The 55,815-nt window shown below is 71.6% G+C and carries 58 protein-coding genes and 1 riboswitch (2 of these 59 running past the window's edge); of the genes, 20 read left to right on the top strand and 38 right to left on the bottom strand.

Features of this window, described 5'->3' with window-relative positions; translation table 11 throughout:
- On the bottom strand, window positions 1–640 hold the 5' end (the start) of the coding sequence (locus LZG04_RS03255; protein ID WP_233812917.1) for an ABC transporter substrate-binding protein. Its footprint begins 905 nt before the window's first position; 640 of the gene's 1,545 nt are visible here — the first part of the coding sequence; it begins with the start codon at window positions 638–640; its stop codon lies beyond the left edge, outside the window.
- 29 nt (window positions 641–669) lie between these two features.
- Between LZG04_RS03255 and LZG04_RS03250 the strand changes: the two genes are divergently transcribed.
- Window positions 670–1,449: a carbon-nitrogen hydrolase family protein gene (locus LZG04_RS03250; RefSeq protein ID WP_233812915.1), complete on the top strand. Its 780-nt coding sequence runs from the start codon at window positions 670–672 to the stop codon at window positions 1,447–1,449.
- Between the two features lie 111 nt (window positions 1,450–1,560).
- Entirely contained in the window at window positions 1,561–2,499 is a 939-nt protein-coding gene (locus tag LZG04_RS03245; RefSeq protein ID WP_233812913.1) for a DUF2382 domain-containing protein, read from the top strand.
- A gap of 54 nt (window positions 2,500–2,553) precedes the next feature.
- On the opposite strand, the gene nadC is transcribed toward LZG04_RS03245, so the two are convergent.
- From nadC to nadA, 3 genes are read right to left on the bottom strand one after another with little or no spacing between them, the layout of a single operon-like run.
- Complete coding sequence (gene nadC, locus LZG04_RS03240; protein ID WP_233812911.1) at window positions 2,554–3,390, bottom strand: carboxylating nicotinate-nucleotide diphosphorylase; 837 nt, start codon at window positions 3,388–3,390, stop codon at window positions 2,554–2,556.
- Window positions 3,387–5,009 carry an L-aspartate oxidase gene (locus LZG04_RS03235; RefSeq protein ID WP_233812909.1) on the bottom strand — a complete coding sequence of 541 codons (1,623 nt, stop codon included), beginning with the start codon at window positions 5,007–5,009 and terminating at the stop codon, window positions 3,387–3,389. Before LZG04_RS03235 ends, nadC begins: the two co-directional genes overlap by 4 nt.
- Window positions 5,006–6,025 (bottom strand): quinolinate synthase NadA, encoded by a 1,020-nt coding sequence (nadA, locus tag LZG04_RS03230; RefSeq protein ID WP_233812907.1) that lies wholly within the window; start codon window positions 6,023–6,025, stop codon window positions 5,006–5,008. The genes LZG04_RS03235 and nadA overlap by 4 nt, the downstream gene beginning before the upstream one ends.
- A gap of 63 nt (window positions 6,026–6,088) precedes the next feature.
- On the opposite strand from nadA, the gene LZG04_RS03225 reads away from it, so the two are divergent.
- The 5 genes from LZG04_RS03225 to LZG04_RS03205 all read left to right on the top strand — a co-directional run bounded on the left by LZG04_RS03225 (window position 6,089) and on the right by LZG04_RS03205 (window position 10,404).
- Window positions 6,089–6,778 carry an NUDIX domain-containing protein gene (locus tag LZG04_RS03225; protein WP_308198929.1) on the top strand — a complete coding sequence of 230 codons (690 nt, stop codon included), beginning with the start codon at window positions 6,089–6,091 and terminating at the stop codon, window positions 6,776–6,778.
- The gene (locus tag LZG04_RS03220) at window positions 6,775–7,452 is read left to right on the top strand and encodes an LON peptidase substrate-binding domain-containing protein (RefSeq protein ID WP_233812905.1); all 678 of its coding nucleotides are present in this window, start codon (window positions 6,775–6,777) and stop codon (window positions 7,450–7,452) included. Before LZG04_RS03225 ends, LZG04_RS03220 begins: the two co-directional genes overlap by 4 nt.
- Window positions 7,453–7,483: 31 nt before the next feature.
- On the top strand, window positions 7,484–8,218 hold the full coding sequence (locus tag LZG04_RS03215; RefSeq protein ID WP_233812903.1) for a type I 3-dehydroquinate dehydratase: 735 nt from the start codon (window positions 7,484–7,486) through the stop codon (window positions 8,216–8,218).
- A gap of 162 nt (window positions 8,219–8,380) precedes the next feature.
- On the top strand, window positions 8,381–9,646 hold the full coding sequence (locus LZG04_RS03210; RefSeq protein ID WP_233812901.1) for an MFS transporter: 1,266 nt from the start codon (window positions 8,381–8,383) through the stop codon (window positions 9,644–9,646).
- A complete protein-coding gene (locus tag LZG04_RS03205) occupies window positions 9,643–10,404 on the top strand; it encodes a putative hydro-lyase (RefSeq protein WP_374202783.1) in 762 nt (253 codons plus the stop codon). The genes LZG04_RS03210 and LZG04_RS03205 overlap by 4 nt, the downstream gene beginning before the upstream one ends.
- On the opposite strand, the gene LZG04_RS03200 is transcribed toward LZG04_RS03205, so the two are convergent.
- From LZG04_RS03200 to bioD, 4 genes are all read right to left on the bottom strand, one after another.
- On the bottom strand, window positions 10,401–10,997 hold the full coding sequence (locus tag LZG04_RS03200; protein WP_308198928.1) for a DUF2567 domain-containing protein: 597 nt from the start codon (window positions 10,995–10,997) through the stop codon (window positions 10,401–10,403). The two genes, LZG04_RS03205 and LZG04_RS03200, sit on opposite strands and share 4 nt — an antisense overlap.
- 40 nt (window positions 10,998–11,037) lie before the next feature.
- Complete coding sequence (locus LZG04_RS03190) at window positions 11,038–11,247, bottom strand: hypothetical protein (protein ID WP_233812899.1); 210 nt, start codon at window positions 11,245–11,247, stop codon at window positions 11,038–11,040.
- Window positions 11,244–12,260: a biotin synthase BioB gene (gene bioB, locus LZG04_RS03185; RefSeq protein ID WP_233812897.1), complete on the bottom strand. Its 1,017-nt coding sequence runs from the start codon at window positions 12,258–12,260 to the stop codon at window positions 11,244–11,246. Before bioB ends, LZG04_RS03190 begins: the two co-directional genes overlap by 4 nt.
- Window positions 12,261–12,369: 109 nt before the next feature.
- Window positions 12,370–13,086 (bottom strand): dethiobiotin synthase, encoded by a 717-nt coding sequence (gene bioD, locus LZG04_RS03180; RefSeq protein ID WP_233812895.1) that lies wholly within the window; start codon window positions 13,084–13,086, stop codon window positions 12,370–12,372.
- Window positions 13,087–13,146: 60 nt separating this feature from the next.
- Between bioD and LZG04_RS03175 the strand changes: the two genes are divergently transcribed.
- Both LZG04_RS03175 and LZG04_RS03170 read left to right on the top strand, forming a co-directional pair.
- Complete coding sequence (locus LZG04_RS03175; RefSeq protein ID WP_233812893.1) at window positions 13,147–13,386, top strand: glutaredoxin family protein; 240 nt, start codon at window positions 13,147–13,149, stop codon at window positions 13,384–13,386.
- Window position 13,387: 1 nt separating this feature from the next.
- The gene (locus LZG04_RS03170) at window positions 13,388–14,056 is read left to right on the top strand and encodes a hypothetical protein (protein ID WP_233812891.1); all 669 of its coding nucleotides are present in this window, start codon (window positions 13,388–13,390) and stop codon (window positions 14,054–14,056) included.
- On the opposite strand, the gene LZG04_RS03165 is transcribed toward LZG04_RS03170, so the two are convergent.
- From LZG04_RS03165 to dnaE, 3 genes are all read right to left on the bottom strand, one after another.
- On the bottom strand, window positions 14,036–15,304 hold the full coding sequence (locus LZG04_RS03165) for an adenosylmethionine--8-amino-7-oxononanoate transaminase (RefSeq protein WP_233812889.1): 1,269 nt from the start codon (window positions 15,302–15,304) through the stop codon (window positions 14,036–14,038). The genes LZG04_RS03170 and LZG04_RS03165 overlap by 21 nt on opposite strands.
- On the bottom strand, window positions 15,291–16,523 hold the full coding sequence (locus LZG04_RS03160) for a cytochrome P450 (RefSeq protein ID WP_233812887.1): 1,233 nt from the start codon (window positions 16,521–16,523) through the stop codon (window positions 15,291–15,293). Before LZG04_RS03160 ends, LZG04_RS03165 begins: the two co-directional genes overlap by 14 nt.
- 88 nt (window positions 16,524–16,611) lie before the next feature.
- A complete protein-coding gene (gene dnaE / locus LZG04_RS03155) occupies window positions 16,612–20,145 on the bottom strand; it encodes a DNA polymerase III subunit alpha (RefSeq protein ID WP_233812885.1) in 3,534 nt (1,177 codons plus the stop codon).
- A gap of 155 nt (window positions 20,146–20,300) precedes the next feature.
- Here dnaE and LZG04_RS03150 point away from each other — a divergent pair, with 155 nt between their 5' ends.
- Window positions 20,301–21,212 (top strand): AsnC family protein, encoded by a 912-nt coding sequence (locus tag LZG04_RS03150; RefSeq protein WP_233812883.1) that lies wholly within the window; start codon window positions 20,301–20,303, stop codon window positions 21,210–21,212.
- Window positions 21,213–21,218: 6 nt separating this feature from the next.
- Here LZG04_RS03150 and LZG04_RS03145 read toward each other — a convergent pair whose 3' ends face one another.
- Complete coding sequence (locus tag LZG04_RS03145; RefSeq protein WP_233812881.1) at window positions 21,219–21,782, bottom strand: TetR family transcriptional regulator; 564 nt, start codon at window positions 21,780–21,782, stop codon at window positions 21,219–21,221.
- Between the two features lie 98 nt (window positions 21,783–21,880).
- Between LZG04_RS03145 and LZG04_RS03140 the strand changes: the two genes are divergently transcribed.
- Entirely contained in the window at window positions 21,881–22,753 is an 873-nt protein-coding gene (locus LZG04_RS03140) for an oxidoreductase (RefSeq protein ID WP_233812879.1), read from the top strand.
- 8 nt (window positions 22,754–22,761) lie between these two features.
- Here the strand turns inward: LZG04_RS03140 and LZG04_RS03135 are convergent, their stop codons facing one another.
- The 5 genes from LZG04_RS03135 to LZG04_RS03115 all read right to left on the bottom strand — a co-directional run bounded on the left by LZG04_RS03135 (window position 22,762) and on the right by LZG04_RS03115 (window position 28,636).
- Window positions 22,762–23,976: a multidrug effflux MFS transporter gene (locus tag LZG04_RS03135; RefSeq protein WP_233812877.1), complete on the bottom strand. Its 1,215-nt coding sequence runs from the start codon at window positions 23,974–23,976 to the stop codon at window positions 22,762–22,764.
- 107 nt (window positions 23,977–24,083) lie between these two features.
- Window positions 24,084–25,019 (bottom strand): RluA family pseudouridine synthase, encoded by a 936-nt coding sequence (locus LZG04_RS03130; RefSeq protein WP_233812875.1) that lies wholly within the window; start codon window positions 25,017–25,019, stop codon window positions 24,084–24,086.
- Complete coding sequence (gene lspA / locus LZG04_RS03125; RefSeq protein WP_233812873.1) at window positions 25,016–25,600, bottom strand: signal peptidase II; 585 nt, start codon at window positions 25,598–25,600, stop codon at window positions 25,016–25,018. Before lspA ends, LZG04_RS03130 begins: the two co-directional genes overlap by 4 nt.
- A gap of 23 nt (window positions 25,601–25,623) precedes the next feature.
- Window positions 25,624–26,943, bottom strand: a complete 1,320-nt coding sequence (locus LZG04_RS03120; protein WP_233812871.1) for an aminotransferase class V-fold PLP-dependent enzyme — start codon at window positions 26,941–26,943, stop codon at window positions 25,624–25,626.
- Window positions 26,944–26,978: 35 nt separating this feature from the next.
- Window positions 26,979–27,092, bottom strand: a riboswitch (SAM riboswitch).
- Window positions 27,093–27,154: 62 nt separating this feature from the next.
- Window positions 27,155–28,636: a potassium/proton antiporter gene (locus LZG04_RS03115; RefSeq protein WP_233812869.1), complete on the bottom strand. Its 1,482-nt coding sequence runs from the start codon at window positions 28,634–28,636 to the stop codon at window positions 27,155–27,157.
- Between the two features lie 193 nt (window positions 28,637–28,829).
- Here LZG04_RS03115 and LZG04_RS03110 point away from each other — a divergent pair, with 193 nt between their 5' ends.
- The gene (locus LZG04_RS03110) at window positions 28,830–29,780 is read left to right on the top strand and encodes a M28 family metallopeptidase (protein WP_233812867.1); all 951 of its coding nucleotides are present in this window, start codon (window positions 28,830–28,832) and stop codon (window positions 29,778–29,780) included.
- Here LZG04_RS03110 and LZG04_RS03105 read toward each other — a convergent pair.
- Together LZG04_RS03105 and LZG04_RS03100 are read right to left on the bottom strand one after the other, a co-directional pair.
- Window positions 29,777–30,058, bottom strand: a complete 282-nt coding sequence (locus LZG04_RS03105; RefSeq protein WP_233812865.1) for a DUF167 domain-containing protein — start codon at window positions 30,056–30,058, stop codon at window positions 29,777–29,779. The two genes, LZG04_RS03110 and LZG04_RS03105, sit on opposite strands and share 4 nt — an antisense overlap.
- Complete coding sequence (locus LZG04_RS03100) at window positions 30,051–30,599, bottom strand: TetR/AcrR family transcriptional regulator (RefSeq protein WP_233812863.1); 549 nt, start codon at window positions 30,597–30,599, stop codon at window positions 30,051–30,053. The genes LZG04_RS03105 and LZG04_RS03100 overlap by 8 nt, the downstream gene beginning before the upstream one ends.
- Window positions 30,600–30,661: 62 nt before the next feature.
- Here LZG04_RS03100 and LZG04_RS03095 point away from each other — a divergent pair, with 62 nt between their 5' ends.
- From LZG04_RS03095 to LZG04_RS03085, 3 genes are all read left to right on the top strand, one after another.
- A complete protein-coding gene (locus tag LZG04_RS03095; RefSeq protein ID WP_233812861.1) occupies window positions 30,662–31,123 on the top strand; it encodes an SRPBCC family protein in 462 nt (153 codons plus the stop codon).
- A gap of 68 nt (window positions 31,124–31,191) precedes the next feature.
- Window positions 31,192–31,752: an RNA polymerase sigma factor gene (locus LZG04_RS03090; RefSeq protein ID WP_233812859.1), complete on the top strand. Its 561-nt coding sequence runs from the start codon at window positions 31,192–31,194 to the stop codon at window positions 31,750–31,752.
- Between the two features lie 98 nt (window positions 31,753–31,850).
- Window positions 31,851–32,417, top strand: coding sequence for an RNA polymerase sigma factor (locus tag LZG04_RS03085; RefSeq protein ID WP_233813499.1), 567 nt, complete (start codon window positions 31,851–31,853; stop codon window positions 32,415–32,417).
- A 6-nt stretch (window positions 32,418–32,423) separates the two neighbouring features.
- On the opposite strand, the gene LZG04_RS03080 is transcribed toward LZG04_RS03085, so the two are convergent.
- A complete protein-coding gene (locus LZG04_RS03080) occupies window positions 32,424–33,740 on the bottom strand; it encodes an XRE family transcriptional regulator (protein ID WP_233812857.1) in 1,317 nt (438 codons plus the stop codon).
- A 404-nt stretch (window positions 33,741–34,144) separates the two neighbouring features.
- Between LZG04_RS03080 and LZG04_RS03075 the strand changes: the two genes are divergently transcribed.
- Both LZG04_RS03075 and LZG04_RS03070 read left to right on the top strand, forming a co-directional pair.
- Window positions 34,145–34,531, top strand: coding sequence for a hypothetical protein (locus LZG04_RS03075; RefSeq protein ID WP_233812855.1), 387 nt, complete (start codon window positions 34,145–34,147; stop codon window positions 34,529–34,531).
- On the top strand, window positions 34,528–34,794 hold the full coding sequence (locus tag LZG04_RS03070) for a hypothetical protein (protein ID WP_233812853.1): 267 nt from the start codon (window positions 34,528–34,530) through the stop codon (window positions 34,792–34,794). Before LZG04_RS03075 ends, LZG04_RS03070 begins: the two co-directional genes overlap by 4 nt.
- A gap of 87 nt (window positions 34,795–34,881) precedes the next feature.
- On the opposite strand, the gene ileS is transcribed toward LZG04_RS03070, so the two are convergent.
- Window positions 34,882–37,992, bottom strand: a complete 3,111-nt coding sequence (ileS, locus tag LZG04_RS03065; RefSeq protein ID WP_233812850.1) for an isoleucine--tRNA ligase — start codon at window positions 37,990–37,992, stop codon at window positions 34,882–34,884.
- A 328-nt stretch (window positions 37,993–38,320) separates the two neighbouring features.
- Here ileS and LZG04_RS03060 point away from each other — a divergent pair, with 328 nt between their 5' ends.
- The gene (locus tag LZG04_RS03060) at window positions 38,321–38,842 is read left to right on the top strand and encodes a hypothetical protein (protein ID WP_233812848.1); all 522 of its coding nucleotides are present in this window, start codon (window positions 38,321–38,323) and stop codon (window positions 38,840–38,842) included.
- Between the two features lie 15 nt (window positions 38,843–38,857).
- Here LZG04_RS03060 and LZG04_RS03055 read toward each other — a convergent pair whose 3' ends face one another.
- The 12 genes from LZG04_RS03055 to ftsW all read right to left on the bottom strand — a co-directional run bounded on the left by LZG04_RS03055 (window position 38,858) and on the right by ftsW (window position 49,797).
- Entirely contained in the window at window positions 38,858–39,385 is a 528-nt protein-coding gene (locus tag LZG04_RS03055; protein ID WP_233812846.1) for a hypothetical protein, read from the bottom strand.
- Window positions 39,386–39,413: 28 nt separating this feature from the next.
- Entirely contained in the window at window positions 39,414–40,229 is an 816-nt protein-coding gene (locus LZG04_RS03050) for a DivIVA domain-containing protein (protein ID WP_073899667.1), read from the bottom strand.
- A 45-nt stretch (window positions 40,230–40,274) separates the two neighbouring features.
- Window positions 40,275–40,559 carry a YggT family protein gene (locus LZG04_RS03045; protein WP_233812844.1) on the bottom strand — a complete coding sequence of 95 codons (285 nt, stop codon included), beginning with the start codon at window positions 40,557–40,559 and terminating at the stop codon, window positions 40,275–40,277.
- A gap of 20 nt (window positions 40,560–40,579) precedes the next feature.
- On the bottom strand, window positions 40,580–41,200 hold the full coding sequence (locus LZG04_RS03040; protein WP_233812842.1) for a cell division protein SepF: 621 nt from the start codon (window positions 41,198–41,200) through the stop codon (window positions 40,580–40,582).
- Between the two features lie 70 nt (window positions 41,201–41,270).
- On the bottom strand, window positions 41,271–41,969 hold the full coding sequence (locus LZG04_RS03035) for a YggS family pyridoxal phosphate-dependent enzyme (RefSeq protein ID WP_233812840.1): 699 nt from the start codon (window positions 41,967–41,969) through the stop codon (window positions 41,271–41,273).
- Window positions 41,966–42,670, bottom strand: a complete 705-nt coding sequence (gene pgeF / locus LZG04_RS03030) for a peptidoglycan editing factor PgeF (protein WP_233812838.1) — start codon at window positions 42,668–42,670, stop codon at window positions 41,966–41,968. Before pgeF ends, LZG04_RS03035 begins: the two co-directional genes overlap by 4 nt.
- Window positions 42,671–42,899: 229 nt before the next feature.
- Window positions 42,900–44,243, bottom strand: a complete 1,344-nt coding sequence (ftsZ, locus tag LZG04_RS03025; protein ID WP_233812836.1) for a cell division protein FtsZ — start codon at window positions 44,241–44,243, stop codon at window positions 42,900–42,902.
- Window positions 44,244–44,452: 209 nt separating this feature from the next.
- Entirely contained in the window at window positions 44,453–44,965 is a 513-nt protein-coding gene (locus LZG04_RS03020; protein WP_233812834.1) for a DinB family protein, read from the bottom strand.
- A gap of 85 nt (window positions 44,966–45,050) precedes the next feature.
- A complete protein-coding gene (locus tag LZG04_RS03015; protein WP_233812832.1) occupies window positions 45,051–45,812 on the bottom strand; it encodes a cell division protein FtsQ/DivIB in 762 nt (253 codons plus the stop codon).
- A complete protein-coding gene (murC, locus tag LZG04_RS03010) occupies window positions 45,809–47,206 on the bottom strand; it encodes a UDP-N-acetylmuramate--L-alanine ligase (RefSeq protein ID WP_308198923.1) in 1,398 nt (465 codons plus the stop codon). Before murC ends, LZG04_RS03015 begins: the two co-directional genes overlap by 4 nt.
- Window positions 47,203–48,306 (bottom strand): undecaprenyldiphospho-muramoylpentapeptide beta-N-acetylglucosaminyltransferase, encoded by a 1,104-nt coding sequence (gene murG, locus LZG04_RS03005; RefSeq protein ID WP_233812830.1) that lies wholly within the window; start codon window positions 48,304–48,306, stop codon window positions 47,203–47,205. Before murG ends, murC begins: the two co-directional genes overlap by 4 nt.
- 42 nt (window positions 48,307–48,348) lie before the next feature.
- Window positions 48,349–49,797, bottom strand: a complete 1,449-nt coding sequence (ftsW, locus tag LZG04_RS03000; RefSeq protein WP_233812827.1) for a putative lipid II flippase FtsW — start codon at window positions 49,795–49,797, stop codon at window positions 48,349–48,351.
- Between the two features lie 132 nt (window positions 49,798–49,929).
- On the opposite strand from ftsW, the gene LZG04_RS02995 reads away from it, so the two are divergent.
- On the top strand, window positions 49,930–50,418 hold the full coding sequence (locus LZG04_RS02995; protein ID WP_233812825.1) for a hypothetical protein: 489 nt from the start codon (window positions 49,930–49,932) through the stop codon (window positions 50,416–50,418).
- A 261-nt stretch (window positions 50,419–50,679) separates the two neighbouring features.
- Here the strand turns inward: LZG04_RS02995 and LZG04_RS02990 are convergent, their stop codons facing one another.
- Window positions 50,680–50,862 carry a DUF397 domain-containing protein gene (locus tag LZG04_RS02990; protein WP_233812823.1) on the bottom strand — a complete coding sequence of 61 codons (183 nt, stop codon included), beginning with the start codon at window positions 50,860–50,862 and terminating at the stop codon, window positions 50,680–50,682.
- A gap of 19 nt (window positions 50,863–50,881) precedes the next feature.
- Window positions 50,882–51,730 (bottom strand): helix-turn-helix transcriptional regulator, encoded by an 849-nt coding sequence (locus LZG04_RS02985; protein ID WP_233812821.1) that lies wholly within the window; start codon window positions 51,728–51,730, stop codon window positions 50,882–50,884.
- A 102-nt stretch (window positions 51,731–51,832) separates the two neighbouring features.
- Between LZG04_RS02985 and LZG04_RS02980 the strand changes: the two genes are divergently transcribed.
- A complete protein-coding gene (locus LZG04_RS02980; RefSeq protein WP_233812819.1) occupies window positions 51,833–52,123 on the top strand; it encodes a hypothetical protein in 291 nt (96 codons plus the stop codon).
- On the opposite strand, the gene murD is transcribed toward LZG04_RS02980, so the two are convergent.
- The 3 genes in view from murD to murF are tightly spaced (at most 2 nt apart) and all read right to left on the bottom strand, a layout consistent with a single transcriptional unit that may run on beyond the window.
- On the bottom strand, window positions 52,111–53,475 hold the full coding sequence (gene murD, locus LZG04_RS02975) for a UDP-N-acetylmuramoyl-L-alanine--D-glutamate ligase (protein WP_233812816.1): 1,365 nt from the start codon (window positions 53,473–53,475) through the stop codon (window positions 52,111–52,113). The genes LZG04_RS02980 and murD overlap by 13 nt on opposite strands.
- 2 nt (window positions 53,476–53,477) lie before the next feature.
- Window positions 53,478–54,566: a phospho-N-acetylmuramoyl-pentapeptide-transferase gene (gene mraY / locus LZG04_RS02970; protein ID WP_233812814.1), complete on the bottom strand. Its 1,089-nt coding sequence runs from the start codon at window positions 54,564–54,566 to the stop codon at window positions 53,478–53,480.
- A protein-coding gene (murF, locus tag LZG04_RS02965) for a UDP-N-acetylmuramoyl-tripeptide--D-alanyl-D-alanine ligase (protein ID WP_233812811.1) crosses the window boundary here: on the bottom strand, window positions 54,563–55,815 show its 3' portion. The gene runs 208 nt beyond the window's last position; 1,253 of the gene's 1,461 nt are visible here — the last part of the coding sequence; the start codon falls outside the window, past its right edge; the stop codon is at window positions 54,563–54,565. The genes mraY and murF overlap by 4 nt, the downstream gene beginning before the upstream one ends.

The following is a 55,815-nucleotide window of genomic DNA, read 5'->3' as shown; positions in this document are numbered from 1 at the left end:
GGATCTTCGGCTCGCCGCCGAAGTACGACGCGTTGGCCTCCAGCACCATCCGGTCGCCCTTGCGCCACTCCACCAGCTTGTACGGGCCCGTCCCGACCGGTCGCACGTCGCGCAACGGCCCGCCGAGCGCCTCGCTGGGCAGGATGCCGAGCACCAGCGTGTGCGGGAACGCCGCCCACGGCCGCGCCAACGTGAACCGGACCGTGTGCTGGTCGAGCTGCTCCACGCCGGTCAGCTCCGCGTAGGCGGCCCGCTCCGTCGAACCGGACGCCGGGTCCAGCAGCGCCCGGTAGGTCGCCACCACGTCCTCGGGCCCGAACGACGTGCCGTCGGCGAACGTCACGCCCCCGCGCAGCTCGACGGTCCAGCTCAGCCCGTCCGGCGCGGGCGTGGGCGCCTCGGCGGCGAGCTGGGGCCGCACCGAGCCGTCCGCGCGGTGCTCCACCAGGCCGTCGTACAGCTTGGAGACGCCCTCGCGGCCGTAGCCGAGCAGCGGGTTCAGCGTGGTCGGCTCCAGCGGGTCGGCCAGCACGAGCGCGCTGTTGTCCGACGTGCCCTCGGCGCTCGGTGTCGTCGTGCCCGTGCACCCCGCGGCGGCGAGCACGGCGGCCAGGACGAGCGGGGGCAGGAGGGAGCGCACGAGACCCGACACTACCTAGAGTGGACCTCATGCGTGTCGCCCTGTGCCAGATCACCTCGTCCAGCGACCCGGCGGCGAACCTCGACCTGGTGCGCTCGCACACCCGCCGCGCCGCGGCCGAGGGCGCGCGCGTGGTGGTGTTCCCGGAGGCCACGATGTGCCGGTTCGGCGTGCCCCTCGGCCCGGTGGCCGAGCCGTTGGACGGCCCGTGGGCGAGCGAGGTGCGGACCGTCGCCGACGAGCACGGCGTGGTCGTCGTGGCGGGCATGTTCACGCCCGCGCCGGACGGACGGGTGGCCAACACCCTGCTGGTCACCGGCGGCGGCCACCACGTCGGCTACGACAAGATCCACCTGTTCGACGCGTTCGGCTTCGCCGAGTCGCGCACGGTCGCGCCCGGCTCCGCGCCGGTGGCCGTCGAGGTCGACGGCGTCACGTTCGGCCTGGCCACCTGCTACGACGTGCGGTTCCCGGAGCTGTTCCGGGCGTTGGCCGACCGGGGCGCGACGACCGTGCTGGTGTGCGCGTCCTGGGGCGCGGGACCGGGCAAGCGGGAGCAGTGGGAGCTGCTGGTGCGCGCCCGCGCGCTGGACTGCACGTCGTGGGTGCTGGCCTGCGCCCAGGCCGACCCTCGGGCCGACCACGGCGGCGCGCCGACGGGCATCGGCTTCAGCACGGTGGCCTCGCCGTTGGGCGAGGTGGTCGAGCAGTTGGCGGGCGAGCCGGGCCTGATCCTGACCGAAGTGGACACGGAGAGTGTCACGCGGGTGAGGGAAACCTTGCCGGTGCTGGCGAACCGCCGACTCTGAAGTTCTTTCGCGGGACGTTGCCTCACACGAACGGGTGGCGGCCGAATAGGTGGCCCTTCGCGCCGGGAAGCCTTCCCCGGGACGTACAACGACACGCGAAGGGACCCGGCCATGATCAATCAGGCCGAAGTGGACCGCCTGTACGACTGCGAAGTGATCGACGAGCACGGTGAGCGCATCGGCTCGGTGAAGCAGGTCTGGCTCGACGACCGGGACGGGCGGCCGATGTGGGCTTCGGTGCACACCGGCCTGTTCGGCCTCAAGGAGTCGTTCGTACCGATCCAGGACGCGACACTGGGCAACGGCGTCATCACCGTGCCCGTGGACAAGCAGCAGGTCAAGGACGCGCCGCGGATCGACGTCTCCGACGAGCACATGTCCGACAAGCAGCAGGACGAGCTGTACGCGTACTACGGCTTGATCCCCTCGCACCGCACCGGCGACCACGACCGGCTGCCGGGACGCGGGCGCGGCGAGACCAAGCCCACGCCCATGCCGGGCGCCGGCCGGACCTCCGGCCTGACCCGCGGCGAGATGCGCGGTGGCGGGATGCCCGGCGAGACCAGGCCCGAGGGCCGCGGCAACGTGCGCGGCCAGGCCGCCGCGGGTGAGACCGCCACCGGCCGACCCGTCGCCGACCAGACCGCGTCGGCCGGTCAGCACGGCCGCCACGAGGCGCGCGGCGACTCGGTCACCCGCTACGAGGAGGAGCTGGACGTCGGCACCCGTGACGTCGAGGCGGGCCGCGTGCGCCTGGTCAAGCACACCGTGACCGAGCAGAAGGACATCTCGGTGCCGGTGTCGCACGAAGAGGTGCGCGTGGTGCGCGAGCCCGCCGAAGGCGCGCCGACCGACCGCGCGTTCGCCGAGGAGGAGGCGGAGGTGACGCTGCGCCGCCAGGAGCCGGTGGTCGAGAAGAGGACCACGCCGGTGGAGAAGGTCCGGCTGGACAAGCAGACCGTGACCGAGCAGGAGCACGTGCGCGGCGAGGTGCGCAAGGAACGGGTGGACGTGGAGCGCGACGACCAGATCAAGCGGCGCGACTCCTGAACAGGGCGCGCCCGCGCCTGTGCCCCGGGCGCGGGCGCGCTCCCTCCCGTCCGGTCAGCGCAGGTCCAGGCCCAGGTCGAGCGCCGGGGCGGAGTGCGTGAGGCCGCCGACGGCCAGGTAGTCCACGCCGGTCTCGGCGTAGGACCTGGCCACGTCCAGCGTGAGGCCGCCGGACGCCTCCAGCGAGACACCGCCGGCCCGGCGCACCGCCTCCGCGCACTCGGCGGCGGTGAAGTTGTCCAGCAGCACGAGCTGCGCGCCCTCGGCGACGGCCTCGTCCAGCTGGTCCAGCGAGTCGACCTCGACCTCGCACGGCAGGTGCGGCGAGTGGGCGCGCACGGCCGCCAACGCCGCCCGCACCGAACCCGCGGCCCGCACGTGGTTGTCCTTGATCAGCACCGCGTCGCCCAGGCCGAGCCGGTGGTTGACGCCTCCGCCGCAGCGCACCGCGTACTTCTCCAGCAGCCGCAGGCCCGGCAGGGTCTTGCGGGAGTCGCGCACGCGTGCCTTGGTGCCCGCCACCTCGTCCACCCAGGCGGCGGTCAGCGTGGCGACCCCGGACAGGTGGCACAGCAGGTTCAACGCGGTGCGCTCGGCGGTGAGCAGGCCGCGCACCGGGCCGCGCAGCACCAGCGCGGGCTCGCCGGGCACGGCCTTGTCGCCGTCCCGGCGCCGCTCCAGCACCTCCACGTCGGTGACCTGCCGGAACACCTCCAGCGCCACCGGGATGCCCGCGAGCACACCGGCCGCGCGGGGCGTCAGCTCCGCCACGGCCACCGCGTCCGCGGGCACGGTCGCCTCGGTGGTCGCGTCCGCGCCGTAGCGCAGGTCCTCCTCCAACGCGGTCGCGATCACGCGACGCGCGTCGTCCAGATCCAGTTCCGGGTTCACGCCACTCCCCTCGCCACCACCTGGTCCGCCAGCACCGGCTGGCCGGACGGGTTGAGCCGGATCACCTGGCCGCGCTGCCACCGCACGTCGTCGCGCTCGGCGAAGTCGGTGCGCACGTGGCAGCCGCGCGACTCCTCGCGCTGCGCCGCCGCCGCGATCAACGCCCGCGCGGCCACGGTGAGCGCCGCGTCCTCGACCAGCCGCCTGCTGTCCAGCTCGCGGTCCACAGTGGACAGGTCGAGCACCGAGCCGACCACCGCCAGGCCCTCGGCGTCACGGCCGATCGCCGCGTACCGCGACATCACGCGCTGCAACGAGTCGCGGTCGGCGACCGGCGCGGTCGGCAACCGGACCACCGCCGACGCCGACGGCTTGGCCAGCACGCCCAGCGCCAGGTCCGCCGCGACCGCCTCGGCCGCCCGCGTGCCGACGACCAGTCCTTCGAGCAAGCTGTTGGACGCCAACCGGTTCGCGCCGTGCAGCCCCGTACGGGCCACCTCACCGGCCGCGTACAGCCCGGTCACCCCCGTTCGTCCGTCCACATCGGACACCACGCCGCCGCACGCGAAGTGCGCCGCCGGCGCCACCGGGATCGGCTCGCCCGACGGGTCGACGCCCGCCGCCAGACAGGCCGCGTGCACGGTCGGGAACCGGCGCGCGAAGTCGGAGATGCCCGTGGCGTCGAGGAACACGTGGTCGTCCACGCCGCCGGGCCCGCCCGCCATGTGCCGGGTGATCGCCGCGGCCACCACGTCGCGCGGGGCCAGGTCCTCCAACGGGTGCACGCCGCGCATGACCCGCGCGCCGGTCGCGTCGACCAGCACCGCGCCCTCGCCGCGCACCGCCTCGGTGACCAGCGGGCAGCGGCCACGCGCGCCGCGCCCGGTGTAGAGCACGGTCGGGTGGAACTGGACGAACTCGACGTCCGCCGCCACCGCGCCCGCCCGCAACGCCAGCGCCAGGCCGTCGCCGGTGGCCACCTCGGGGTTGGACGTGGCCTGGTAGAGCTGGCCGAGACCACCGCTGGCCAGCAGCACGGCGGGCGCGCTGAGCACGCCGGGCACGCCGTTGCCGTCCAGCACGAGCAGGCCGCACACCTGGCCGAGCGGCGTGCGCACCGCGTCCACCGCGACGTGGTTCTCCAGCACCGGCACCCGCCCGTCGGACGCCGCCGCCAACAGCGCGCGCTCGACCTCCGCGCCCGTCGCGTCACCGCCCGCGTGCACCACCCGGAACGCGCTGTGCCCGCCCTCCCGCGTGCGGGCCAGCCCACCGGTCGGCGCGGCGTCGAACACCGCACCGCGCTCGCGCAACCGCGCCACGGCCGCCGGCCCGCCCGCGATGATCGCCGCCACCGCGGCCTCGTCGCACAGCCCGGCCCCGGCGACCAGCGTGTCGCGCACGTGCGCGTCGACCGTGTCGCCCTCGTCGTGCTCACCGGGCAGCACGACGGCCACGCCGCCCTGCGCCCACCGGGTGTTGCCGTCCTCTTCGGCGACCTTGGTCACCACCAGGACCCGCAGCCCCAGCTCACGCGCGCGCAGCGCCGCCGTCAGGCCCGCCACGCCCGTGCCGACGACCAGCAGGTCGGCGCGGGCCTCCCACAGCGGCGTGCTCATTCCCCGCCGCCGGGCTGCCCGATCTCGATCATGCGCTGCACCGCGCCCTGCGCCCGCTTCGCGGTCTCCAGGTCCACGTGCACCTCGTCCTTGCCCTCGCGCAGCCCCCGCAGCAGGGCGGCCGGCGTGATCATCTTCATGTACCGGCACGACGCCCGGTCGTTCACCGCGCGGAAGTCGATCTCCGGCGCGGCCCGGCGCAGCTGGTGCAGCATGCCGATCTCGGTGGCCACCAGCACCGACTTCGCGCTGGTCCGCCGCGCGGCGGTGATCATGTCGCCGGTCGAGAGGATCTTGACCTTCTCCGCCGGGACGGTGCCCTCGCCCGCGAGGTAGAGCGCCGAGGTGGCGCAGCCGCACTCGGGGTGGATGAACAGGTCGGCCTCCGGGTTCGCGGCGGCGCGCTCGGCCAGCTCGGGGCCGTTGATGCCCGCGTGCACGTGGCACTCGCCCGCCCAGATGTGCAGGTTCTCCCGACCGGTCTCGCGCTTGACGTGCGCGCCGAGGAACTGGTCCGGCAGGAACAGCACCTCCTGGTCGGCCGGGATCGACCGCACCACGTCCACCGCGTTCGACGAGGTGCAGCAGATGTCGGTCTCCGCCTTCACCTCGGCCGTGGTGTTGACGTAGGACACGACGACCGCGCCGGGGTGCTCGGCCTTCCACGCGCGCAACTGCTCGCCGGTGATCGAGTCGGCCAGTGAGCAGCCCGCCCGCTCGTCCGGGATGAGGACCGTCTTGTGCGGCGCGAGGATCTTCGCGGTCTCGGCCATGAAGTGCACGCCGCAGAACACGATGGTGGACGCGTCGCTCGCGGCCGCGATGCGGCTGAGCGCCAGGGAGTCACCGGTGTGGTGGGCGATGTCCTGGATCTCGGGCAGCTGGTAGTTGTGCGCCAGGATGACCGCGTCCCGCCGGCGGGCCAGTTCCAGCACCTCCTCCCGCCATGCGGCGTCCGGCGCGATCCCGTCGTAGGCGCCGTCCGAGGTTCGCTCCACGTAGGCGGTAGCGACCATGGGTTCCTCCCTTGAGCCAGGTTTTCGCCTAACGGTCGAAAACGTCGCCGATACTATCAGCCGGTGGGACTGGCGGGACATGAGGTGCTGGCCGCGGTGCTCCAGGTGAGAGCCGGATCACTCCAGGTCATGCTGTGGCAACGCGCTCGGGAACCGCACGCTCACCGCTGGTCGCTGCCCGGTGGCGGGCTCGGCGGCCACGAGGACGTCGAGGCCTCGATCCGCCGTCAACTGGCCGAGAAGGTCGACGTGCGACAGTTGTCACACGTCGAGCAGTTGGCCGTGTTCAGCAACCCCACGCGGGTGCCCGGCCCCCGGGTGGTCGCCACCGCGTTCCTCGGCCTGGTGCCCTCGCACATCGACCCGGTGGTGCCGGCCGACACCGCCTGGCACCCGGTCGACGCGCTGCCCGCGACCGCGTTCGACCACGAGGCCATCTGCCGCCGCGCCCGCCACCGGCTCGCGTCGAAGCTGTCGTACACGAATTTGGGCTTCGCCCTGGCACCGCCGGAGTTCACCATCTCGGCGCTGCGCGCGCTGTACTCGGCGGCGTTGGGCTACCAGGTGTCGGCGACCAACCTGCAACGCGTGCTGTCGCGGCGGGGGCTGCTGGAGCCGACCGGCGGGACCGTGCAGCCGGGACCCTCCGGCGGCAGGCCCGCCGCGCTGTTCCGGTTCGTGTCGGGCGAGATGCGGGTCACCGATCCGTTCGCCGTGCTGCGGCCACCGTCCACCCGTAGCTTGGGTTCGTGACGACGACGCTCCCCCTCTTCCCGCTGGGCACCGTGCTGCTGCCCGGGGCGTCGCTGCCGCTGCACGTGTTCGAGCCGCGCTACCGGCAGCTGACCGTCGACCTGGTGACGGGCGCGGTGCCGGAGCGGACGTTCGGCGTGGTGTCGATCAAGCAGGGGTGGGAGGTCGGCGCGGAGAACGTCGAGACGCTGTCCGACGTCGGGTGCACGGCGGTGTTGCAGGAGGCGCGGCGGCTGCCGGACGGCCGGTTCGACTTGACCACCAGGGGCGGCAAGCGGTTCCGGCTGCTGGAGGTGGACGAGGGCAGCGCGCCGTACCTGGTCGCGTCGGTGCAGTGGCTGCCCGACACCGCCGCGCCGCCGGAGGTCGAGGCGGTGCTGCCGCTGCTGGCGGAGAGCGCCCGGGCGGCGCACGGGCGGTACCGCGAGGCGGCGTACCAGAGCGTGGGCAGGCCGCCCGGACCCGACACCGACCTGGCCGACCTGGCGTACGCGTTGGCCGGGGACTGCCTGTTGACGTTGGAGGACCGGCAGCGGCTGCTGGAGGAGACCTCGCCGGCGCGGCGGCTGCGCATGGTGCGCAAAGTGCTGCACCGCGAGGCGGGCATTCTCGACGCGTTGAGCGCCGTGCCCGCGCCGTTGTCGGAATTGGGCCACCTGCCTCATCGCAACTGACCACCCAGGTGCGCGGTGTAAGATCCGGCGAATGAATGACCTGCGCGCGCTGCTCGCACTCGACGTGCCCCTGATCGCGGTGAGTTTCTCCGACGACGACAGCGAGCGGGCGGCCGCGCAGGCCCGTTCGGCCGGGGTCGACGTGGCCGAATTGCGCATCGACCGGTTCTCCCGGACCGACGTCGGGCACGTGCTGGCGCAGGTCCGGGCATTCGAGGGGCTGCCGGTGCTGGCGACCGTGCGCTCGGCGGCGGAGGGCGGTGGGTGGAGCGGGGGCGAGGAGGCCCGGCTCGGCCTGTTCCGCGAGGTCGCGCCCCTGGTGGACGCCGTGGACGTGGAGCTGTCGTCACGGGGCATCGTGGCCGACGTGGTGGCCGCGGCGCACGCGCACGACGCGCTCGCGATCGTGTCGTACCACAATTTCGACCACACGCCCGACATCGGTGAACTCGATGCCGTCGTGCGTGGCGCGAAAGAGGTCGGTGCGGACATCGTGAAGATTTCCACGATGGCGACGGGGCCGGCGGACGTGAAAACGCTGGCGTCATTGTTGGTGAATTCCGGCGACACCGGGATGATCGTGATCGCGATGGGCGGGATCGGTACCGCGTCGCGCATCTTCTTCCCCGCGCTCGGCTCCCGGTTGACTTACACGTTCATCGGCCACCAGCCCACGTCGGGCCAACTCGACTACGCCGAGACGTCCGCGTTGATCCGCAAGTTCTACCCCGACTACGACCGGCGCAAGGGCGCGATCGACGCCTGAGCGTTCAACTCGGGGGTCCTGAACGTAGGACACGCACGTTCCGAACGTAGGACACGCGCGACGCGAGGGGACGACTCACGCGGTTGACGGATAGTGGGATTGTTCAACAATCCCCTACCATGGGGCCACGGCACATCCTCACGGCTGCGAGGTGACCCCGACATGAGCACCACGGACATCGACCCCACCAAGGAAGACCGAGGCCCGTTCGCCTGGTTCCACGCCCTGGGCCGCAACGGCAAGCGCGCGTTCGTCGGCGCGTTCGGCGGCTACGGGCTGGACGCCTACGACTACCAGGTCCTGCCACTGGGCCTGGTCGCCATCACCGCCCACTTCGGCATCACCACCGGCGAAGCGGGCCTGCTCAACACCGTCACCCTGGTCGTCTCCGCTCTCGGCGGCGCGATCGCGGGCGTCCTCGCCGACCGCATCGGCCGCGTCCGCACCCTGATGATCACCGTCGTCACCTACGCCGTGTTCACCGTCCTGTGCGGCTTCGCCACCAGCTACGAGATGCTGCTGGTCTGCCGCGCCCTGCAGGGCCTGGGCTTCGGCGGCGAGTGGGCGGCGGGCGCGATCCTCGTCGCCGAGTACTGCAAGCCGCGGTACCGGGGCCGCACGGTCGCGTTCATCCAGAGCTCGTGGGCCGTCGGCTGGGGCCTGAGCGTCGTCGTCTACACCGCCGTGTTCAGCTTCCTGCCGCAGGACGTGGCCTGGCGCGTGCTGTTCTGGACCGGGGCGATCCCCGCGATCCTGGTCTTCTACGTCCGCCGCAACGTCAAGGACGCACCGCGGGCCGAACGGGCGCTGGAGAAAGGCCCCGCCAAGGGCCGCGTCCGGGACGTCTTCCGGGGCGAGTTGGGCCGCACCACGCTGTTCGCCGCGCTCCTGGCCACCGGCGTCCAAGGCGGCTACTACACGCTGGCCGGCTGGGTGCCGACGTTCCTCAAGACCGAACGCGGCCTCAGCGTGGTCGGCACCGGCGGCTACCTGGCCCTGCTGATCAGCGGCGCGTTCGCGGGCTACCTCACCGGCGGCTACCTGACCGACCGGCTCGGCCGCAAGCGGACGTTCACCCTGTTCGCCCTGCTCAGCGCGGTCCTGATCGTGCTGTTCACCACCATCCCGGCCGGCGCGAACGGCCTGATCCTGCTGGTCACGTTCCCGCTCGGGTTCACCACGTCGGCGATCTTCAGCGGCTTCGGCTCGTTCCTCGCCGAGCTGTACCCGACCGCCCTGCGCGGCACCGGCCAGGGCTTCACCTACAACTTCGGCCGCGGCGTCGGCGCGTTCTTCCCCACCCTGGTGGGTTTCCTGGCCGGCAGCATGGGCGTCGGCGGCGCGATGATCTTCGGCGCGGTCGGCTACGGCATCGCCGTCCTCGCGCTGCTCGGCCTCCCCGAGACGAAAGGCGTGGAACTGCGATGACGACGATGACACCCGCGCAGGTGCGCGCCGGCCACGACGGTCCGACGGCCGGGCTCGCGGACGGGCACGCCCAGGCCAACCTCATCGCGGTGCCCGCGGACTGGGCCTACGACGTGCTGCTGTTCACCCAGCGCAACCCCAAGCCGTGCCCGGTCCTGGACGTCACCGACCCGGGCCGCACCTCGACGGTCCTCGCCGACGGCGCCGACCTGGCCCGCGACCTGCCGCGCTACCGGATCTGGGAGCACGGCGAGCTGGTCGACGAGCCGACCGACGCCTCCGCGCACTGGCGCGACGACCTGGTCGCGTTCCTCATCGGGTGCAGCTTCACCTTCGAGTCCGCGCTCAAGCGGGCGCACGTCCCGCTGCGGCACGTCGAGCAGCGGGTCAACGTGCCGATGTACGTGACCGACCGGGAGTGCCGCCCGGCGGGCCGCCTGCACGGCCCGATGGTGGTCTCGATGCGCTACGTCCCGGCCGACCTGGTGGAGACGGCGAGGGCGGTGACCGCGGTGATGCCCGCCGTGCACGGCGCGCCGGTCCACGTGGGCGACCCGGCCGCGCTGGGCATCGCGGACCTGGACCGGCCGGACTTCGGCGACCGCACCGTCCCGCACTACGGCGACGTGCCGGTGTTCTGGGCGTGCGGCGTGACGCCGCAGGCGGCCGTGATGGCGTCGAAGCCGCCGTTCGCGATCACCCACGCGCCGGGGCACATGTTCGTCACCGACGTGCCCGACACGGCCTACCGGCTCTAGCCGAGCCGCCGGCCGAGGTCGTCCAGACCGTTCCACGCGGCGAGGCAGCCGTACGCCAGCGCCGCGCCCAAGGGCCACGCCAGCACGCCCCACCACGTCTCCAGCACGGGGGCCAGGGCGACGACGTCACCCACCTCGGGCGCGGAGCCGACGGCGTACCGGCTGCCCGCCGCGCCGGTGCCGGTCAGCTGCGCCAGGTAGGCCGCCACGGCTCCGCCGAGCGTGGCCGCGAGCATCACCACGGGTCCGCGCCGCTCCCGCAGCAACCACACCGCGATGCCCGTGATCAGGCCCGCGCCCAGCCCCATCAGCACGAACAGCATCAGCCCGTCGAGCCGGTGGTAGCTCTCGCCGGTGACCGGGATCAGCGACCCGTCCTGCTGCGCGACGACGTTCTGCGGCGGCGCGAGCCGCGCCCACAACCAGCCCACGGGCAACCCGAACAGCGAGATCGCCGACAGCACGGAGAACGCGGGCAGCAGGTCGCGCTTCACCACGACCCGCGGCCGCTGCACCACGTAGTAGTACTCGAACGCCGGCGCGGGTGGCACCCGAACGGGCGTCGCCCGCTCGTCCACCGGTTGCTCCGCCACCCGACGACCTCCCTGCACCCGTGACCAGATGCAGGGCAGGTTACCGCGCGGAGGCGATCTCGCCGTGACGGCTGCACGTGGCCGTCCACCCGGCCGGTGTCACCTGCACCACCATCCGGCGCGCGCACTGCGCGCAGAACCGCGGCGGGTCGATCACGCCCAGCCGGGACGCGCACGCGGTGTGGTCGCCCTCCGCGCGCTCCTTGCCGCAAAAACCGCAGTAGGTCACCGCACCCAGCCCAGTCGTCACAGCGTCTTGCTCAGTTCCTTGATCGGCATGGACAGCTCGGTCAGCATGTCGAGGTCCTGCTGCGCCGGCCGGCCGAGGTTGGTCAGGTAGTTGCCGACGATGATCGCGTTGACGCCGCCCAGCATGCCCTGCTTCGCGCCGAGGTCGCCGAAGGTCAGCTCGCGGCCGCCGGCGAAGCGCAGGATCGTGCGCGGCAGGGCCAGCCGGAACGCGCCGACGGTCCGCAGCGCCTCCGGGCCCTCGACCACCGGGTAGTTCTCGTAAGGCGTGCCCGGGTTGGGGATCAGGAAGTTCAGCGGCACCTCGTCGGGCTCCAGCTCGGCCAGCTGCACCGCGAACTCGGCGCGCTGCTCCAGCGTCTCGCCCATGCCGATGATGCCGCCGCAGCAGACCTCCATGCCCGCCGCGCGGATCATCTTCAGCGTGTCCCACCGCTCTTCCCACGAGTGCGTGGTGACCACGTTCGGGAAGTGCGAGCGGGCCGTCTCCAGGTTGTGGTTGTAGCGGTGGACGCCCATCTCCACCAGCTCGTCCACCTGCTCCTGGGTGAGCATCCCCAGCGAGCACGCGATCTGGATGTCGTTGCCGTCCTCGCGGATCGCCTTGATGCCGTCGCGCACCTGGGACAGCAGCCGCTTGTCCGGCCCGCGCACGGCCGCGACGATGCAGAACTCGGTCGCGCCGGTCGCCGCGGTCTGCCGGGCCGCCTTCACCAGGCCGGGGATGTCCAGCCACGCCGAGCGCACCGGCGAGGGGAACTGGCCGGACTGCGAGCAGAAGTGGCAGTCCTCGGGGCAGCCGCCGGTCTTGAGCGACACGATGCCCTCGACCTCGACCTCCGGGCCGCACCAGCGCATCCGCACCGCGTGCGCCAGCTCCAGCAGCTCCGGGATGCGCTCGTCGGGCAGGCGGAGGACTTCGAGCACCTGCTCCTCGGACAGCCCGACGCCCTGCTCCAGCACCTGCTCGCGGGCAACGCCGAGGACATCGACCTGTTCGGGGGCTGCGGTCACGACTTCTCCTCGTCAACTCCGGCGGTGGTCCGCCGTGCAGTCTGCCGCACGGAACCGGGCCCGCCCCAGCGATGTGCGTCACTGGTTCGTTCCACCGGGGCCGAACGCGTCAGCAGGGGTGCGGAGCGGCGAACTTCTCCGGGTCGAACGTGCCGCCGAACCACGGCGACAGTCCTTCCCTGGCCCGTTCCACGAACTCGGCCCGGCCCAGCCCCGCCGCGCCGTCGGGCAGCACGCCCAGCAGCGGCGCGCCCGCGGCCTCCGGCAGGTCGACCAGGTTGGTGCGGCAGGCCAGGTCGGGCTCGGCGGGCCAACGGCCCACCACCACGCCGACGGACTCCAGGCCGCGCCGCAGCAGGGCCTCGGCGGTCAGCGCGGTCATGTTCAACGTGCCCAGGCCCGCGTGCGCGACGATGAGCACCGGCGCGTTGAGCGCCCACGCCGCGTCGGCGATGGTCGAGCCCGCGTCGTCGAACCGGACCAGCAGCCCGCCCGCACCCTCGACCAGCACGAGGTCGTGCGTCTCGTCCAGCGCCACGGCCGCCGACGCGACCTCGCTGGGGTGCAGGGTCGGCCGGCCGGACCGGCGCGCGGCCGTGGCCGGTGCCAGCGGTTCGGGGTATCGGCGCAGTTCACGCGTGGTGACGGGGCCGGCGAGGCGGACCACCTCGGCGAGGTCTCCCGGCTCGTCGTCGGCGACGCCGGTCTGGGCCGGCTTGAGCACGGCGACCCGTCGACCGTCGGCCGCGGCCAACGCCGCCAGGGCGGCGACGACCACGGTCTTGCCGACCTCGGTGCCCGTGCCGGTGATCACGAGGACGCTCACGGCCACTCACCCTAGGCGTATACGGAGCGTCGCGGTCCTCCGCGTTCTACAGTCACCGCTATGAGTGAGATCGTTCTCTACGGGGCGAACTGGTGCGGCGACTGCCGGCGGGCCAAGGCGTGGCTGCGGGAGCACGAAGTCCCCTTCACCGAGGTGGACGTCGAACACGACGAGGCGGCGCGCGACAAGGCGATCGAGATCGCCGGCGGGCGCAAGAACATCCCGGTGGTCGTGCTGCCCGACGGCCGCGTCCTGGTGGAGCCCACCGACACCGAACTCGCCGCCGCGGTCCACGGCTGACGTGGGCAAGAACGGCAGGCGCAAGCGGCGCCAGGCGGCGGCCCAGGTGCAGCGCAGCGAGGCCTGGGCCGAGGACTTCCGCGCGCGTCACGCCGCGCGAAGCGCGACCAGGCAGAAGCGGGCCGTCGCGGACAAGCGGCTGAACTGGTTCACCCGCCTGGGCAACGGGTCGCAGGTCCTCGTCGCCCTGGGCGGCATCACCGCCGTCGTGGTGGGTCACTTCGCGCTCTGGGGCGCCGTGCTGCCCGCCTTGGGCGCGGCGGTCGGCCGAGTGCCGGTGGTGTCCACGGTCGCCGGCTGGCTGTTCGGCGGCGGGGCCTTCCTGGCCTGGGGCGTCTACGCGATCAACGAGAAGACCGCCCGGCCCGCGACCGCGCAGGCGCTCGGCACCACCGCCTGGGTGTGGTCGGGGGTCGCCTGCATGATGGTGCCCTCCAGCTACGCCAACGACATCTCCCTGCCGGTGGACTTCTGGGCCGGCGCGTACGCGAGCGCGTACGGGGTGGTCGCCACGCCGCTCGCGCTCGGCGTGGTCGCGCTGGGCTGGTGGCTGCTGGTCAACAAGCTCGCCGGGCACAAGGAGGAGCCGAGCAGCCAGGCCGTCGGCTGGATCTGCGTCGGTTACGCGACCCTGCTGCTCGTGTGGGGCTCAACCCTGCTGCGCACGTGACGCCTCGGCGGCGGCGACCACGGCGGCCGCGATCGCGGCCACGTCGTCGTCCGTGCTGACGAACGGCGGCATGGTGTAGATCAAGTCCCGGAACGGCCGCAACCACACGCCCCGGTCGACGGCCGCGGCGGTGGCGGCGGCCAGGTCCACCGGGTGGTCCAACTGCACGACCCCGATCGCGCCGAGCACCCGCACGTCGCCGGGCGCGCCCGCCAGGCCCTCCCGCAACCCGGCCTCGATCCGCCGCACGGACGACCGCCAGTCCTGGCCCAGCAGCAGGTCGGTGGACGCCAGCGCGACCGCCGAGGCCAGCGGGTTGCCCATGAACGTCGGCCCGTGCGCCAGCACCGGCACCTCGCCGCGCGAGATGCCGTCGGCCACCCGTGACGTGCACAGCGTCGCCGCCATCGACAGGTAGCCGCCGGTCAGGGCCTTGCCCAGGCACATGATGTCCGGGCTGATCCCGGCGTGGTCGGCGGCGAACAGCTCGCCGGTGCGGCCGAAGCCGGTGGCGATCTCGTCGAAGATCAGCAGCACGTCGTGGGCCAGCGTCAGCTCGCGCAGCACGTGCAGGTAGCGCGGGTCGTGGAAGCGCATCCCGCCCGCGCCCTGCACCACCGGCTCCACGATGACCGCGGCCAGCTCACCGGCGTGCGCCTCGATCAGGTCCGCCAGCTCCTGCACGTACGCGGTCTCCAGCTCGCGCGGCGGAGCGGGGGCGAACACCTGCTCGGGCAGCACGCCCCGCCACAGCGCGTGCATCCCGCCCTCCGGGTCGCACACCGCCATCGGCTGGAACGTGTCGCCGTGGTAGCCGCCGCGCCAGGTCAGCAGCCGCCGCTTCTCCGGCCGCCCCCGCGAGCGCCAGTGCTGCAACGCCATCTTGATCGCGACCTCGACCGACACCGACCCCGAGTCGCACAGGAACACGTGCCGCAACGGTTCGGGCGTGATCTCCACCAGCCGCGCCGACAGCGCCACCGCGGGCTCGTGGGTCAGGCCGCCGAACATCACGTGGCTCATCCGGCCGAGCTGGTCGCGCACCGCCGCGTCGAGCACGGGGTGCCGGTAGCCGTGGATCGCGGCCCACCACGACGACATGCCGTCGACCAGCTCGCGCCCGTCGTCCAGCCGGAGCCGGACACCCTCGGCCGAGGAGACCACCAGCGGCTCGTGGGTGCCCGGCATCGGGCCGTACGGGTGCCAGACGTGCGCCTGGTCCAGCTTCAGCAGCTCATCGCGGTCCACGAGGGGTCAGGCTAACCGGCAGCGACTCCAGGCCGCGGATCAGCGTGACCGGCCTCCACCGCAGCCGGTCCTCCTCGGCGGTCACGGTGACGTCGAACCGGTCGAACAGCGACCCGATGGCGATCTCGCCCTCCATCCGGGCCAGCGGCGCGCCCAGGCAGAAGTGGATGCCGTGCCCGAACGCGAGGTGACCCGCCGTGTGCCGGGCGATGTCGAACCGGTCCGGGTCCGGGAACTTCGACCCGTCGCGGTTGCCGCCCGACAGCGACACCACCACGACGCTGTCTTTCGGGATGACCACGCCACCCAGCTCCACGTCCTCGTTGGTGTAGCGGAACGTGGCCTGGTTGACCGGGCTCTCGAAGCGCAGGACCTCCTCCACCGCGCCCGGCAGCAGCGTCCGGTCGGCGCGCAGCTTCGCGAGCTGGTCCGGGTGGCGCGCCAGGTGGAACACGCCGTTGGCGATCAGGTTGACCGTCGTCTCGTGCCCGGCGACCAGCAGCAGGAACGCCATCGCGATCAGTTCCATCGGGTTGAGCCGGTCGCCCTCGTCGTCGGCGTGCACCAGCGCCGAGAAGAAGTCGTCGCCGGGGTTGGCCCGCTTGTGCTCGACCAGCTCCGCCAGGTAGGTCGCCATGTTGGCGCCCGCCTGCTGGAGCGCCTGGGGGTCACCCGTGCCGCCGCCCACCAGGGCGTTGGACCACACGCGGAACTCGTCGCGCCGGTCCAGCGGCACGTCGAGCATCTCGCAGATGACCGTGATGGGCAGCGGGAACGCCAGGGCGTCGACCAGGTCGACGTCGCCCTTCTCCCCCGCCTCGTCCAGCAGCCGGTCGGTGATCTCCTGGACGCGGGGCCGCAGCTGCTCGACCCGGCGGGCCGTGAACGCCTTCGTGACCAGCTTGCGCTGCCGGGTGTGGTGCGGCGGGTCCATGTTCAGCATGTGCTGCACCAGGGCCTCGTCGAACTTCGTGGGCTCGTTGTGGACGAGCTGGTTGCGCTCCATCACCTCCGGGAAGCGCTCGAAGTGCTTGCTGAAGCGCGGGTCGGCCAGCGCCGACCGCGCCTCCTCGTACCGGGTGACCAGCCACGCCCGCGTGCCGCGCGGCAGCACGATCGGGCTGGCCGCCGCTTCCTCCCGCAGCCGGGCGTGGAACGCGTGCGGATCGGCGAAGTAGTCCTCGCCCAGCACGTCGAGACCGGCGATCTGCTCCCCCAAAGGGATCCCCTCCTCGTGTGAGTAAACCCTGTTCACTCAAACGATCCGAGGCATCCTCTTGTCCCCGCTCGCGGGCTTTGTCACCCGATCAGCCCAAGCACCCCGGTCCGAGCAGAGCCTTCAAATCACCCATAAGGGACGGGGTGGGAGTAACCCGAAGGGCGTCATCCAGCTTGAGCAACGTGTTGCGGCTGCTGTTGATGACCAGGTTCAGGTGCACCTCGGTGGTGCCGGGGTGCGCGGAGAGGACCTCCTTCAACGACGTCACCAGCTTCGGGTCGCAGCGCGAGGCCGCCACCTTGAGCTTCAACGCCTGCGCGCCCAGCTCCGACAGGTCCGGCACGACCAGGTCGTTGGCGATCAGCGAGATCCGGTCCTCCCGCTTGGCCACCCGCGCCTTCACCAGCACGATCGCGTCCTCCGCGACCGACATGCCGTGGACCATGTAGCTCTTGGGGAAGAACAGCACCTCGATCCCACCGGCCAGGTCCTCCAGCTGCGCCGACGCCCACGGCTCGCCGTTCTTGTTCACCCGGCGGGTGACCGAGGCGAGGATGCCGCCCAGCGTGACCTGCGTGCCGTCGGGCACGTCGCCTTCCAGGATGCGCGGGATCGTGGTGTCGGAGTAGGAGCTGAGCACCTGCTCCACGCCGTTGAGCGGGTGACCGGAGACGTACAGGCCCAGCATCTCCCGCTCCAGCGTGAGCTGGTGCTTGGACTCCCAGTGCTCGTCGGGGATCTTCACGTCGAACACCGAGGCGCCGTCACCGTCGCCGCCGCCGTCGCCGAACAGGTCGAACTGACCGCGCGCCTCCTCCTTCTTGGTCAGCATGATCGCGTCGACCGCCTCGACGTGGACCATGTGCAGGCCCTTGCGCGGGTGGCCGAGCGAGTCGAACGCGCCCGCCTTGATCAGCGACTCGACGACCTTCTTGTTGCACGCCTGCACGTCGACCTTGCGCAGGAAGTCGGAGAAGTCGGCGAACTTCCCCTTCTCCTTGCGGGTCTTGATGATCGCGTCGACCACGTTCGCGCCGACGTTGCGGATCGCGCCCAGGCCGAACCGGATGTCGTCGCCGACCGCGACGAACTCCCGCTCCGACTCGTTGACGTCCGGCGGGAGCACGGTGATGCCCATCCGGCGGCACTCGGCCAGGTAGACGGCCGACTTGTCCTTGTTGTCCGAGTTCGTGGTGAGCAGGGCGGCCATGTACTCGCCCGGGTAGTTCGCCTTGAGGTAGGCCGTCCAGTACGCGATCAGGCCGTACGCGGCGGAGTGCGCCTTGTTGAACGCGTAGTCGGCGAACGGGACCAGGATGTCCCACAGGGTCTTGATCGCCTCCGGCGAGTAGCCGTTGGCGATCATGCCCGCCTCGAAGCCCTCGTACTCCTTGTCGAGGATCTCCTTCTTCTTCTTGCCCATCGCGCGGCGGAGCAGGTCCGCTTGGGCCAGCGAGTAGCCCGCCACCTTCCGCGCGATCGCCATGACCTGCTCCTGGTACACGATCAGGCCGTAGGTCGTGTCCAGGATCTCGGCCAGCGGCTCGCGCAGCTCCTCGTGGATCGGCACGATCTCCTGCTGCTTGTTCTTGCGCAGCGCGTAGTTCGTGTGCGAGTTCGCGCCCATCGGACCCGGCCGGTACAGCGCGATGACGGCCGAGACGTCCTCGAAGTTGTCCGGGCGCATCAGGCGCAGCAGGTCGCGCAGCGCGCCACCGTCGAGCTGGAACACGCCCAGCGTGTCGCCGCGGCCCAGCAGCTCGTAGGTCTTGCGGTCGTCCAGCGGCACGGTCGAGATGTCGACCTTGCCCTTGCCGTTGAGCTCGATGTTCTTCAGCGCGTCGTCGATCGTGGTGAGGTTGCTCAGGCCGAGGAAGTCCATCTTCAGCAGGCCGAGCGTCTCGCACGTCGGGTAGTCGAACTGGGTGATGATCGACCCGTCCTGCGGGCGCATCCAGACCGGGATGTGGTCCGTCAGCGGCTCCGCGGACATGATCACCGCGCAGGCGTGCACGCCCGCGTTGCGGATCAGCCCCTCCAGGCCGCGGCCGGTGTCGATGATCTCCTTGACCTGCGGGTCGGTCTCGTACAGCGCGCGCACCTCGGCGGCCTCGGAGTACCGCTTGTGCGCCGGGTCGAACACGCCCGACAGCGGGATGTCCTTGCCCATCACGGCGGGCGGCATGGCCTTGGAGATGCGGTCGGCCACCGCGTAGCCCGGCTGCCCGTACAGCACGCGGGCGGAGTCCTTGATCGCGGCCTTCGCCTTGATCGTGCCGAACGTGATCACCTGGGCGACCTTGTCGACGCCCCACTTCTCGGTGACGTACCGGATCACGTCACCGCGCCGGCGCTCGTCGAAGTCGATGTCGATGTCGGGCGGGCTGACGCGGTCGGGGTTGAGGAACCGCTCGAAGATCAGGCCGTGCGCCAGCGGGTCGAGGTCGGTGATGCCCATCGCGTACGCGATCAGCGCGCCCGCGGCGGAACCACGGCCGGGACCGACGCGGATGCCGTTGGCCTTGGCCCAGTTGATGAAGTCGGCGACCACCAGGAAGTAGGACGGGAAGCCCATCTGGAGGATGACGTCGATCTCGAACTCGACCTGCTTGCGGTGGACCTCGTCCACGCCGTCGGGGAACCGGCGGCGCATGCCCTCCCAGACCTGCTCGCGGAAGTAGTCGGCCTCCGTCATGCCGTCGGGCACTGGGTAGCGCGGCATCAGGTTCTGGAAGGCGAACATGCCGGTCGTGTCGACCTTCTCGGCCACCAGCAGGGTGTTGCGGCACCCCTCCTGCCAGGCGTCGGAGGAGTCGATCGCGCGCATCTCCTCGGGCGACTTCAGGTAGTAGCCCGTGCCGTCGAACTTGAACCGGCTGGGGTCCTGCAACGTCTTGCCGGTCTGCACGCACAGCAACGCCTCGTGCGCCTCGCGGTCCTCGGCGTAGGTGTAGTGCGAGTCGTTGGTCACCACGAACGGGATGGTGAGCTTCTTGGCGATGTCCAGCAGCCCGTCGCGGACCCGGCGCTCGATCTCGATGCCGTGGTCCATGAGCTCGACGAAGAAGTTGTCCGCGCCGTAGATGTCGCGCCACTTGGCGGCGGCCTCCAAGGCCTCCTTCTCGTGGCCCAGGCGCAGCCGGGTCTGCACCTCGCCGGACGGGCAGCCGGTGGTCGCCATCAGGCCCGCCGAGTGCGTGGAGATCAGCTCGGAGTCCATCCGGGGCCACTTGCCGAGCTGGCCCTCGGTGGAGGCCCGGCTGGACAGCTTCATCAGGTTGTGCAGGCCCTCGTTGGTGCGGGCCCAGATCGTCTGGTGGGTGTAGGCGCCGCTGGCGGAGACGTCGTCGGCCTTCTGGCCGGGGTCGCCCCACAGCACGCGCTTCTTGTTGAAGCGCGAGTCCGGGGCCATGTACGCCTCGATGCCGATCACCGGCTTGATGCCCGCGGCGGTCGCCTGCTTGTAGAAGTCGTAGGCGCCGTACATGTTGCCGTGGTCGGTGATCGCGGCGGCGGGCATGCCCATCCGCTCGCACTCGGCGAACATGTCCTTCAGCTTCGCCGCGCCGTCGAGCATCGAGTACTCGGTGTGCACGTGGAGGTGCACAAACGAGTCGGACACCCAAACCCCCCTGAAGATCGCAGCGGGCCCGGGACAGAGCGCGGGCAAGACGTCGGCGAGCCTATCCCGAAAACTCTCCGTGGTCGGGAACAGGGGCCTGCGTGTCGCCCGGGGCGATGGCGCGGAGATCGCCGCAGACGGGTAGCGTTCGAGGTGTGGTAGCGCCGGACCCCGTCGACGCCCGTCTCCTGGCCATGATCGCCGAGATGGGCCGTGCCGCCGTGCACGAGGTGGCCGCACGGCTCGGCATGGACCCGCGCGAGGCCGCCACCCGGCTGATCACGTTGTCCGGCAGCGGGTTGCCGCTGCTCGTCGGCGTGGAGTGCGACCCCAACGGCATCCGCAAGGCGCTGGCCAACAGCGTGGCGTGGGGCAACTACTCGGGCCCCGGCGGCCAGGCCGTCCGCGGCACGCCGAGCGGGCCCTACCCGCCCGCGCCCGGTCCGGCGCACGGCACGCCGTCGGGCTCCTACCCCGGCTACCCCGTGCCGCAGGGACCGCCCAGCACGCCGTTCCCGGCGCAGCCCGGCACCGGACCGCAGCACGTGCCGTCCGGCCCGGTGCGCGTGCCCGAGCCGATCAGCACGTGGGGCGTGCCCGGCACGTCCGGCTGGGCGCGCGGCGACCAGGCACCCGCGCCACGCGCGCGGACCGGCAAGATCGGCAGCACGCTGGAGACCGAGGGCCTGGAGGGCGCGCGGTTCACGATCCAGCTCGTCGAGGTGGTCGACCCGGCGGACTTCCTGTTCACCGCGGCGGGCTACAAGCTGGCCGACGGCGAGCGCGCCGTGGTGGTGCACACCGAGCTGTCCAACATCGGGCAGGTGCCGTTCAACGCGCTGCCCGACATGTACCTCGTGCTGATGACCAACAAGGGCGAGACGGTGAGCAAGGCGCCGGTGTCGCTGTCGTCCCGGCCGCCGCACAAGATCGGCGTGCAGCCGGGCGAGACGGCGGGCGGGCACACGGTCTACGTGCTGCCCGAGGACACCGTGATCTTCTCGGTCCGCTGGAGCTCGCGCCCGGAGACCGACCTCAACACCCTGGTCTGGACGATCGACGACTGACCGCGGTCAGTCCCGCAGGATCGCGGCCACCGCCTCCACCACGACCTGCCGCCGCCGTTCCCGGGTGATCCCGGCGGCGTGGCCGGCCATCTCCGGGGTCATCGAGCCCCACAGCGCGGACAGGTGCACGACCAGCGCCAGCAGTTCCACGGGCGTGAACCGGGCCGTGAGCAGGCCCTCGTCCTGGGCCTTCGCGATCGCCGCGAGCTTGTCGTTCGTGCTCGCCACCACGACCTCGACCGCCGCGTAGCCCTCGCCCTCCAGTCGGTACCACTTGGCGAGCCGTTCCTTGACCGGGTTCTCGGTGAAGCGGTCGAACAGCCGGCCCGCGTACTCGGGCAGGTCCGCCGGGTCGATGGGCGCCTCGCGCAGGGTGTCGCGCGCCAGCTCGCTCAGCACCGCGTCGAACAGGCCGTCCTTGTTGGTGAAGTAGTGGTAGATCTGCGCCTTGTTGCTCTTCGCCGCGGCCGCGATCCGGTCGACTCGCGCGCCCGCGATGCCGTGTTCGGCGAACTCCGCGGCCGCCGCGTCCAGCAGCCGCCTCCGGGTCGCCTCCGCGTCGCCAGCCATGCGCGTCACGCTACCTGACTAACCGTCTAGTTGACGGACCGGGGCAGGCGTGCTTCCCTGGTGACAGCAGCTAACCAACTAGTCAGTTAGGAACCGTCATGAGCAAGGTCTTCCTCGTCACCGGCAGCTCGCGCGGCCTCGGCCGGCAGCTCGCCGAGAAGGCGCTGGCCGCGGGCCACCTCCTGGTCGCCACCGCCCGCCGCCCCGAACAGCTCGCCGACCTGGTCGAACGGCACGGCGACCGGGTGCGCGCGGTGGCGCTCGACGTCACCGACCCGCGGGCCGCGCGGTCGGCCGTGGACACCGCGGTGGCGGCGTTCGGCCGGCTCGACGTGGTGGTCAACAACGCGGGCTACGCCAACTCGGGCTCCGTCGAGGACACACCGGACGACGACTTCCGCGCGCAGGTCGACGCCAACCTGTTCGGCGTCGTCAACGTCACCAAGGCCGCGCTGCCCGTGCTGCGCGAGCAGGGCTCCGGTCACGTCGTCCAGGTGTCGTCGGTCGGCGGCCGGGTCACCACGCCGGGGCTGTCGGCCTACCAGGCCGCCAAGTTCGCGGTCGGCGGCTTCTCGGAGGTGCTGGCCAAGGAGGTCGCGCCGCTGGGCATCAAGGTGACCGTGCTGGAGCCGGGCGGCATGCGGACGGACTGGGCGGGCGCGTCCATGGCCGTCCACCCCGTGTCCCCGGCCTACGAACCGACCGTCGGCGCGGTGAACGCGTTGCGGACCACGCTCATGGCGCGGGCGGCGAGCGACCCGGCGAAGGTCGCGGACGTCGTGCTGCGGGTGGTCGACCTCGACGAGCCGCCGGTGCGCCTGCTGCTGGGCAGCGACGCCGTGCGGTTCGCCGAGCAGGTGGAACGGGCCCGTGCCGAGTCCGACGCGCGGTGGCGCGCGCTCTCGGTGTCCACCGACTACGACGACCTCACCGAGGACGGCCTGGACCCGCTGGCCACGCTGAAGGGCTGAGCGGTGCGTCAGGCCGGGGCGGGCGTCGGTTCACCGTCGCGGGTGATGCCGACGTCACCCCTGGTCAGGATCGCGAACGTGAGCACGGCGAGGATCGTGGACCCCGCCATCACGGTCACCATCGGCAGCACGCTCGCCGAACCGCCCGCGCCCACCAGCGGGGCCATCAGGCCGCCCACCAGGAACGTGGTCACGCCCAGCACGGCCGACGCGCTGCCCGCCGCCTCCGGGTGCCGCGACATCGCCAGCGAGCCGGCGTTGGGCATGAGCAGGCCGACGCTCATCGTCAGCACGAACAGCGGCGGCAGGAACGTCGCCAGCCCTCCGCCCACGAGGCCGCCGACGAGCAACCCCACCCCGCCGGTCGCCGCGCCGGCCAGGCCGATCTTGAGCAGCGGGCGCGGCATGATCCGGCCGGTCAGCCTGGTGTTGAGCAGCCCGGCCAGCACGATCGCCACCGAGTTCGCCCCGAAGACCAGGCTGAACTGCTGCGGGCTCAGCCCGTAGACGCCCTGGAGCACGAACGACGCCCCGGCGACGTAGCCGAACAGGGAGCCGAGCGCCAGCGCCGACGCCACCGCGTAGCCGACGAACTTGCGGTCGGCCAGCAGCCCGCCGAACACCTTGATCGTGAGCAGCAGGTTCGCCGGGCGGCGCTTGGCCTTCGGCAGCGTCTCCGGCAGGCCGACGGCCAGCGAGATCAGCAGCGCCAAGCCGATCAGGGCGAGCGCGACGAACGTGCCCCGCCAACTGGTGAACCGCAGCAACTGGCCGCCGACCACCGGGGCGATCACCGGACCCAGGCTGTTGACCAGCATGATCAACGACATGAACCGGGCCATGGCCAGGCCCTCGAACCGGTCGCGGGCCACCGCCATCGCCACCACGAACCCGGCCGCCACGCCGAGCCCCTGGAGCAGCCGCAGGCCGGACAACGCGAGCGCCCCGGGCGCGACCGCGCAGAACAGCGAGATCACCACGTAGCTGCCGATGCCGACCAGCAACGGCCGCCGCCTGCCCCACGAGTCCGACAGCGGACCGACCAGCAACTGCCCGATCGACAACCCGATGATGAACGTGGTCAGCGACAGCTGGATCTGCGACTCCGTCGCGCCGAAGTCCTCGGCGATCGACGGGAACGCGGGCAGGTACGTGTCGATCGAGAGCGGCCCGAGCAGGCACAGCGTGCCCAGCAGCGCCACCAGTCGGGATCTGTTGTCCATCCGCCATCCCTCACGCTCGTCTGGCAAAAGCTTCGCAAGCCAAACGACCGGGGGAAAGCGATATGGCACAGGTCACGCGATCAGCGCAAGACTTTCGGCCGAAAAGGTCAGTAACCCTCTGCCCGCAACAGTTCCAGCGCGTTCGCGAGGTCTTCGGGGTACTCGCTGGTGAACGACACCCACTGGCCGTCGGCCGGGTGGTGGAAGCCCAGCGTGCGGGCGTGCAGCCACTGCCGCGTCACGCCCAGGCGCTTGGCCAGCACGGGATCGGCGCCGTAGGTCAGGTCGCCGACGCACGGGTGCCGCAGCGCCGAGAAGTGCACCCGGATCTGGTGCGTGCGACCGGTTTCCAGGTGCACGTCGAGCAGCGACGCGGCGCGGAACGCCTCGACCACCTCGTAGTGCGTGATGCTGGGCTTGCCGTTCGCCATCACGGCGAACTTGTAGTCGTGCTTGGGGTGGCGGTCGATCGGCGCGTCGATGGTGCCCTTGATCGGGTCCGGGTGGCCCTGCACGAGCGCGTGGTAGAGCTTGTCGACCGTGCGCTCCTTGAACGCGTGCTTCAACGCCGAGTACGCGCTCTCGCTCTTGGCCACCACCATCACGCCGGTCGTGCCGACGTCCAGCCGGTGCACGACGCCCTGCCGCTCGGCCGCGCCCGACGTGGCGATCCGGATCCCGGCCGCGGCCAGGCCGCCCACCACCGTGGGACCGGTCCAGCCGGGGCTGGGGTGAACGGCCACTCCGACCGGCTTGTCCACCACGATCACGTCGTCGTCCTCGTGCAGGACGATCAGGCCCTCCACGGGCACGGCCTGCACCTGCACCGGTCGTTCCGGCTCGGGGAGGGTGACCTCCAGCACGGAGCCCGCCACCAGGCGGTCCGACTTGCCCGCGGGCTGCCCGTCGAGCACGACGTCACCGGCTTCGGTCAACGCCGCGACCACCGTGCGGGACAGGCCGAGCAGCTTGGCCAGGCCGGCGTCGACCCTCATCCCGTCCAGCCCGTCCGGGACGGGCAGGGTCCGGTAGTCGCCGGTCATGCGCCCGCCTTCTTCTCGCTGGTCTTCTTCTCCACGCGGGTGCCGTCGTAGTCGCGCTGGAGCAACGCCATCAGCACGATCACGCCGCCGCCCACGCAGATGGCGGAGTCGGCCAGGTTGAACACGGGGAAGAAGTTGCCCCACGGGTCGAGCACGGAGATGAAGTCGACCACGCCGCCGCGCAGCGGGCCGGGCGCGCGGAAGATCCGGTCGACCAGGTTGCCCATCGCGCCGCCGAGGACCAGGCCGAGGCCGATGGCCCAGCCGACCGACCGCAGCCGGCGCGCGATCCACAGGATGAACACGACCACGCCGGTCGCGATCAGGGCGAGGATCACCGTCCAGCCCTCGGCCAGGCCGAACGCGGCGCCGGTGTTGCGGATCAGCGGCAGGTAGAGCAGGCCGCCGAACAGCTCGATCGGCTCGCGCCCCTCCAGGTTCTCCACCGCGATGATCTTGGTGACCAGGTCGAGCGCCAACACCAGCGGCGCGATCACGGCCAGCAGCAGGACCCGTCGCTTGGGCAGCGGTGCGTCCGGCTGGTCCGGCGTGTCCGGCTCGGTGTTGGGATCGGTGCTCACCGGGCCATTGTCCAGCATCGGCGTCAGCGCAGGAACGGCGGGAGCGCGCGCTCGTCGTTCAGCGGGGTCCAGCGGCCGTCGCGGACCTCGTACTCCCACCGCGAGCCCTCGACCACGAGGGTGCGCAACGCGGCCACGAACCGGTCCACGTGCTCCTCGGTGGTGCCCAGCCCGATGGACGCGCGCAACGCCCGCTGCCCGTCCGCGAGGCGGTGCACGGCGACGTGGGCGCAGAACGCGCCGTCACGCACGCCGATGCCGTGCTCGGCGGACAGCGCCGCGGCCAGGTAGCCGGCGTCTTGACCGCCGACGGTGAAGCTCACCACGCCCACCCGGTCGTGGTCGGGGCCGAACAGCGCCAGCTCGTGCGCGCCCGGCACGGTCCGCAGGCCGTCGCGCAGCCGGGCCAGCAGGATCCGCTCGTGCTCGGTGGTCCGCTCCCAGTGCCTGCCCAGCACGTCGCACGCCACGGCCAGCGCGTGCACGCCCACCACGTTCGGCGTGCCGGCCTCGTGCCGCTCGGGCACCGCCGACCAGGCCACGCCCAGCCGGTCGCCGTGGTCGGTGACGCGGGCCGTCGCGCCGCCGCCCACCAGGTACGGCTCGGCGGCCTGCAACCAGTCCGACCGGCCGACCAGCGCGCCCGCGCCGAACGGCGCGTAGACCTTGTGCCCGGACAGCACGGTGTAGTCGACGTCCAGCGCGCGCACGTCCACCGGCCGGTGCGGCGCGAGCTGGGCGGCGTCCAGCGCGATCCGGGCGCCGTGCCCGCGCGCCACCCGGGCCAGCTCGGCCACCGGCCAGAGCTCACCGGTCACGTTGGACGCCCCGGTCACCACGACCAGGCGCGGGCCGACGGGCGCCTCGCGCAGCGCCCGGTCCAGCTCCAGCACCGCCTGGGCGGGCGAGGACGGCGTGCGCAGCCGGCGCACGTTCGGGCCGCGCCACGGCAGCAGCGCCGCGTGGTGCTCGGTGTCGAACAGGATCACGGCGGTCCGCTTGGGCAGGCTCCTGGCCAGCAGGTTCAACGCGTCGGTGGTGTTGCGGGCGAACACGACGGCGTCGGTGTCGCGGGCGTTGAGGAACCGGCGCACGGACCCGCGGGCCTGCTCGTAGACCTTGGTGCTGACCTGCGAGGCGAAGCCCGCGCCCCGGTGCACGCTGGCGTACCAGGGCAGCAGCTCGTCCACCGCGTCGCGGACCTGCTCCAGGCACGGCGCGCTGGCCGCGTGGTCGAGGTTGGCGTACTCCACGCGCTCACCGGTGACCAGCGGCACGCGCAGCGAGGAGCCGAGCACGCGGGGCAGAGCGGCGGTGGTGGTGGCGGGAACTGCGATCGTCATGACGCCCTCCTGGGGTCCGGGATCCCAGCCGAGGGAGCCCGCGCTTGCCGGACGCCCTGCGCGCCGGCCAGGTCCTCACCAGGGGCACCCCACCGCGGTTGGAGGGTTGCCGGCCAGCGAGCCTGGGCTTCGCGCTGGCACTCATGACCTTCGACTCGAAGTTAACGCAGGCCGCGCGTCCCCGTCGAGGGGAGTTCACATCCTGGGAGCGTCACGGCAGGCCGGCGTCGCCCTTCCAGCGGGCGAACCGGCCCGCCCGGTCCACGGCCCGGATGCGCTGCTCGGTCGCCGTGCGCATGGCCTCCGTGCACACGACCAGCAGTTGGTCGTGCTCTTGCAGGCGGGTCGTGGGCTGCGGCGTGAAGCCGTTCTCGTCGCGCACGATGAGGCTCACCGAGGAGCCCGGTGGCAGCCGCAGCTCCGACAGGTACACGCCGTGCAGCTTGGAGCCGGGCTGGATGCGGACCTGGAGCAGCTCCGCGCCCAACTGGTCCAGCGCCGACGAGTCCACCTGCACCTCGTGCGCCTCGCCGGACCTGACCAGCCGCAGCCACTTCGCCAACCACGGCAGGCTCGTGCCCTGCACCACGGTCAGCACCACGACCAGCACGAACACCGCGTCCACGAGCCGCTGCGCGCCCGGCACGCCCTGGATCAGCGGGATCAGGGCGAACACGATCGGCACCGCGCCGCGCAGCCCCGACCACGAGATGAACACCTGCTCCCGCCACGGCACGCGGAACGGCGCGGCGGCGAACAGCACCGACAGCGGCCTGGCCAGCAGCACCAGCACCGCGCCCGCCACCAGGGCGGGCACCAGCGCGTCGAACAGCCGGTTGGGCGAGGCGTACAGGCCGAGCAGCACGAACAGCCCGATCTGCGCGATCCAGCCCAGCCCCTCGGCGAACGACAGGGTGTCGGCCCGGTGCGGCAGGCGGGCGTTGCCGAGCACGAGGGCGGCGATGTAGACGGCGAGGAAGCCGGACGCGTGCGCGAGGTCGCCGACGGTGTAGGCGAGCAGGCACACCGCGACCGTGGCCAGCGGGTACAGGCCGGTGGCGGGCAGCGCGGCCCGGCGCAGCCCGACGCCGCCGACCCAGCCGAGCACGATCCCGATCACCGCGCCAGCGACCAGCTCGTAGAGCATCAGCAGCGGCGCGGTCCAGGTGATCGCGTCGGACGAGGCGAGCAGCACGACGGCGATGTAGACCGGCGCGTCGTTGATGCCGGACTCCAGTTCGAGCGCGCCGATGAGCCGCTTGCGCACCCCCACCCCGCGCAGCACGCTGAACACGGCCGCCGCGTCGGTGGACGACAGCACCGCGCCCCACAGCAGGGCCGTGCGCCAGTCCATGTGCAGCAGGAAGTGCAGCGCGAACCCGGTGACCGCGATGCTCACGCCCACGGAGACCGTGGACAGCGCGATGCCCAGGCCGAGCGCGGGTTTCACCGCGCTCCACCGGGTGGTCAGACCGCCCTCGGTGAGGATCAGCACGAGCGCGACCGTGCCCAGCGAACGGGTGAGGCCGGCGTCCTCGAACTGGATGCCCACCACGGCCTCGCCGAGCAGCAGCCCGATGCCGAGGTAGAGCAGGAGCGACGGCAGACCGAGCCTGATCGACACCCTCACCGCGATGACCGAGAGCAGGAGTACGCCGGCGGCGATGCCCAGGTAGCCCGTCACACCGCCCACTCGACCTCCAGGCCGTCGTCCCGCGACATCACTCGACGGGGTCATTCTCCCCGGTGCCACCGAAATGGACGAATCCGGCACCCCACGCAGCGTCACCAGCCGAACGTCGCTAGCGCGAACCATGCGCGACCGTGCATGTTGACTTCTCGGGTCCGCCGCCCCGGTCACCTCCACACCCTGCGGGAGACACACCGTGAAGCTGCGAACGATCACCATCGCGCTGGCCACCGCCGGCGCGCTCCTCGGCTCGGGCCTCGGCGCGGCCACCGCCGCGCCGCCGCCCGCCGCCCTGGCCGGGCCGAACATCCCGGTCTCGGCCGTGCAGGCCGACCTGGGCCAGCTCCAGAGCATCGCGACCGCCAACGGCGGCAACCGGGCGCACGGCCGTCCCGGCTACCTGGCGTCGGTGAACTGGGTGAAGTCCAAGTTGGACGCCGCCGGGTTCACCACCAGGGTGCAGTCGTTCACCAGCAACGGTGCCACCGGCTACAACCTGATCGCCGACTGGCCCGGCGGCGACACGAACAACGTGGTCATGCTCGGCGGCCACCTCGACAGCGTGACGGCCGGTCCGGGCATCAACGACAACGGCACCGGCTCGGCGGGCCTGCTGGAGGTCGCGCTGGCCGTGCGGTCCACCGGGTTCCAGCCCACCAAGCACCTGCGCTTCGCGTGGTGGGGCGCGGAGGAGCTGGGCCTGGTCGGCTCCACGTACTACGTCAACTCGCTGTCCACGACGGACCGTTCGCGGATCGACGCGTACCTGAACTTCGACATGATCGGCTCGCCGAACCCGGGCTACTTCGTCTACAGCGCGTCCGGCCAGCCGTCGGGCTCGCTGGCGCTCCAGCAGACGTTGCAGGGCTACTTCAGCTCGATCGGCGTGCCCACCGAGCTGACCAGCGTGGGCGGGCGGTCCGACCACGCGGCGTTCGCGCGGGCCGGCATCCCGGTCGGCGGCACGTTCACCGGGGCCGAGGGCATCAAGACCTCGGCGCAGGCGCAGAAGTGGGGCGGCTCGGCGGGCGTGGCGTTCGACCGCTGCTACCACCGCTCGTGCGACACCTCGTCGAACGTGAACGCGACCGCGCTGGACCGCAACACCGACGCCATCGCGCACGCGGTGTGGACGCTGGCGGCCTAACCGTTCAGCAACCGCGCCAGCACCTCGGCCGCACCGGCCGGGGCGGGGTCGACCTGCACGACCTTGTCCCGGCCGCGCTCGCCCGCGACCACCTCGACGTCCTGCTTGCGCACCCCGAACGCCTTGGCCAGCGCCTTGCGCACGGCCTCGTTCGCCTTGCCCTCCACCGCCGGCGCGGCGACCGCGACGACCAACGCGCCGTCACCCCACCGGCCGCCGACGGCCTCGCGCTTCGCGCCGGGCTTGACCCGGACGCCGAACCGGAACGCCTCAGCCACGGCCCAGCACCACGGTCACCGTCTCCTCCAGCAGCGCCCGCCGCCCCCCGACCGCGTCCGGGGTCGCCGACAGCAGCTGCGCCTGCCCGAGGTAGATCGAGTAGGCCAGCACGGCCCGCCGCCGCGCCACGTCGGCGTCGAACCCGAGCGCGACGAACAGCTCCTCCATGTAGGCGATGCGGCGCTCGGTGACGCGGCCCAGCACCGGCGCGACCGCCGGGTCGTCCTTGGCCGCCAGCATGGCCAGTTCCACGGCGCTGTGCCGGACGTCCTCCAGCACGGTGGCGAACAGCAGCCGCAGCTTCTCCAGCGGCCCGGGCGCCGACTCGACCAGTTCGATCACGGCCTCGGTGTGCTCGCGCTCCCACCGTTCGAGGGTGGCCTTGAGCAGGGCTTCCCGGTTGGGGAAGTGCCAGTAGGCGCTGCCCTTGGTCGCCCCGAGGCGGGCCGCGAGCGGTTCCACCGCGACCGCCGCGACGCCGCCCTCCGCCAGCGCCCGCAGGGCCACCCCGGTCCAGTCGTCACGCGTCCGCCGTGCCATGACTCCATACGCTACCGTACGGTCAGCGGACCATACGGTCCCGTACGGAAGTGGGGGTTGTGATGATCGAGAACGTGCACACCCGGCTGTTCCCGGATGGCGAAGGGCTGGTCGACCGGGTCGTGGAGCTGTGGCCGTCCGACCGCTGGCCGCCGCTGGTGCTGGACCGGCCGCTGGGCGTCGGCGCGGACGGCGGCCACGGCTTCGTGCGCTACCGCTGCACCGCGTACGTGCCCGGGCAGCGGGCCGAGTTCGCGTTCGACCCGGCGATCGGGGTGGTGGGCACCCACGTACTGGAGTCGGTGCCGGGCGGGTTGCGGCACACTCTGACCGGTCGGCCGCACGGCCTGATGCGGCTGGGGTGGCCGCTGGCCGTGCGGTGGCTGCACGACGCCCTCATCGAGGACCTGCTCGACAACGCGGCCCACGCCGCGGGCCACCCGCCCGTCCGTCCGGCCAGGTGGTCGGCGTGGGTCCGGCTGCTGCGCGCGGTCGGGAAGAGGGCGGCCCGGCAGCCCGCTTGACCGGATTTCCTCCACAACCCCCGGTCTCGTCCGTCTACCCGGTACCGGGACCAGAGGGGGGAGGGTTCGTGACGCCGGAGGATCCCGACGACCACGCGGCCACCTTCAGCGACTTCTACCACCGGGAGCGCACCCGGCTGTTCCGCTTCGCGGCGGTGATGTCGCCCCATTTGGACCACGAGTCCGCGGTGCAGGAGGCGTTCGTCGGCGCGTGGCGGAACTGGCCGGTGATCGCTCCCGCGTCCAGACGTGCTTGGCTGGTGAAGACGATCCGCAACCTGCTGGTGGACCAGGCCCGCCGGCGGGAGCGGCCGGGCGACCTGACCGACGAGGTGGTCGCCCGGCAGCGCGGCACGTACCGGATCCTGGTGCCCAAGCAGCGGGACGCCGAGGCGTGGCACGAGCTGGTCAGCACGCTGGCGGCCGTCGCGAACCTGCCGGACCACCTGCGCACCGCGCTGGTGCTGCGGTTCTGGGACTTCGACGACGACGAGATCGCCGACGTGCTGGGCTGCCGGCGGGCGTCCGTGCGGCGGTACGTCTCGCACGCGCGGGCCCGCGTCAGCGAGCAGGTCGGCAACGAGGAGCGTCGGGTGCGCGGCCCCCAGCGCGGGAAGGAGACGCCATGAGCGACGAGCTGGATCCCCGGCTCGACCACCTGCGCGCCGAACTGGTCGAAGCCATCCCGGAGGATCCCGGCTCCGACGACCTCGGCGTGGCCGCGATCATGGCGCAGGCCTCGCGGTACGAGCGGCAGGCCGCGCTGGTCGAGGCGGCACGGGCCGGGTCGCGGGCCGCCCTGGACTCGTTGGTGGCCGAGCTGACCCCGTTGGTGTGGCACGTGGCCAGGGGCAACGGCCTGGACCAGCTCACCGCCGAGGACGTCGTGCAGACGGTGTGGCTGAGCCTGCTGCGCCACCTGGATCGGCTGACCGAGCCGAGGGCCGTGGCCGGCTGGCTGATCGTCGCCACCCGCCGCGAGGCGCAACGGGCGTGGCGCGACCTCAACGGCCGCCCGGCCCTGTCCACCGACTCCGCCGTGGACATGCCGGACGACCGCTGGCTGCCAGAACCGGAAGCCCTGCGTGACGACCGTGATCGGCGGCTCTGGCGCGCGTTCAACTCCATGCCCCGGCGTTGCCAGGAACTCCTCCGGCTGACTGTTCTCGCCGGCCGGGCCGAATACCGGGCAGTGGCCGAAACCTTGTCCATGCCGCGCGGGTCCATCGGGCCGACTCGGGGACGTTGCCTGAATCAGTTGAAGGCGCGGTTGGAGCAGGACGACGTGCGCTGACGGGGCTCAGCCGACCGCGAGTCGGACGCGGTGAAGCAGCTCACGCACCTCGGGCAGGTGGACGTGCGGATGGCCGGCGGTCACCAGTTGCCTGAGGGCGTCGTTCACGCGATCGGACCGCACAGCGCCGACCGACTCGACGGCGTCGTGCCCCAGCTCGACGGCGTGACGGGGGTCGTCGCGGGCCATCATCAGCGCCGCCAGGTTGGCCTTGGCGAGCGCCTTGCCACGGGAATGGCCTTCCGGGAACCGCGCGATCGACGCGGTCAGCCGATCACGCGCCTCACCGTGGTCGCCGCCGTTCAGCGCCAGGTGCACCAACGCCCGCCCGCAGTCGCGTTCCAGGTGCGCCTCGTCGTAGTACGCAAGCCAGGGGGGCTCATCACCGGACGACGCGGCGAACAGCTCTCCGGCCTTGCCGATGGCCGCGCGGCAGTCCACCCCGCGCGAGGTGCCGCTGAGTGCCAGTGCCCGTGCGTGGCGCGTCCGCACCACAGCCCCGACCTTCGGGCTCAACCGGTCGGCACGCACCAGCGCCATCTCGGCGAAGTCCAGCGCGTCCTCCGCACGGCCCCGGTGCACCGAGAGGTTGGCCAGACCGGACCGCGCCTTGGCCCGCATAGCCCAGTCCCCCGACTCGGTGGCGCAGCCGACGCTGAACCTGAAGGCGCGCTCAGCCTCGCGATGCAGCCCGGCGTCGAAGCAGAGGCCGGCCGCGGTGTCTGCCAGCTCCGCGACGGCGGCGAACAGCTCGTCCCGCACGCGCGTGCTCGCGAACGTCCCTTCGGTGAGCTCGGCGGACGCCGCCAACTGGGCGACCACAGCGCGTGCCGACAGCCCGCCGCCGTACTGGTGGTCCTGGCTCGCGAACATCCTGGCCAGGTGTCGCACGTGGTCGACTTCCGCCTGACCGATCCGCCTCGTGCCACCGACCGCCTGAGCGCTGAACGCCGCGAGGGGGTCGGTCAGGGCGACGCCCATGACCGAGCCGGCAAGCACTCGAAGGAAAGCCTTGCGTTCCACGTCGTCCCCACCTTCCGGGTGTCGGGGTGAGGCCACGGTAGCGAGACGGGACCGCGTGCTGAAGAAGCCGAGCTCGCGGTCCGTGGCAACGTCGAGCACTACGCGCAGTGCGTCCCGGTAGCTCCGGTGCGGCCACCGGTGCACGCCGCGTTCGAGCTTGCCGACATAGTCGGCGTCCATCGCGCCGATCCGCCCCGTCGCCGCTTCGACCTGTGCGTTGGCCAGGTCGGCGAGCTGCGCCTGCGTCAGGCCGGCCACTTCACGCGCCACGCGCAACGCCTCGTTCCGCTCGATCCGCATCTCCGCCCACCCGTGGTCGATCGAACACCCAGGGTAACGGTCCACCACTCCACGGCCGGCTGATCTTGGGCAACCCTCCGGACAACTCTCCGGGTCGGCGGTGACTTCCGCGGAGCTTGATCGTCTCCTGGCCCGCCTCGGTTCCCGGCGCCCCCAGCCGCGGACAGGCTGCCCATGTCCGCCTCACCCACCCAAGGCGGCGTCGAGACTAGGGAGACAACCGTGCCGGAAGCCTCATGGACCGCGGAGGACAGCCGCCGATTGGCATTGGCGTACGCCGGACTCGACTGGCCGGTCATACCAGGAGCGGTGTGGTGCGACGGGGCATTCCTCGATCCCGTGGACGGTCTGCCGGCCGACAGGATCATGCGTCAGCCCATCGCTCCGCGACCACCGATCCGGAGTTGGTGCGGGCGTGGTGGTCGGCGCCGAGCCTCCATCCACCGACGGTGCTCGCCGTTACAGGCGCGCGGTTGGCTGCCGTGTCGGTGTACGAATCACGGGTTGACGCGATCGTGGGACACCCCGGGTTCACCACCAAGCCGACGCCGGTGTTCGCCATCCCCGGGATGCCCATGGCCTACTTCCTGGTGAAGCCACCATGTTCGATCACCGTGGACCGCGACGAAGTGCGTGTACTGGCGGAAGGCACGACGCTGCCGCTCCCACCGGCGACGATCGGGAACACCGCCGCCCTGTGGCTGGTCTCCCCCGAAGAAGCGGGCAACACCATGCTGCTCGGCGACGAGTTCGAGGCCCTGCTCGGTGCGGTGGAAAGGGTCGGCGCGTGAACGGGCCGGAAGAGTTCGCTGCCCGGGTGCGGCAGCTCGCGGTGCAGGAGGCACCCCGCTTGTTCGCCATCGTGGAGGAGTACGGCGGACAGCAGGAAGCCCGAGTCGCCGGATACGGGCTCGCCTACCCCGACCACGCGGACGTCAACTCGGTCGAGGGCGACTTCCGCCTGAGTTCCGAGAGCCCGGAGAACGCCCGAGCGATCTTCGAGATCAGCTCTCGGTCGTCGGGTGCGCGCAACCACCTGGTGTGGCTCGACTGACGCGACCTCCACCGTAGACCGAGTGCTATCGACCCCAACCCGCCTCCGGGGGTCGCGGATCAGCGCCCGCGACCCCCCGGCGGCACGTCAGACCCGGGCGACCGCGACCCGCACCTTCTGGCCCTCGCCGACCACGCCGTCCGCCGCCCCCTCGGCGACCTCGCCGTAGGACACCGACTCGCCCAGCGTCTCGTCCTTCACGAACGCCTCGAAGCGGCGCACCGCGTCCTGTACCCCGGCCGGTAGCTGGAGCGTCAACGAGATCCGGTCCGACACGTCCAGACCGGCGTCCTTGCGCGCCTGCTGCACCACCCGCACCAGGTCGCGCGCGACGCCCTCGGCCGCCAGCTCCTCGGTCACGACGGTGTCCAGCACGACCAGCCCGCCGCTGTTCGGCAGCGCCGCCGTCGCGCCCTTGTCGGTGGCGACCAGCCGCTGCTCGTACTCCTCCGGGAACAGCTCGATCCCGGCGGCCACGACGCGACCGTCCACCTCCTGCCAGTCACCGGCCTTCACGGCCTTGATGACCTTCTGCACGTCCGGCCCCAACCGGGGACCGGCGGCGCGCGCGTTGACGGCCAGTTGGAAGTGCCCGTGCGCGTCCACGTCGGTGGTCAGCTCGACCTCCTTGACGTTGACCTCGTCCCGCAGCACCCCGGTGAACGGCTCCAGCTGCGCCACGTCGGCCGCCGCGATCACCAGCTTCGCCAGCGGCAGCCGCACGCGCAGCTTGTTCGACTTGCGCAGCGACAGCGCGGTCGACGCCACCTGCCGCACCTGGTCCATCGCGGTCACGAGGGCGTCGTCGGCGGGCAGCTCGGCGGCCGACGGGTAGTCGGCCAGGTGCACCGACCGTCCACCGGTCAACCCGCGCCACACCGACTCGGTGGTCAGCGGCAGCAGCGGCGCGGCCACCCGGCACACGACCTCCAGCACGGTGTGCAGCGTGTCGATCGCGTCCTGGTCGCCGGACCAGAACCGGTCGCGCGAGCGCCGCACGTACCAGTTGGTCAGCACCTCCAGGAACTCCCGGATCGACGCGCACGCGCCCGAGACGTCGTAGCCGTCGAGCTGCGCGGTCACCCCGGCCACCAGGTCGTGCGCCTTCGCCAGCACGTACCGGTCCAGCACGTGCTGCGAGTCGGTCCGCCACTTCCCCTCGACCCCGTCCGCGTTGGCGTACAGGGCCAGGAAGTACCAGGAGTTCCACAACGGCAGCACGGCCTGCCGCACCGCGTCGCGGATGCCGCGCTCGGTCACCACCAGGTCGCCGCCGCGCAGGATCGGCGACGCCATGAGGAACCACCTCATCGCGTCGGACCCGTCGCGGCTGAACACCTCGTTGACGTCCGGGTAGTTCCGGCGCGACTTGGACATCTTCTGCCCGTCGTCGCCCAGCACGATCCCGTGCGCCACGCAGTTGCGGAACGCGGGCCGGTCGAACAGCGCCGTGGCCAGCACGTGCATGGTGTAGAACCAGCCGCGCGTCTGGTTGTTGTACTCGACGATGAAGTCGCCCGGGTAGTGGTCCTCGAACCACTCGCGGTTCTCGAACGGGTAGTGCACCTGCGCGAACGACATCGAGCCGGACTCGAACCAGCAGTCCAGCACCTCCGGCACCCGCCGCATGGTCGACTGCCCGGTCGGGTCGTCCGGGTTCGGCCGGGTCAGCTCGTCGATCGTGGGCCGGTGCAGGTCGGTCGGGCGCACGCCGAAGTCGCGCTCCAGCTCGTCCAGCGAGCCGTAGACGTCCACCCGCGGGTACGCCGGGTCGTCCGACACCCACACCGGGATCGGCGAGCCCCAGAACCGGTTGCGGGAGATGTTCCAGTCGCGGGCGTTCTCCAGCCACTTGCCGAACTGGCCGTCCTTGACGTGCTCGGGCACCCAGTTGATCTGCTGGTTCAGCTCGACCATGCGGTCCTTGAACCGCGTGACCGCGACGAACCACGACGACACCGCGCGCTGGATCAGCGGGTTGTCGCACCGCCAGCAGTGCGGGTACGGGTGGTCGTAGGTCTCGTGGCGCAGCAGCAGGCCCGCTTCCTTCAGGTCGCGGATGATCGCCTTGTTCGCCTCGAACACCTGCTGGCCCTCGTACGGCGGCACCTCGGCGGTGAACCGGCCGTGCGCGTCGACCGGCACGACGACCTCGATGCCCGCCGCGTCGGTGACGACCTTGTCCTCCTCACCGAACGCGGGCGCGATGTGCACCACGCCGGTGCCGTCCTCGGTGGTGACGTAGTCGGCGGCCAGCACCTGGTGCGCGTTCTCCCGGCCGAGGAAGAAGCCGAACGGCGGCGTGTACTTGCGCCCGACCAGGTCGGCGCCCTTGCAGCGGGCCACGACCGGCGGCTCCTCGCCCAGCTCGCGGGCGTACGCGGCGACGCGGGCCTCGGCCAGCAGGTAGCGCTCGCCGTTCGCCTCGACCGTCACGTAGTCCACGTCCGGGTGCACGGCGGCGGCCAGGTTGGACGGCAGCGTCCACGGCGTGGTCGTCCAGATCAGGGCCAGCTCGCCGGTCTCCAGGCGCAGGCCGACGGTCACCGCCGGGTCCTGCCGGTCCCGGTAGGTGTCGTCCATCTTCGTCTCGGTGTTGGACAGCGGCGTCTCGCAGCGCCAGCAGTACCAGAGCACCCGGAAGCCCTCGTAGACCAGGCCCTTGTCCCACAGGGTCTTGAAGGCCCACATGACGCTTTCCATGAAGTCCAGGTCGAGCGTCTTGTAGTCGTTGTCGAAGTCCACCCAGCGGGCCTGCCGGGTCACGTAGTCGCGCCACTGGTCGGTGTAGCGCAGCACCGACGTGCGGCACGCCTCGTTGAACTTCTCGATGCCGAACGCCTCGATCTCGCTCTTGGACGAGAACCCGAGCTGCTTCTCGGCCTCCACCTCGGCGGGCAGGCCGTGGGTGTCCCAGCCGAAGCGCCGCTCGACGTGCTTGCCGCGCATGGTCTGGTAGCGCGGGATGAGGTCCTTGACGTAGCCGGTGAGCAGGTGGCCGTAGTGCGGCAGGCCGTTGGCGAACGGCGGGCCGTCGTAGAAGACGAACTCGTTGGCCCCGTTGTCCCCGGCGGGCCGTGCGTCGATCGACGCCTGGAACGTCCCGTCGGACTTCCAGAAGTCGAGCACGCCCTCTTCGAGGGCGGGGAAGGACGGCTGGGAGGGAACGGAACCCTCGCCTGCCTTCGGGTAGGCCATCGTGCTGCTCCTCGCGTGCGTCCAACCGGCTCACGGGGACGACACGCCGGTCACGGCGCACCGCGGTACCACCCCGCTTGCCAGGGCGCGAAGGCTCTGGCCTCTCGTCGACGGCTGTGACGGGCCGCACCCGTCCGGTTCTACTGGGGCTCGCGCCCGTTCTTCCGGAGGCTCCCCGGTGATGGCCGGATCAACGCCGTGCTACCACCAAGGGTAACCACCCGCGCAAACCGCTTTGAGTAGTTCCCCCCATGCCGCCCTCCCCCGGCCCTCGGGAGCCTGGGAGGACGGGCCCCGCCCGGGGTCCGCCGAACGAGGGGGAACACCCGTGCAGCGAACGATCGCGCTGATGCTGGCCGCGGCGGCCGTGCCCGCCCTGGTCTTACCCGCCGCGGCGGCTCCGGCCGTCGCCCAGGAGGACCGCGTGGCCACGTTCACGTTCCACGCGGAGGCCGGGGCGTACCCGGTGGACGGTTGGGGCGCGTCCTACTCCACCCCGCAGGACGACGTCCGGGTCTGGGAGAACGCCGAGCACGCGCTCAGGTTCGACGAGGACTCGCCGTCCTCGAACGCGGAGTACGTCGCCGTGACGCTGGCCGCACCCGGCAACGCGCCGTTGCGGGTGGGCACCTACACCGACGTGCGGATCCGACCGACCGCGACCAACCCGGGGCTGCTGGTGGTCTCACGGGGCCTGGCCTGCGAGCCGGTGCACGGCAGCTTCACCATCACCGGCATCGAGCGCGACCCCGTCACGGGTCGGCTGACCGACGTGGACGTGGAGGTGGAGCAGCGCTGCGGCGCGCCGGACGCGCCCCCGTTCACCGCGCGTGCCACGTTGAGCAGCTAGCACGGTGTTGAGCAGCTAGGACGGTTCGGGCGACTGGCCCGCGGCACGCTCGCGCGCCGCGAGGCCGGCGTCCGGCCGGCACACCGCGCACGGCGTGAAGCCCAGGTGCCGCGCCTCGTTGATCGGCAGACCCAGCGACGGCCGGGCCGCCAGCCACGAGCAGTCGGCCAGGTGGTAGCGGGGGCGCTCGTCCAGCACCCGCACCTCGTCCGTGAGTTCGCTCACGATCAAGGCGTCGGCCGCGTCGGTGTCCTCCTCGCCAGGCTCGGAAAATGCCTGATCGGGTGGACTTTTCGGAGGCTCGTCCCCGGCACCCTCCGACTCGACCGGGTGATCACCAGCGCTAACCTGGTGATCGACAACCGCGGTGCCGGCAGCCCCGGGGCCCGACCGGCGGCGGAGCCACCAGTCGAGCACCAGGACCGCGGCAGCGGCCCCGCTCGCACCCACGGACAACCAGGCCCAGTGCGTCTGGGCGCTGGTCAGCGCGGGCACGAGCAACCCCAGGGCTGCCAGCACCAACAGCAGGACTATGTAGAGCACGTGCAGCAGACTAGATCAGCAACGCCGATCAGCCGGCTTCGGCGCGCGCCCCGAAGGAGTACCCACCCTGCTGGCGGCCGTCGGACGGCGCGGCGGGGCCGCGGTCCTGCAGGTCGCGCAGCGACGACTCGAGCATGGTCTTGAGCCTGGTGCGGTACTCGCGCTCGAAGGTCTGCAGCTTGTCGATCTGCTTCTCGAGCGTGTTCTTCTCCTGGGTGATGTTGCCCATCACCTCGGCGTGCTTGCGCTGCGCGTCGCGGTCGAGCGCGCTGGCCTTCTCGCGGGCCTGCCGCTCCAGCGTCTCGGCGCGGGTTCGCGCGTCGTTGAGCATGGTCTCGGCACGCGTGCGCGCCTCGTTGACCATCGTGTCGGCCTTGGCTCGCGCCTCGGACAACAGCTGCTCGGACTTGGTCCGGGCCTCCGACAGCATCCCGTCGGCCTCGGCCTTGGCCTCACCGGTGAGCCGGTCGGCCATCTCCTGGGCCAGGCCGAGCACCTTGGCGGCCTGGACGTGGTGGTCGCCACCACCGCCGGGCGAGGTCTGCTCCAGCGCCGAAGGGGGCGGCACCGGTGCGAGCCTGCGGGGCTCGTCCACGACGCGGCTCGGGCCGACGCCTGCGGCAACCTTCGCCCGGGCGTCTTCGAGGTCGGCACGCGCGGTCTCGACCTGCTGGTCGAGCTGCTCGACCTGCTGGCGCAGGTCGTTGTTCTCCTCGATCAGGCGGGCCAGTTCGCCCTCAACCAGGTCGAGGAACGCGTCCACCTCGTCCTCGTTGTAGCCCCGCTTGCCAATCGGCGGCTTGCTGAACGCGACGTTGTGCACGTCCGCGGGGGTCAACGGCATCAGATCACCTCACGCACTCCTGGGCTGTGGACATCCCTGGTCCCCTCACCTGGGATCGGCTACTCGCATCAGAATGATAACGACCAGCAACAGCACAATAATGGACAAGTCCAGACCGATGCCGCCGATCCGCACGGTCGGGATGAGCCGACGCAGCAAGCGGACCGGAGGATCGGTCACGGTGTAGACGGTCTCAAGCGCCACCGCGACCCCGCCCGCAGGCCGCCATCCCCTGGCGAAACTACGGACGAGCTCCACGACGACACGCGCCGTGAGCAGCAGCCAGAACGAGAACAACACGTAGTAGACCACGAGCCAGAGGGCATCCACATGCTCAACTGTGCCACCACTCAGCCCTGGTTGAGGAACCCGCCCTCCGCGAGTCGCCTGCGGTCCTCCGCGGTGACGTCGATGTTGGGAGGTGAGAGAAGGAACACCTTGTTGGTGACCTTGTCGATCGAGCCGCGCAGCGCGAAGGCCAGACCGGCCGCGAAGTCCACCAGCCGCTTGGCGTCCGCGTCGTCCATGTCGGTGAGGTTCATGATCACCGGGGTGCCGTCGCGGTAGTGCTCGCCGATGGTCCGCGCCTCGTTGTAGCTGCGCGGGTGCAGCGTGGTGATGCGGCCGAGCGGGGTGCTCGCGGGCTCGGGGGCGGGCCGCAGCCTGCCCACGGGCTCGCGCTGCGGCTCCACGGCCAGCGCGCCGTGCGTGTCCGGCGTCCAGGGTCGCCGTGCCGCCCTCGGGCCGCGCTCGGGCTCGTAGCCCTCGGCGTCGTCGAGTTCGGCGCGGTAGCCGTTGAACGAGCGCCGGCGGGCCGTGCGCTGCTCCGGGTACGGCTCGTAGTCGTCCGCGTCGGCGTACTCGGACCGGTAGTCCGCGTAGCGCCGGTCGTCCTCGTAGGCGGCCGGGTCGTCGGCGTACTCGGCGGGAACCATCCCGAAGTAGGCCTTCAGCTTGTGAAACCCGCTCATGGCTTGAGCCCTTCCTCCGCCGAGATCCCTACCCGAAGGACGTCGCGGCCGTCCCAGAGGTTCCGGACAGTTACGGCGAGGCTAGTCTCCGGCTGCCCAGCAACGCTGTTCCGACACGCACGCACGTGGATCCGTGCGCTATCGCATCCTCCAGGTCACCGCTCATCCCCGCCGAGATCACGGTCGCACCGGGATGATCGACCCGCAAGCGGGTTACCGCTTCATATAGAGCGGCAAACGCCTGCTGTGGAGACATCCCAAGGGGTGCGACGGTCATCACACCCCGCAAAATAAGTTCACTCGAACGTGCTACGTGATCGGCGAGTCGCGGAAGGTCACCGATCGGGTGGCCGCCGCGGGCCTCGTCGCCGTCGATGCTCACCTGGAGGAGCACCTCGGTCGGCTCGGTCGCGGCCTTGGCGATGGCGTCGGCGAGGCGGACGGAGTCGACGGTGTCGATCCGGTCGGCCCAGCGCAGGACCGACTTGGCCTTGTTGCGCTGGAGCGAGCCGACCATGTGCCACTTGGCCGTGGCGTCCGGGCGCAGCTCGGCGAACTCGGCGGTCTTGCGGCTCGCCTCCTGGTCGCGGTTCTCGGCGAACGCGGTGAGGCCGAGGTCGCTGAGGATCGCGACGTCCTGCGCCGGGAACGTCTTGGTGACGGCCAGCAAGTCGACCTCATCGGGTGATCTCCCGACGGTCGCGCAGGCCTTGGCGATGCGGTCCTTGACCTCGGCCAGCGACAGCGCCAGCTCTTCGCGCCGGTTCACGACTCCATCCAGATGACGCCCGCGAGCCGGCCCGTTCCCGGGTCACGGCGGTGGCTGAACAGGGACTTCTCCTCGACCGTGCAGCGGGGGTCGACGCCGATCTTGCCCACGCCGGCGTCGGCGAGCTGCTGCCACAAACCGGCGCGCAGGTCGAGGGCGGGCTTGCCGGCTCGGGTCTTGGTGGCGCTGCCGGGCAGGTGCTTCTCGACGTCGTCGCGCATGGCGGCGGGGACTTCGTAGCACTGGCCGCAGACGGCCGGGCCGAGCAGCACCTCGACGTGCTCCTTGCGCGCGCCCAGCTCGACCATGCGGTCCAGGGTCGCCGGGAGGACGCCGACCCGTGCGCCGACGCGGCCGGCGTGGACGGCGGCGATCACGCCCGCCTCGGGGTCGCCGAGCAGCACCGGCACGCAGTCGGCCGTGAGCACGACCAGCCCGAGCCGTTCCCGCTTCGTCACCACGGCGTCCGTGGCTTCCAGCGGCTCGTGCACCGGCCCGTCCACGACGGCGACCGTGCGGCCGTGCACCTGCTCCATCCAGACCAGCCGGTCGGGTTCGAGCCCGATCCCCTCGGCGAGCCGCTTGCGGTTGGCCTCGACGGCGGCCGGGTCGTCACCGACGTGGTCGCCCAGGTTGAACGAGTCGTAGGGAGGTTTCGACACGCCGCCTTCGCGGGTGGTCAGGACACGACGGATGCGCACCCCCCAAGCTTCCCAGACCCGAGAGTCCTGCGTTCACGCCGCGAGAGTCCAACCCTCAGCCCGCGAGAGTCCAACGCTCAAGACGCGAGAGTCCTACGTCCAGAACCCCTGAATTCAACGTTCAGGACCCCCGAGCTCGACCTTCAGGCCACCTCGGGCGGTGCTGAGCGTTGAACTCGGGGGTCCTGGACGTAGGACTCTCGCGGGCTGGAGGTAGGACTCTCGCGGGTCAGCGGCGCATGAAGGGAGGGACGTCGACCTCGTCGTCGGGGTCGTCGGTCACCGGGACGGCACGGCTCGGCAGCGAGCCGCTGGTGCCACCCGGCACGCCCGGCGACAGCGACCTCGGCATGGTCGGCTGCGGCGTGGCGTAGGACGGCTGGCCGTTGCCCTGGCCGGACTGCGGCTGCTGCGGCACGGTCGGCCGCGGCGGCACGACCTGCTGCTCCACCTGCGCCACGGGCTGCTGGACCTGGTGCACCTGCTGCACCGGCTGCGGTTGCTGGACCTGCGGCACCGGCTGGGGCTGCGGGTCGTGGTTCACCTGACCCGCGGTGGCCGAGGCCACGGGCGTGCCGCGCGGCGGGCTGGACAGAGCCTGGGGCTCCAACTTCTTGTGGGTCGGCCCGCCACTGTCAAAACCCGCCGCGATCACCGTCACCCGGACCTCGTCGCCGAGCGAGTCGTCGATGACCGTACCGAAGATGATGTTCGCGTCGGGGTGCGCGGCCTCCTGCACCAGCGAGGCCGACTCGTTGATCTCGAACAACCCGAGGTCGCTGCCACCGGCGATCGAGAGCAGCACGCCGTGCGCGCCCTCCATCGAGGCTTCCAGCAACGGCGAGTTGATGGCCTTCTGGGCGGCCTGCACCGCCCGGCCCTCGCCCCGCGCCGAGCCGATGCCCATCAACGCGCTGCCCGCGCCGGACATGACGGACTTCACGTCGGCGAAGTCGAGGTTGATCAGACCGGGCGTGGTGATGAGGTCGGTGATGCCCTGCACACCGGACAGCAGCACCTCGTCCGCGGAGCGGAACGCGTCCATCAGCGAGACGCCGATGTCGCCGAGCTGGAGCAGCCGGTCGTTCGGGATCACGATGAGGGTGTCGCACTCGTTGCGCAGCGCCTGGATGCCTTCTTCGGCCTGCTTGGCGCGGCGCTTGCCCTCGAACGAGAACGGCCGCGTGACCACACCGATGGTCAACGCGCCGAGCTTGCGGGCGATCGAGGCGACCACGGGCGCGCCACCGGTGCCCGTGCCACCGCCCTCGCCGGCGGTCACGAACACCATGTCCGCGCCCTTGAGGACTTCCTCGATCTCTTCGCGGTGGTCTTCGGCGGCCTTGTGGCCGACTTCGGGATTGGCGCCTGCTCCGAGGCCGCGGGTGAGCTCGCGGCCGATGTCGAGCTTCACGTCGGCATCCGACATGAGCAGCGCCTGGGCGTCGGTGTTCACCGCGATGAACTCGACGCCCTTGAGCCCGACCTCGATCATGCGGTTGACGGCGTTGACACCGCCACCGCCGATGCCGACGACCTTTATCACCGCGAGGTAGTTGTGCGGGGGCGTCATCGGTCCGCCTTCCTGATCGTGTCCGTGCTCATGTGCTGGAGTGGATGACCACCGGTGTCACAGCCCGGACGGATCTCCACCCGGATTGAAACTCTCAACCAGAGGTTCAGAGTTATGTCAACCCCGTATGTTCCTGCTGGACGTTATGCATCGGCAATGCCTCGGTCCAGCAGCCACGCCGTGTTGTGTCCTGACCGGGTGAGCGGTGGCTACTCGCCGGTCACGCCGTCGAGCAGTTCCCGCACCACGTCCAGGTGCCCCGCGTGCCGACCCGTTTCCTCGATCATGTGGATCAGCACCCAGCGCACGGAAAGCCGCTCGTCGCCCCGGAACACCACCTCGTGGTCGAGGTCGAGGCCCGCGACGAGTTCCCGACTCGCCGTGCACTGCTCAGCGTAGTCGGCGATCAATCCCGAGATCGTCTCACCCGGCTCGATGCGCCAATCGGCGTCCGGGTCCTCACGGGTGTAAGGCGCGCGCGCGGGCTGTCCGGCCAACGCCACCTCGAACCAGTAGTGCTCGACCCAGCGCAGGTGCTTGACGATGCCCGCGGCCGTGTTGAGCTGCGACGGGAGCACCGAGCGGGCCGCGTCGGCGTCGGACAGCCCGGCGCACTTGAACTCGATCGTGCCGCGCAGGAAGTCCAGGAAACCGCACAGCAGGGCGCGTTCGTCGCCGGTGTACGGCAGTTGGATGCGGTTGTCCACCGGCGTCTGCGTCATCCCGGAAGTATCACCGCGCGGCGACGCCCGGACGATCGACTTTCGCGGATACGCCCTGTGGCGGGTTTCACCGCGCCGCGGGGTTTCAGGAGACGGTCGGCAGTTCCGGGCTGGACACGTCGAACACGCTGCCCTTGCGGGTCAGCAGGACCTCCAGCACGGCGGCCTTGCGGGCGGTGTCGTCCGACGAGCCCCAGCGGGCCTCGCGACCGCCGCCCAGGGCCAGCCGCACGTCCGACGGCGAGTCCGCCGTGACGGTCGACACGTCCTTGCGCAGCGACTCGGGCAGCTGCGTGAGCACGGCCACCGCCGCGGCCACCGCGTCCGGCGTCACCTTGAGCTCGGGAAGCCCCACCGGCGGCTGCACGACGGTCGCGTAGTCCTTGCCCGTCACGTCGACCAAGTGCGCGCCCTCGGGTGCCTTGATCACCGCGACCGGCTCCCGCTCGTCCACGGTGAGCCGCACCGTCCCGGGCAGGACCCGCTCCACCTCGACGCCGGCGACGCGCGGCAGCTCGCGGACCCGGCCGGCGACCGCGTCGACGTCCAGCCGCACCAGCGGCGTGCCCGGCTCGACCGCGGCGGCCGCGCGGACCTCGTCGGCGGTCAGGTCGAGGATGCCCCGCACCTGCACCTCGCGGACGCCGAGCGCGGGCGTGAACCAGACCGTGCAGACGACGACGGTCACCACCAGCATGACCAGGACCGCGCCCACCCGGCGGCGCACCACCTTGCGCCGGTACGCCTGCGCCCGCGAGGGTCGGCGGGAGGACGGGCGACGGCGCGCCGCCGGGCGGGAGCCGGCGTTGGCCGCGCCCGGACGACGACGCGCCGCCTGCGTGCTCATGCCCGGTCCAGCTCCCCGACGATCTCCGGCCCGAGCATGGTCACGTCGCCCGCGCCCATGGTCACCACCAGGTCGCCCTCCTCGACCATGCCCGCGACCAGCGCCGGCACCCGGTCGAACGACGGCTCGTAGACCACCTTGCCGACGTCCAGCGACACCAGGCCCGAGACCAGCGCGCCGCTGACGCCGGGCTCCGGCTCCTCGCGCGCCCCGTAGACGTCGAGCACCACGACCGCGTCGGCGGTGCTGAGCGCGGCGGCGAACTCCTCGGCGAACAGCCGGGTCCGCGAGTACAGGTGCGGCTGGAACACCACGACCAGCTTGCCGTCGCCCGCGACCGGGCGGGCGGCCGCGATCTGGGCGGCGACCTCGGTCGGGTGGTGGGCGTAGTCGTCGTACACCCGCACGCCCCTGGCCTGGCCCTTGAACTCGAACCGCCGCCGCACGCCGCCGAACGCGGCCAGCCCGGCCAGCACGCCCTCGCGGTCCGCGCCCAGCTCCAGCGCGGCGACCAGGGCGGCGATGGCGTTGGCCGCCATGTGCTCGCCGGGCACGGCCACGCGCACGTCCAGCACCTCGCCGTCCAGCTCGACCCTGGCCACGCCGCCGGAGTCGGCCGGCCGGTAGTCGACCAGGCGGACCGAGCCGGGGCCCTCGGCCATGCGGCCGTAGGGGCGGACCCGGATGCCGAGCTTGCCCGCCCGTTCGGCCAGCGCCGCCGAGCCGGGGTCGTCCGCGCACGCGATCAGCACGCCGTCGGGCCGGATGCGCTCCAGGAACGAGTCGAACACCGCCACGTACGCCTCGACGGTGCCGTGGTGGTCGAGGTGGTCGGCCTCGACGTTGGTCACGACCGCCACGGACGGCGCGAAGAAGAGGAACGAGCCGTCGCTCTCGTCGGCCTCGGCGACGAACACGCCACCGGTGCCCTGGTGGGCGTTCGCGCCGGACTCGTTGAGGTCGCCGCCGATGGCGAACGACGGGTCCATCCGGCAATGTTGCAAGGCGACCGTGAGCATGGAGGTGGTCGACGTCTTGCCGTGCGTGCCCGCGACGCACGCCACCCGGTGGTCGAGCATCAGCGCGGCCAGCGCTTCGGCACGCCGCAGCACCACCGCGCCGCGGGCGCGTGCCTCCACCAGCTCCGGGTTGTCCTCGCGGATCGCGGTGGACACCACGATCGCCGTCGGCCCGCCGGGAAGCTGGTCGAGGTTCACGGCGTCGTGGCCCACCGCGATCGCCGCGCCCTGGGCCCGCAACGCGAGCACGGTGCGCGAGTCCTTGGCGTCCGAGCCGGACACCTGCGCACCCCGGGCCAGGAGGATCCGGGCGATGCCGCTCATGCCCGCCCCGCCGATGCCGACGAGGTGCACGCGGTCCAGGACGTCGCTCACTTCTTGATCACCTCGAGCACCATGCGGGCCAGCACCTCGTCCGCCTCGCGGTGACCGGTGCTCAGCGTGGCGGCGGTCATCGCGGCCAGCCGGTTGCGGTCGGACACCAGCGGGACGACGTTCGCCGAGATCCACTCGGGCGTCAGCTGGTCGTCCGGGACCAGCAGGCCGCCACCCGCGGCGACCACGGGGCCCGCGTTGAGCGACTGCTCGCCGTTGCCGATCGGCAGCGGCACGAACACCGCGGGCAGGCCCACGGCGGACACCTCGGCCACGGTCATCGCGCCGGACCGGCACAGCACCGCGTCGGCCGCCGCGTAGGCCAGGTCCATCCGGTCCAGGTAGGGCACGGGCACGTACGGCGGCGCTCCCGGCACCGACTGCACCGCCACGGTGTTCTTGGGGCCGTGCGCGTGCAGCACCGCGATCCCGGCCTGGGCGAACGCGGAGGCGGCGCCGGAGACGGCGTTGTTGATCGACCGGGCGCCCTGCGAGCCGCCGAACACCAGCAGCGTCGGCGCGGTCGGGTGCAGGCCGAAGTGGGCGCGGGCCTGCTGGCGCAGCTCGGCGCGCTTGAGCGAGGTGATCGAGTAGCGCAGCGGGATGCCGATGATCTCGGCGTCGGTCAGGCCCGAGTCGGGCACGGCGGCGGCGACCCGTTCGGCGAACTTCGCGCCGACCTTGTTGGCCAGGCCCGCCTTGGCGTTGGCCTCGTGCACCACGATCGGCACCCGGCCGCGGGCGGCGAGGTACGCGGGCAGCGCGACGTAGCCGCCGAAGCCGACCACGACGTCCGCGCGGACCCGTTCCAGCACCTCGCGGGTGTGCTTGACCGCGCCGCGCACCCGCAGCGGCAGCTTCAACAGGTCCGGCGTCGGCTTGCGCGGCATCGGCACCGGCGGGATCAGCTCCAGCGGGTAGCCGCGGGCGGGCACGAGTCTGTTCTCCAGACCGCGTTCCGTGCCGAGCGCGACGACCCGCGCGTCGGGCCGGAGCCGCATGACCGCGTCGGCCAGGGCCAGGGCGGGCTCGATGTGCCCGGCGGTGCCGCCTCCGGCGACCACCACGCACGGTCCGGCCTGCTGGGGAACCCCGGTCACGCATTTCCTCCTCGCGTCGATGTACCGCTCACACCGGTACCGCTAACGCCCGTCACGCCGCCTGGACCGCGCGTCCCGGTCCTGGCCGGCCTTTCGGGATTCGCGACGACGGTACTCCGACGGCGGAGCGTGACGGCCGGCCATCCTCCGCTCGTCCACGGGCGGCGGCGCGGCCTTGCGCGTGCGGGGAGGCGGCGACGGCCGCACGGGGCGGCGCTTCGGCGGCGGCTTGTACACCTCGGGCGCGGGCAGCTTCAGCACCCCGCCGACCCGACCAGGGCCGAGGGACCGCAGCGCCGACACCGCGTCCGGCTCGTGGCGGGCGCAGTTGGCGAGGATGCCGAACACGAACATCGTCGTGACGACCGACGTGCCGCCGGAGGAGATCATCGGCAACGTGATGCCGGTGACCGGCAGCAACTGCACGACGTAGCCGATGTTGATCGCGGCCTGCGCGACCAGCCACACCGTCAGCGTCGCGGCCACCATGCGGATCCACGGGTCGGTGTTGCGCGCGGCGATCCGCAGGCCGACCACGGCGAGCAGGACGAACAGGCCCAGGACCAGGATGCAGCCGATGAACCCCAGCTCCTCGCCGATGACGGCGAAGATGAAGTCGCTGTGCACGTTGGGCAGGTAGCGCCACTTCGAGCTGCCGTTGGTGAGGCCCTTGCCGAAGAACCCGCCCTCGGCCAGCGCGTACAGCGCCTGCAACGCCTGGAGGCCCGCGCCCTGCGGGTCGGCCTCCGGGTTGAGGAAGGTCTGGACGCGCTGGAGCCGGTAGTCCGCGCCGAGCGCGAGCACCAGCGCGCCGGTGACCGCGCCGATCGCGATGATCCCGAAGATCCGCATGGGCGCGCCGACGAACCACAGCAGGCTGACCAGCACGACACCGAGCGTGATCGTGCCGCCGAGGTCGGGTTGCAGCATCACCAGCGCGAACACCAGCATCGCCACCGGCACGACCGGCACCAGCAGGTGGCGGTACTGGTCCAGCAGGGCGCGCTTGGTGACCAGGACGTGCGCGCCCCACAGCGCCAGGGCCAGCTTCGCCGGTTCGATCGGCTGGAACGAGACGGGCCCGATGGTGAACCACGACTGCGCGCCGCCCAGCACGGTGCCGAGCGGGGTCAGCACCAGGACCAGCAGGATCACGCAGACGAGCATCGCCATCGTGCTGCCGTGCCGGACCGTGCGCAGCGGTATGCGCAGGACGATCAGGAAGACGATCGCGCCGACGCCCACGTACAGCAGTTGCTTCTTGAACACGCTGTAGGCCGACGCGCCCTCCGCCACCTCGCCGGGCGCGGAGGCGGACAGCACCATGATCAGGCCGAGCACGGTGAGCATGCCGAAGATCGCGAGCAGCAGGTGGAAGTCCGCCAGGGGACGGCCGAGCCAAGCGGTCAACGACGTCCGCACCGCGACCACGCGCTTGCGCTGTGCTCTGGGCGGTCGCTCCCCCACCGGCTTCCGGTCCACCGCAGTCATGCGCCCATCGTCTCCCGCGCGACCCGGCGAACCCCGCCAATCGGCCGCGTGTCGCCCGAGGTGACCGTGATCAAGGTCAATCACCCGTCCAGGTAGATGGCACCGGTGCGAGTTTCAAGGTAGTTTGCAACTATGCCCATCTCGGCGTCCGAGATCAACTTCAGCGACCTGTCGAACAAGCCGGCCGACTCCGTCCGCAAGCTCCAGGAGTCGCCGAGCCGGACGCTGCTCGTGCACCGCCGCGGTGATGAAGAGGACCTGGTGCTCACCACGGCCAGCAGGGCCGAGGAGGTGCGCGAGGTCATCTCGACCACGACCGCGCTCTTCGTGGCGCTGATGCAGCACAGCGAGGGCGTCCGGGAACTCGTGACCGACGTGATGCCCAAGGCGTTCCCGTGGGTGCGGTTCCTGCCGCGCGAGGACATGCAGGCGTTCGTCGTGGAACTCGTGGAGACGCTGGAGGCGGCCGACTCGCTGGGCACCCCGGCTCCGGTCACGCAGCTCATCAGCGCCTGGCAGCACACCGCCGAGGTCCACGCCGATCCGCGGCTCCTCGCGATCCTGCGCCAGGACGGCGAAGACCTGGGTGACGTCCCGGCACCGGGAGCAACCACCGCGTGAGCCCGAAGAAAGGCGACCCGGTCGCACCGCCGGCCGTGGGCGCGGAGTGGCGCGTTCGTTACTGCACCAACTACGCGATCAAGGGTTGGCAGGATCTACAAACCCGGGGCAGACAAGGGACTTGCGGGAGACGCGAGATCTCATGCGCCATGGTCCCGGCCCAGAGCGGACAAGCCGACCAATCGACACCGCCAACCCAAGGGCAGCCTGGCCAACGGCACACGGCGCGCACGCCAAGGCCACCGAGTAGGCCGCGTACCGCTAGACGCCGTCCCGCTTGACACCGGCCAGGAACGTCGCCATGGCCCGGCTGTCGAACTCGAGGACCGGCCCGGTGGCGTTCTTGCTGTCCCGGACCCGGAACGCGTCGGCTGAGACGGCCACCTCGACGCAGTTGCCGCCCGCGCCGTTACTACGGCTGCTCTTGCGCCATTCCGACCACATCACGCGCTCCCAGGACGAGCTAGAGATCCGCGATCACCCCCTTGATGAACTCGGCCGACTCCCGCACGTTGAGCGCGGTGGCCCTGAGGTGATCCAGCACCAGGCTATACCGCTCGAGGTCGGCTTCCTCGTCCAGATAGACGCCACCGGTCAGGTTGTCCACGTAGACGATGCTCGGGTAACCGTGGAACCGCAGCAGGGAGAAAGCGGTGCCCATCGCCATGTGCAAGCCCTTGTCGAAGGGCAGGACCTGGAGCACGACATTGGTCAGCAGCGACATCGCGAGCAGCCGCTCCAGCTGCCGCCGGTCGACGACCGGGTCGCCGGTGGTGCGGCGGAGCGCGGCTTCGTCCACGATCGCCCAGACCGACAAGGAGCCGTCGGTAACCCGGTTCTGGCGGGTCTGGCGCAGCGCCACCTTCCGCTGGACCACGTCGTCCGGGACATCGGGCGAGTAGGCCCGCAACACCATCGCGGCGTATTCCTCGGTCTGGAACAGGCCCGGGACCAGGTCGATCTCAAAGGTGTTGATCATCGAGGCCTCGGATTCGAGGACTACGAAGTCCGAGAACCAGTCGACCAACCCGTCACCGAACACGTGCCACCGGCCGCGCTGCTTCGCGATCCTGGCCAGCCGCTCCAACCAGGCGAGCGTGTCGGCATCCGCGCCGTAGAGCTGACCGAGCGCTCGTGCGTCCACAATGGACACGCCGGTGCCGCCCGCCTCGATCCGGCTGATCTTCGACTTCGAGAAGGCCAACGCCTCGACCACGTCGTCGAAGCTCTTGCCGGCCTGCTCGCGGAGCTGGATCAGCGCTTTGGCGAGCAGGCGCCTCCGGACACCCGGGCCGGTGTTGCCTTGCGTCATGCCCGGATGCTATCGGCAATATGCCATCCCGAAAGAGTGAATTTCGGGATATCCCTAGGTGAGATATTGCAGATTGGTGCGCGTTGGAGGACCGTGGAGGCCATGATCTCCGCTGCGCTCGCTCGCGCCCACCACCTGCTGAACCAGGACATGCTCGGCTACCTGGACACCGTCGAGCTGCTGACCAACGAGGACGACACGGACGACGAGACGGTCCTCGCCGTCGCCCGCACCGAAGTCCCGCGCCTGGTCGCGGCCCTGCGCGCGACCGTGGCCACGCACAAGGCCGACACCTCGGGCCAGTGCCCCGCCTGCCGCACCACCTGGCCGTGCGCCGTGATCGACTCCGCCCACGCCTACCTGAAGGAGCCGGACAGCATCTACTCGGCCTGACCGACCAGCTCCAGCACCACGTCGGTGAACGCCTGGCCCCGATGGGCGTAGTCGGTGAACATGTCCATCGACGCCGCCGCCGGGGCGAGCACCACGGCGTCACCCGGCTTCGCCATCGAACGGGCCTCGCGCACGGCGTCGGCCATGGAGCCCTCGTCCAGCACCACCACCGGCACCGACGGCACGTGCCGGGCCAGCGCCGACGCGATCACCGAACGGTCCGCGCCGATCAGCACCGCGCCGCGCAGCCGATGCCCCTCGGAGCGCACCAGCTCGTCCACCGACGCGCCCTTGAGCAGACCGCCCGCCACCCACACGACGCTCTCGTGCGACCGCAACGACGCCGCCGCCGCGTGCGGGTTCGTGGCCTTGGAGTCGTTGACGTACGACACGCCATCAGCCGTCGCCACCAGCACGGCCCGGTGCGCGCCCGGCGTGAAGTCGCGCAAGCCCTGGGCCACCGCCGCCGCCGACACGCCGTGCGCACGGGCCAGGGCAGCCGCCGCCAGGGCATCGGCCACGCCGGGAGGCCCACCGGGGTGCACGTCGGCGACCGGCAGCAGCACCTCGTCGGACGGCCCGAACGCCCGGTCGACCAACTGGCCGTCGTGCACGCCGAGCTGGCCCTCCTCCGGCGACCCCAGCGTGAACCCGACGTGCGCGGCGGCCGGCGAGGCGGCCAGCAGGTCCGCCACGACCGGGTCGTCCACCCCGCCCACGGCGACCTCACCGGTGAGCACACCGGCCTTGGCCGACGCGTACGCCTCGAACGTGCCGTGCCAGTCCAGGTGGTCCTCGGCCAGGTTGAGCAGCACCCCGGCGAACGGCCGCACGGACGGCGACCAGTGCAGTTGGAAGCTCGACAGCTCCACCGCCAGCACCCGGCGGCCGGCCAACAACGCGTCCACCACGGGCAGGCCGACGTTGCCGCACGCCACCGCGTCGATGCCCGCCGCACGCAGGATCGACTCCAGCATCCCGACCGTGGTGGTCTTGCCGTTCGTCCCCGTCACGGCGAGCCACGTCGGCGGGTCGGCCAGCTCCAGGCCCATCCGCCAGGCCAGCTCGACCTCGCCGATCACCTCGATCCCGGCCGCCGACGCCGCCGCCAACAAGGGACTGGACGGCCGCCAGCCGGGGCTGGTCACGACCAGGTCCGTGCCCTCGGGCGGCGTGACGAGCCCGGGTGTCAGCGTCACGCCGGGCAGCAACTGCTCCAGCGCGGCCAGGCGGTCGGCCGAGCCGTCGGTCACGGTGACGACCGCGTCCGCCGCCAGCAACGCCTCCGCCGCGGACCGGCCGGTCACGCCGGCGCCGGCCACGAGGACGTGACGACCTGCGAGGAATCCCATCGTCAGCTCTCGACCGCGGTCAGCCACTCGCTGTAGAACAGGCCGAGCCCGAGCATGCAGCACATGCCCGCGAGCAGCCAGAACCTGATGATCACCGTGGTTTCCGCCCACCCGGCGAGCTCGAAGTGGTGGTGGAACGGAGCCATGCGGAACAGCCGCCGTCTCGACGTGCGGAAGACCGCGACCTGCAACACCACCGACAGCGCCTCGACCACGAACAGGCCGCCGATGACGACCATGAGCAGCTCGGTGCGGGTCGCGATGGACAGGCCGGCGACCAGGCCGCCCAGCGCGAGCGAGCCCGTGTCACCCATGAAGATCTTCGCCGGCGCGGCGTTCCACCACAGGAAGCCGATGCAGCCGGCCATCGCGGCGGCGGCCACGAGGGCCAGGTCCAGCGGGTCGCGCACGTCGTAGCAGCCGGCCACGAGCAGGTTCGAGCAGTTGTAGCGGAACTGCCAGAAGCTGATCACCACGTAGGTGCCGAGCACCATCGCCGACGTGCCACCGGCCAGGCCGTCCAGGCCGTCGGTCAGGTTCACCGCGTTGGACCAGGCGCTGATCGCGGCGTAGCAGAACACCACGAACCCGACGACGCCGAACGACACCACGGTGATGTCGCGCACGAACGACAGGTGCACCGACGCGGGCGTGATGCCTTCCTTGTTCGGGAACTGCATGACCAGCACCGCGAAGATGATCGTGGCGACGAACTGGCCGACGAGCTTCGCGGTCTTGTTCAGGCCCAGGTTGCGCTGCTTGCGGATCTTGATGAAGTCGTCCAGGAAGCCGACGACGCCCAGCGACGTGGTCAGCATCAGCACCAGCAGGCCGGACGCGCTGGGCGTCTGGTCCTGCGCCGCCGCCGACATGGAGTTCACCAGGTGCGCGCCGAGGTAGCCCGCCCACATCGCGACCAGGATCGCGACGCCACCCATGGTGGGCGTGCCGCGCTTGGTCTTGTGGCTCTGCGGGCCCTCTTCGCGGATCTCCTGGCCGAAGCCCTGCCGGGAGAAGATCTTGATCAGGTACGGCGTCAGCATGATCGACGTGATCAGGGCGATGGCCGCCGCGATCAGGATGCTCTTCACTTGCTGCCCGCCTCCAGGAGAGCCTCGGCAACCCGCCACAGGCCGTATGAGTTGGATGCCTTCACCAGGACGACGTCACCGGGCCGCACCTGGTCGCGCAGCAGCTCGACGGCCGCCGTCACGTCGGGCACCAGAATCGCTTCTTCGCCCCAAGATCCTTCCAGGTGCGCCCCTTGGTGCATCGCGCGGGCTTCCTGCCCGACCACGACCAGCTTGTTGATGTCCAAGCGGACCGCGAGCCGTCCGATCTCGTCGTGCGCGCGGACCGCGTCCGCGCCCAGTTCGGCCATCGGGCCCAGCACCGCCCAGCTGCGGCGGGCGGGCGTGGCGGACCGGGAGATGGTGGCCAGCGACTTCAGCGCCGCGCGCACCGACTCCGGGTTGGCGTTGTACGCGTCGTTGACGATCGTCACGCCATCAGGACGTTCGGTGACCGCCATGCGATGCGCGGAGACCCGTTCGGCTTTGCCCAGGCTCTCGGCCACCTGCTCGGGGGTCGCGCCGAGTTCGAGCGCGATCGCCGCGGCGGTGAGCGCGTTGCCGACCTGGTGCGGACCGTGGACGGCCAGGCGCACGTCCGCCTCACCGTGCGGCGTGACGAGCGTGAAGCGGGCGCGGGCCTGGTCGTCCAGCTCGATGCCCTTCGCGCGGACCTGCGCGGACGGGTTCTCGCCGACGAGGACGACCTTGGCCTTCGTGCGGCCGGCCATGCCCGCGACGAGCGGGTCGTCGGCGTTGAGCACGGCGACGCCGTGCTCGGGCAGGGCCTCGACCAGCTCGCCCTTGGCCAGGGCGATGTTCTCCCGCGAGCCGAACTCGCCGACGTGCGCGCTGCCGACGTTGAGCACCGCGCCGAAGCGGGGCACGGCGACCGTGCACAGCTCGGCGATGTGGCCGATGCCGCGGGCGCTGAGCTCCAGCACCAGGAACCGGGTGTCCTCGTCGGCGCGCAACGCCGTCCACGGGTGGCCCAGCTCGTTGTTGAACGACCCGGGCGGCGCGATGGTCGGCCCGAGCGGGGCCAGCACCTCGGCGATGAGGTCCTTGGTGGAGGTCTTGCCGGACGAGCCGGTCACGCCGATGACGGTCAGGTTCTCCAGCCGGTCGGTGACGTGCCGGGCCAGCTTGGCCAGGGCCTTGAGCACGGCCGCGCCCGCGCCGTCGGTGTCGCCGGACAGCACGTAGGCGTTGCCCTGGGCCCGGTCGACCGGGGGCGCGATGACGGCGGGCGCGTCCACCTCACGGCCCG

This window comes from Saccharothrix sp. S26 (assembly GCF_021390395.1).
Lineage (GTDB): Bacteria > Actinomycetota > Actinomycetes > Mycobacteriales > Pseudonocardiaceae > Actinosynnema.
This window is presented reverse-complemented; position numbering and strand designations above follow the sequence as displayed.

Coding starts and splice junctions, on each gene's coding strand:
- LZG04_RS03250 (WP_233812915.1), top strand. CDS start 670: ATGCGTGTCGCCCTGTGCCAGATCACCTCGTCCAGCGACCCGGCGGCG.
- LZG04_RS03245 (WP_233812913.1), top strand. CDS start 1,561: ATGATCAATCAGGCCGAAGTGGACCGCCTGTACGACTGCGAAGTGATC.
- LZG04_RS03235 (WP_233812909.1), bottom strand. CDS start 5,009: ATGAGCACGCCGCTGTGGGAGGCCCGCGCCGACCTGCTGGTCGTCGGC.
- nadA (WP_233812907.1), bottom strand. CDS start 6,025: ATGGTCGCTACCGCCTACGTGGAGCGAACCTCGGACGGCGCCTACGAC.
- LZG04_RS03215 (WP_233812903.1), top strand. CDS start 7,484: ATGAATGACCTGCGCGCGCTGCTCGCACTCGACGTGCCCCTGATCGCG.
- LZG04_RS03210 (WP_233812901.1), top strand. CDS start 8,381: ATGAGCACCACGGACATCGACCCCACCAAGGAAGACCGAGGCCCGTTC.
- LZG04_RS03205 (WP_374202783.1), top strand. CDS start 9,643: ATGACGACGATGACACCCGCGCAGGTGCGCGCCGGCCACGACGGTCCG.
- LZG04_RS03175 (WP_233812893.1), top strand. CDS start 13,147: ATGAGTGAGATCGTTCTCTACGGGGCGAACTGGTGCGGCGACTGCCGG.
- LZG04_RS03145 (WP_233812881.1), bottom strand. CDS start 21,782: ATGGCTGGCGACGCGGAGGCGACCCGGAGGCGGCTGCTGGACGCGGCG.
- LZG04_RS03140 (WP_233812879.1), top strand. CDS start 21,881: ATGAGCAAGGTCTTCCTCGTCACCGGCAGCTCGCGCGGCCTCGGCCGG.
- LZG04_RS03135 (WP_233812877.1), bottom strand. CDS start 23,976: ATGGACAACAGATCCCGACTGGTGGCGCTGCTGGGCACGCTGTGCCTG.
- LZG04_RS03130 (WP_233812875.1), bottom strand. CDS start 25,019: ATGACCGGCGACTACCGGACCCTGCCCGTCCCGGACGGGCTGGACGGG.
- LZG04_RS03120 (WP_233812871.1), bottom strand. CDS start 26,943: ATGACGATCGCAGTTCCCGCCACCACCACCGCCGCTCTGCCCCGCGTG.
- LZG04_RS03100 (WP_233812863.1), bottom strand. CDS start 30,599: ATGGCACGGCGGACGCGTGACGACTGGACCGGGGTGGCCCTGCGGGCG.
- LZG04_RS03095 (WP_233812861.1), top strand. CDS start 30,662: ATGATCGAGAACGTGCACACCCGGCTGTTCCCGGATGGCGAAGGGCTG.
- LZG04_RS03085 (WP_233813499.1), top strand. CDS start 31,851: ATGGCGCAGGCCTCGCGGTACGAGCGGCAGGCCGCGCTGGTCGAGGCG.
- LZG04_RS03080 (WP_233812857.1), bottom strand. CDS start 33,740: ATGCGGATCGAGCGGAACGAGGCGTTGCGCGTGGCGCGTGAAGTGGCC.
- ileS (WP_233812850.1), bottom strand. CDS start 37,992: ATGGCCTACCCGAAGGCAGGCGAGGGTTCCGTTCCCTCCCAGCCGTCC.
- LZG04_RS03050 (WP_073899667.1), bottom strand. CDS start 40,229: ATGCCGTTGACCCCCGCGGACGTGCACAACGTCGCGTTCAGCAAGCCG.
- LZG04_RS03040 (WP_233812842.1), bottom strand. CDS start 41,200: ATGAGCGGGTTTCACAAGCTGAAGGCCTACTTCGGGATGGTTCCCGCC.
- ftsZ (WP_233812836.1), bottom strand. CDS start 44,243: ATGACGCCCCCGCACAACTACCTCGCGGTGATAAAGGTCGTCGGCATC.
- LZG04_RS03020 (WP_233812834.1), bottom strand. CDS start 44,965: ATGACGCAGACGCCGGTGGACAACCGCATCCAACTGCCGTACACCGGC.
- LZG04_RS03015 (WP_233812832.1), bottom strand. CDS start 45,812: ATGAGCACGCAGGCGGCGCGTCGTCGTCCGGGCGCGGCCAACGCCGGC.
- ftsW (WP_233812827.1), bottom strand. CDS start 49,797: ATGACTGCGGTGGACCGGAAGCCGGTGGGGGAGCGACCGCCCAGAGCA.
- LZG04_RS02995 (WP_233812825.1), top strand. CDS start 49,930: ATGCCCATCTCGGCGTCCGAGATCAACTTCAGCGACCTGTCGAACAAG.
- LZG04_RS02990 (WP_233812823.1), bottom strand. CDS start 50,862: ATGTGGTCGGAATGGCGCAAGAGCAGCCGTAGTAACGGCGCGGGCGGC.
- LZG04_RS02985 (WP_233812821.1), bottom strand. CDS start 51,730: ATGACGCAAGGCAACACCGGCCCGGGTGTCCGGAGGCGCCTGCTCGCC.
- LZG04_RS02980 (WP_233812819.1), top strand. CDS start 51,833: ATGATCTCCGCTGCGCTCGCTCGCGCCCACCACCTGCTGAACCAGGAC.
- murD (WP_233812816.1), bottom strand. CDS start 53,475: ATGGGATTCCTCGCAGGTCGTCACGTCCTCGTGGCCGGCGCCGGCGTG.